This is a genomic window from Zoogloea sp. (assembly GCF_041904905.1).
GTDB lineage: Bacteria > Pseudomonadota > Gammaproteobacteria > Burkholderiales > Rhodocyclaceae > Zoogloea.
In genome coordinates this window covers 1-55,753 of the sequence record NZ_JAYRMI010000019.1, presented here as the reverse complement: position 1 = coordinate 55,753, position 55,753 = coordinate 1, and the positions used below count along the sequence as shown (strand labels likewise).

The 55,753-nt window shown below is 67.9% G+C and carries 50 protein-coding genes, 1 pseudogene and 1 other annotated feature; of the genes and pseudogenes, 22 read left to right on the top strand and 29 right to left on the bottom strand.

What is annotated here, in order from left to right; translation table 11 throughout:
- The first annotated feature begins 332 nt into the window (after nucleotides 1–332).
- From ACE3N6_RS07710 to ACE3N6_RS07640, 15 genes are all read left to right on the top strand, one after another.
- Entirely contained in the window at nucleotides 333–1,763 is a 1,431-nt protein-coding gene (locus ACE3N6_RS07710; protein ID WP_374244603.1) for an aldehyde dehydrogenase family protein, read from the top strand.
- Nucleotides 1,764–1,778: 15 nt separating this feature from the next.
- Nucleotides 1,779–2,486, top strand: a complete 708-nt coding sequence (locus tag ACE3N6_RS07705; protein WP_374244602.1) for an SGNH/GDSL hydrolase family protein — start codon at nucleotides 1,779–1,781, stop codon at nucleotides 2,484–2,486.
- A 38-nt stretch (nucleotides 2,487–2,524) separates the two neighbouring features.
- Nucleotides 2,525–3,595, top strand: a complete 1,071-nt coding sequence (locus ACE3N6_RS07700) for an acyltransferase family protein (RefSeq protein ID WP_374244601.1) — start codon at nucleotides 2,525–2,527, stop codon at nucleotides 3,593–3,595.
- 15 nt (nucleotides 3,596–3,610) lie between these two features.
- A complete protein-coding gene (locus ACE3N6_RS07695) occupies nucleotides 3,611–4,051 on the top strand; it encodes a potassium channel family protein (RefSeq protein ID WP_374244600.1) in 441 nt (146 codons plus the stop codon).
- Nucleotides 4,052–4,135: 84 nt separating this feature from the next.
- The gene (locus ACE3N6_RS07690) at nucleotides 4,136–5,386 is read left to right on the top strand and encodes an HD domain-containing phosphohydrolase (protein WP_374244599.1); all 1,251 of its coding nucleotides are present in this window, start codon (nucleotides 4,136–4,138) and stop codon (nucleotides 5,384–5,386) included.
- A gap of 168 nt (nucleotides 5,387–5,554) precedes the next feature.
- Nucleotides 5,555–8,242 carry an aminopeptidase N gene (gene pepN / locus ACE3N6_RS07685; RefSeq protein ID WP_374244598.1) on the top strand — a complete coding sequence of 896 codons (2,688 nt, stop codon included), beginning with the start codon at nucleotides 5,555–5,557 and terminating at the stop codon, nucleotides 8,240–8,242.
- A 168-nt stretch (nucleotides 8,243–8,410) separates the two neighbouring features.
- On the top strand, nucleotides 8,411–9,058 hold the full coding sequence (locus ACE3N6_RS07680; protein ID WP_374244597.1) for a DedA family protein: 648 nt from the start codon (nucleotides 8,411–8,413) through the stop codon (nucleotides 9,056–9,058).
- Between the two features lie 9 nt (nucleotides 9,059–9,067).
- Nucleotides 9,068–9,712, top strand: a complete 645-nt coding sequence (gene purN, locus ACE3N6_RS07675) for a phosphoribosylglycinamide formyltransferase (protein ID WP_374244596.1) — start codon at nucleotides 9,068–9,070, stop codon at nucleotides 9,710–9,712.
- Between the two features lie 10 nt (nucleotides 9,713–9,722).
- Nucleotides 9,723–10,838 (top strand): DUF3108 domain-containing protein, encoded by a 1,116-nt coding sequence (locus tag ACE3N6_RS07670; RefSeq protein ID WP_374244595.1) that lies wholly within the window; start codon nucleotides 9,723–9,725, stop codon nucleotides 10,836–10,838.
- Nucleotides 10,839–10,934: 96 nt separating this feature from the next.
- Nucleotides 10,935–12,194, top strand: coding sequence for an RsmB/NOP family class I SAM-dependent RNA methyltransferase (locus ACE3N6_RS07665; RefSeq protein WP_374244594.1), 1,260 nt, complete (start codon nucleotides 10,935–10,937; stop codon nucleotides 12,192–12,194).
- A gap of 98 nt (nucleotides 12,195–12,292) precedes the next feature.
- The gene (locus tag ACE3N6_RS07660; RefSeq protein WP_374244593.1) at nucleotides 12,293–12,805 is read left to right on the top strand and encodes a phospholipase D family protein; all 513 of its coding nucleotides are present in this window, start codon (nucleotides 12,293–12,295) and stop codon (nucleotides 12,803–12,805) included.
- The gene (locus ACE3N6_RS07655) at nucleotides 12,783–14,090 is read left to right on the top strand and encodes a mechanosensitive ion channel family protein (RefSeq protein ID WP_374244592.1); all 1,308 of its coding nucleotides are present in this window, start codon (nucleotides 12,783–12,785) and stop codon (nucleotides 14,088–14,090) included. The genes ACE3N6_RS07660 and ACE3N6_RS07655 overlap by 23 nt, the downstream gene beginning before the upstream one ends.
- A gap of 93 nt (nucleotides 14,091–14,183) precedes the next feature.
- Nucleotides 14,184–15,353: a fatty acid desaturase gene (locus ACE3N6_RS07650; protein ID WP_374244591.1), complete on the top strand. Its 1,170-nt coding sequence runs from the start codon at nucleotides 14,184–14,186 to the stop codon at nucleotides 15,351–15,353.
- Between the two features lie 43 nt (nucleotides 15,354–15,396).
- Nucleotides 15,397–16,017 (top strand): rRNA large subunit pseudouridine synthase E, encoded by a 621-nt coding sequence (locus ACE3N6_RS07645; RefSeq protein ID WP_374244590.1) that lies wholly within the window; start codon nucleotides 15,397–15,399, stop codon nucleotides 16,015–16,017.
- A gap of 8 nt (nucleotides 16,018–16,025) precedes the next feature.
- Nucleotides 16,026–16,478, top strand: coding sequence for a DUF192 domain-containing protein (locus ACE3N6_RS07640; RefSeq protein WP_374244589.1), 453 nt, complete (start codon nucleotides 16,026–16,028; stop codon nucleotides 16,476–16,478).
- A 57-nt stretch (nucleotides 16,479–16,535) separates the two neighbouring features.
- On the opposite strand, the gene ACE3N6_RS07635 is transcribed toward ACE3N6_RS07640, so the two are convergent.
- The gene (locus ACE3N6_RS07635) at nucleotides 16,536–17,819 is read right to left on the bottom strand and encodes an O-acetylhomoserine aminocarboxypropyltransferase/cysteine synthase family protein (RefSeq protein ID WP_374244588.1); all 1,284 of its coding nucleotides are present in this window, start codon (nucleotides 17,817–17,819) and stop codon (nucleotides 16,536–16,538) included.
- A 200-nt stretch (nucleotides 17,820–18,019) separates the two neighbouring features.
- On the opposite strand from ACE3N6_RS07635, the gene ACE3N6_RS07630 reads away from it, so the two are divergent.
- On the top strand, nucleotides 18,020–18,439 hold the full coding sequence (locus ACE3N6_RS07630; RefSeq protein WP_374244587.1) for a hypothetical protein: 420 nt from the start codon (nucleotides 18,020–18,022) through the stop codon (nucleotides 18,437–18,439).
- Here ACE3N6_RS07630 and ACE3N6_RS07625 read toward each other — a convergent pair.
- Entirely contained in the window at nucleotides 18,391–18,909 is a 519-nt protein-coding gene (locus ACE3N6_RS07625) for an O-acetyl-ADP-ribose deacetylase (RefSeq protein ID WP_374244586.1), read from the bottom strand. The two genes, ACE3N6_RS07630 and ACE3N6_RS07625, sit on opposite strands and share 49 nt — an antisense overlap.
- A 162-nt stretch (nucleotides 18,910–19,071) precedes the next feature.
- On the opposite strand from ACE3N6_RS07625, the gene parA reads away from it, so the two are divergent.
- Nucleotides 19,072–19,713 carry a ParA family partition ATPase gene (gene parA, locus ACE3N6_RS07620; protein ID WP_374244585.1) on the top strand — a complete coding sequence of 214 codons (642 nt, stop codon included), beginning with the start codon at nucleotides 19,072–19,074 and terminating at the stop codon, nucleotides 19,711–19,713.
- Entirely contained in the window at nucleotides 19,710–20,435 is a 726-nt protein-coding gene (locus ACE3N6_RS07615) for a hypothetical protein (protein ID WP_374244584.1), read from the top strand. The genes parA and ACE3N6_RS07615 overlap by 4 nt, the downstream gene beginning before the upstream one ends.
- A gap of 62 nt (nucleotides 20,436–20,497) precedes the next feature.
- Here the strand turns inward: ACE3N6_RS07615 and pabB are convergent, their stop codons facing one another.
- The 6 genes from pabB to moaA all read right to left on the bottom strand — a co-directional run bounded on the left by pabB (nucleotide 20,498) and on the right by moaA (nucleotide 27,642).
- The gene (pabB, locus tag ACE3N6_RS07610; protein WP_374244583.1) at nucleotides 20,498–22,288 is read right to left on the bottom strand and encodes an aminodeoxychorismate synthase component I; all 1,791 of its coding nucleotides are present in this window, start codon (nucleotides 22,286–22,288) and stop codon (nucleotides 20,498–20,500) included.
- Nucleotides 22,289–22,409: 121 nt separating this feature from the next.
- Nucleotides 22,410–23,549 (bottom strand): polyphosphate kinase 2, encoded by a 1,140-nt coding sequence (gene ppk2 / locus ACE3N6_RS07605; protein ID WP_374244582.1) that lies wholly within the window; start codon nucleotides 23,547–23,549, stop codon nucleotides 22,410–22,412.
- Nucleotides 23,550–24,479: a hypothetical protein gene (locus ACE3N6_RS07600; RefSeq protein WP_374244581.1), complete on the bottom strand. Its 930-nt coding sequence runs from the start codon at nucleotides 24,477–24,479 to the stop codon at nucleotides 23,550–23,552.
- Between the two features lie 137 nt (nucleotides 24,480–24,616).
- A complete protein-coding gene (gene glp / locus ACE3N6_RS07595) occupies nucleotides 24,617–25,891 on the bottom strand; it encodes a gephyrin-like molybdotransferase Glp (protein ID WP_374244580.1) in 1,275 nt (424 codons plus the stop codon).
- Nucleotides 25,888–26,493, bottom strand: coding sequence for a molybdenum cofactor guanylyltransferase MobA (gene mobA / locus ACE3N6_RS07590; protein WP_374244579.1), 606 nt, complete (start codon nucleotides 26,491–26,493; stop codon nucleotides 25,888–25,890). The genes glp and mobA overlap by 4 nt, the downstream gene beginning before the upstream one ends.
- Before the next feature lie 60 nt (nucleotides 26,494–26,553).
- Entirely contained in the window at nucleotides 26,554–27,642 is a 1,089-nt protein-coding gene (moaA, locus tag ACE3N6_RS07585) for a GTP 3',8-cyclase MoaA (protein ID WP_374244578.1), read from the bottom strand.
- Between the two features lie 576 nt (nucleotides 27,643–28,218).
- Between moaA and ACE3N6_RS07580 the strand changes: the two genes are divergently transcribed.
- The gene (locus ACE3N6_RS07580) at nucleotides 28,219–28,725 is read left to right on the top strand and encodes a DUF3015 family protein (RefSeq protein ID WP_374244577.1); all 507 of its coding nucleotides are present in this window, start codon (nucleotides 28,219–28,221) and stop codon (nucleotides 28,723–28,725) included.
- Between the two features lie 67 nt (nucleotides 28,726–28,792).
- Entirely contained in the window at nucleotides 28,793–30,676 is a 1,884-nt protein-coding gene (locus tag ACE3N6_RS07575; protein WP_374244576.1) for a DUF4105 domain-containing protein, read from the top strand.
- Nucleotides 30,677–30,742: 66 nt separating this feature from the next.
- Here the strand turns inward: ACE3N6_RS07575 and katG are convergent, their stop codons facing one another.
- From katG to ACE3N6_RS07530, 9 genes are all read right to left on the bottom strand, one after another.
- A complete protein-coding gene (gene katG / locus ACE3N6_RS07570) occupies nucleotides 30,743–32,938 on the bottom strand; it encodes a catalase/peroxidase HPI (protein WP_374244575.1) in 2,196 nt (731 codons plus the stop codon).
- 464 nt (nucleotides 32,939–33,402) lie between these two features.
- Nucleotides 33,403–33,819 carry a type II toxin-antitoxin system VapC family toxin gene (locus ACE3N6_RS07565; RefSeq protein WP_374244574.1) on the bottom strand — a complete coding sequence of 139 codons (417 nt, stop codon included), beginning with the start codon at nucleotides 33,817–33,819 and terminating at the stop codon, nucleotides 33,403–33,405.
- Nucleotides 33,819–34,082, bottom strand: a complete 264-nt coding sequence (locus tag ACE3N6_RS07560; RefSeq protein ID WP_374244573.1) for a type II toxin-antitoxin system Phd/YefM family antitoxin — start codon at nucleotides 34,080–34,082, stop codon at nucleotides 33,819–33,821. The genes ACE3N6_RS07565 and ACE3N6_RS07560 overlap by 1 nt, the downstream gene beginning before the upstream one ends.
- Before the next feature lie 579 nt (nucleotides 34,083–34,661).
- Nucleotides 34,662–36,359: an amidohydrolase family protein gene (locus ACE3N6_RS07555; RefSeq protein WP_374244572.1), complete on the bottom strand. Its 1,698-nt coding sequence runs from the start codon at nucleotides 36,357–36,359 to the stop codon at nucleotides 34,662–34,664.
- Nucleotides 36,356–38,392 carry a CHAT domain-containing protein gene (locus ACE3N6_RS07550; protein ID WP_374244571.1) on the bottom strand — a complete coding sequence of 679 codons (2,037 nt, stop codon included), beginning with the start codon at nucleotides 38,390–38,392 and terminating at the stop codon, nucleotides 36,356–36,358. The genes ACE3N6_RS07555 and ACE3N6_RS07550 overlap by 4 nt, the downstream gene beginning before the upstream one ends.
- 505 nt (nucleotides 38,393–38,897) lie before the next feature.
- Nucleotides 38,898–42,071, bottom strand: a complete 3,174-nt coding sequence (locus ACE3N6_RS07545; protein WP_374244570.1) for a hypothetical protein — start codon at nucleotides 42,069–42,071, stop codon at nucleotides 38,898–38,900.
- A gap of 159 nt (nucleotides 42,072–42,230) precedes the next feature.
- Complete coding sequence (locus ACE3N6_RS07540) at nucleotides 42,231–42,497, bottom strand: hypothetical protein (protein ID WP_374244569.1); 267 nt, start codon at nucleotides 42,495–42,497, stop codon at nucleotides 42,231–42,233.
- 108 nt (nucleotides 42,498–42,605) lie between these two features.
- Nucleotides 42,606–42,893, bottom strand: a complete 288-nt coding sequence (locus ACE3N6_RS07535; protein WP_374244568.1) for a hypothetical protein — start codon at nucleotides 42,891–42,893, stop codon at nucleotides 42,606–42,608.
- A gap of 72 nt (nucleotides 42,894–42,965) precedes the next feature.
- On the bottom strand, nucleotides 42,966–44,339 hold the full coding sequence (locus ACE3N6_RS07530) for a tyrosine-type recombinase/integrase (RefSeq protein ID WP_374244567.1): 1,374 nt from the start codon (nucleotides 44,337–44,339) through the stop codon (nucleotides 42,966–42,968).
- A gap of 443 nt (nucleotides 44,340–44,782) precedes the next feature.
- On the opposite strand from ACE3N6_RS07530, the gene ACE3N6_RS07525 reads away from it, so the two are divergent.
- The gene (locus ACE3N6_RS07525; protein WP_374244566.1) at nucleotides 44,783–46,480 is read left to right on the top strand and encodes a hypothetical protein; all 1,698 of its coding nucleotides are present in this window, start codon (nucleotides 44,783–44,785) and stop codon (nucleotides 46,478–46,480) included.
- Between the two features lie 203 nt (nucleotides 46,481–46,683).
- On the opposite strand, the gene ACE3N6_RS07520 is transcribed toward ACE3N6_RS07525, so the two are convergent.
- The 11 genes from ACE3N6_RS07520 to ACE3N6_RS07470 form a co-directional block, all read right to left on the bottom strand.
- The gene (locus tag ACE3N6_RS07520) at nucleotides 46,684–47,109 is read right to left on the bottom strand and encodes a putative toxin-antitoxin system toxin component, PIN family (protein ID WP_374244565.1); all 426 of its coding nucleotides are present in this window, start codon (nucleotides 47,107–47,109) and stop codon (nucleotides 46,684–46,686) included.
- The gene (locus ACE3N6_RS07515; protein WP_374244564.1) at nucleotides 47,096–47,371 is read right to left on the bottom strand and encodes a type II toxin-antitoxin system Phd/YefM family antitoxin; all 276 of its coding nucleotides are present in this window, start codon (nucleotides 47,369–47,371) and stop codon (nucleotides 47,096–47,098) included. Before ACE3N6_RS07515 ends, ACE3N6_RS07520 begins: the two co-directional genes overlap by 14 nt.
- A gap of 204 nt (nucleotides 47,372–47,575) precedes the next feature.
- Nucleotides 47,576–48,814, bottom strand: a complete 1,239-nt coding sequence (locus ACE3N6_RS07510; RefSeq protein WP_374244563.1) for a tyrosine-type recombinase/integrase — start codon at nucleotides 48,812–48,814, stop codon at nucleotides 47,576–47,578.
- A 239-nt stretch (nucleotides 48,815–49,053) separates the two neighbouring features.
- The gene (locus ACE3N6_RS07505) at nucleotides 49,054–49,428 is read right to left on the bottom strand and encodes a hypothetical protein (protein ID WP_374244562.1); all 375 of its coding nucleotides are present in this window, start codon (nucleotides 49,426–49,428) and stop codon (nucleotides 49,054–49,056) included.
- A 4-nt stretch (nucleotides 49,429–49,432) separates the two neighbouring features.
- On the bottom strand, nucleotides 49,433–49,720 hold the full coding sequence (locus ACE3N6_RS07500; RefSeq protein WP_298626037.1) for a hypothetical protein: 288 nt from the start codon (nucleotides 49,718–49,720) through the stop codon (nucleotides 49,433–49,435).
- 105 nt (nucleotides 49,721–49,825) lie between these two features.
- Entirely contained in the window at nucleotides 49,826–50,230 is a 405-nt protein-coding gene (locus ACE3N6_RS07495; protein WP_374244561.1) for a hypothetical protein, read from the bottom strand.
- Nucleotides 50,214–50,789 carry a hypothetical protein gene (locus ACE3N6_RS07490; protein WP_374244560.1) on the bottom strand — a complete coding sequence of 192 codons (576 nt, stop codon included), beginning with the start codon at nucleotides 50,787–50,789 and terminating at the stop codon, nucleotides 50,214–50,216. The genes ACE3N6_RS07495 and ACE3N6_RS07490 overlap by 17 nt, the downstream gene beginning before the upstream one ends.
- Nucleotides 50,790–50,861: 72 nt before the next feature.
- A complete protein-coding gene (locus tag ACE3N6_RS07485; protein WP_374244559.1) occupies nucleotides 50,862–50,993 on the bottom strand; it encodes a hypothetical protein in 132 nt (43 codons plus the stop codon).
- Nucleotides 50,994–51,068: 75 nt separating this feature from the next.
- On the bottom strand, nucleotides 51,069–51,680 hold the full coding sequence (locus tag ACE3N6_RS07480; protein WP_374244558.1) for a JAB domain-containing protein: 612 nt from the start codon (nucleotides 51,678–51,680) through the stop codon (nucleotides 51,069–51,071).
- Nucleotides 51,681–52,012: 332 nt separating this feature from the next.
- Complete coding sequence (locus tag ACE3N6_RS07475; protein WP_374244557.1) at nucleotides 52,013–52,351, bottom strand: hypothetical protein; 339 nt, start codon at nucleotides 52,349–52,351, stop codon at nucleotides 52,013–52,015.
- 232 nt (nucleotides 52,352–52,583) lie between these two features.
- Nucleotides 52,584–53,764, bottom strand: a protein-coding gene (locus tag ACE3N6_RS07470) for an IS3 family transposase (protein WP_374244556.1) whose coding sequence is annotated in 2 segments (ribosomal slippage) — nucleotides 52,584–53,497 and nucleotides 53,497–53,764 — 1,182 coding nt in all. Because the reading frame shifts where the segments join, the coding sequence is not laid out codon by codon here.
- 101 nt (nucleotides 53,765–53,865) lie between these two features.
- On the opposite strand from ACE3N6_RS07470, the pseudogene ACE3N6_RS07465 reads away from it, so the two are divergent.
- A pseudogene (locus tag ACE3N6_RS07465) lies at nucleotides 53,866–54,432 on the top strand (transposase); the annotation flags it as partial.
- A 48-nt stretch (nucleotides 54,433–54,480) separates the two neighbouring features.
- Here the strand turns inward: ACE3N6_RS07465 and ACE3N6_RS07460 are convergent.
- Nucleotides 54,481–55,703 (bottom strand): IS3 family transposase gene (locus ACE3N6_RS07460; protein WP_374244555.1). Its coding sequence is split into 2 segments (ribosomal slippage): nucleotides 54,481–55,421 and nucleotides 55,421–55,703, totalling 1,224 coding nucleotides; the frame shifts between segments, so codons are not numbered across the junction.
- Nucleotides 55,309–55,425 (bottom strand) — a sequence feature (AL1L pseudoknot). (Overlaps the previous gene by 117 nt.)
- Nucleotides 55,704–55,753: the final 50 nt, after the last annotated feature.

Sequence of the window (55,753 nt, the reverse complement as noted above, 5' to 3'; positions counted from 1 at the left end):
GGGGCGTCCGGTGGCGGTGGTGGCCGACCGCGTCGGCTACGGCAGCCCGAACGCGTTGGCGCGCGCCTTCCGCGTGCGCATGGGCTGCGCCCCGCGCGACTGGCTGGCGCAGCAGCGCGGTGACGCGTCGCTCAGTCGCGTAGGTCGGGTTCGCGCAGCGTAACCCGACAACCCGTGTCCGGCCTTGCCGCAGCCCGGCAGTTCGGGCCTGTCGGGTTACGCTGCGCGAACCTGACCGCCATCTGCATCTACATCTGCGGCGCCCCCGCCCTTCCCATGCCGGCCCGTCCCGGCTAAGTTATGCCCCTCGAAAAACAACGGCAGGGGACAGCATGCATCAGCAGCAGTTTTACATCGACGGCCAGTGGGTCGAACCTTCCTCCGCCGCCCGGCGCGAGGTCATCGACCCGGCCACCGAATCGGCGGTGGGCGTGATCGCCATGGGCGCGGCGGCCGACGTGGATCGCGCCGTGGCCGCGGCGAAGGCGGCCTTCCCGGCCTTTGCGGCCACCTCCCGCGAGGCGCGGCTGGATCTCGTCGCGCGCATCGGCGTGGCCTACAAGAAGCGTTTCGACGACATGGCGAAGGCCATCGCCGCCGAGATGGGTGCGCCCTTCAAGATGCTGGCCAGCGGCGCCCAGGCGGCGTCGGGCCTGGGGCACTTCCGGGCCACCGCGGCGGCGCTCAAGGAGATGGCGTTCGAGCGCCTGCAGGGCTCCACCCTCATCGCGCGGGAGCCCATCGGCGTGTGCGCCCTCATCACCCCCTGGAACTGGCCGGCCAACCAGATGGCCTGCAAGATCGCCCCGGCGTTGGCGGCGGGCTGCACCATGGTGCTCAAGCCCAGCGAGCTGGCGCCCCTGTCGGCCGTGGTGCTGGCCGAGATCCTCGACGACGCGGGCCTGCCGCCGGGGGTGTTCAACCTGGTGCAGGGCGACGGCGCAGGCGTGGGTGCGCCGCTCGCGGCCCATCCGGACGTGGACATGGTGTCCTTCACCGGCTCCACCCGCGCCGGCAAGCAGGTGATGAAGACCGCCGCCGACACGGTGAAGAAGGTGGCGCTGGAGCTGGGCGGCAAGTCGGCCAACATCCTGCTGGACGACGCGGATTTCCCCCGCGCGGTGAAGCAGGGCGTGCTCACCCTGATGCTCAACAGCGGCCAGAACTGCAACGCCCCCTCGCGCCTGCTGGTGCCGGCGGATCGGCTGGCGGAGGTCGAGGCCCTGGCCGTCGCGGCGCTCGCCAAACTGGCGGTGGGCGACCCGTGGGACGAGGCCACCACGATGGGCCCGGTGGCCAACGGCGCCCAGTTCGCCCGGGTGCAGCAGCTGATCGAAAGCGGCATCGCCGAAGGGGCGACGCTGCTGGCCGGCGGGCCGGGGCGGCCGGCGGGCATCGCCCGGGGCTACTTCGTGCGGCCGACGATCTTCAGCCGGGTGACGCCCGCGATGACCATCGCCCGGGAGGAGATCTTCGGCCCGGTGCTGTCGATCATCGCCTACAAGGATGAAGACGACGCCGTGCGCATTGCCAACGACACGCCCTACGGTCTGTCGGGCTATGTGTCGTCGGCCGACCCGGCCCGCGCCCGCCGCGTGGCCCGGCGTCTGCGCACCGGTAACGTGCACCTCAACGGCGCGCCGGTGGATACCGCCGCGCCCTTCGGCGGCTACAAGCAGTCGGGGCTGGGGCGGGAGTGGGGCGCCTGGGGCATCGAGGAATACCTCGAGACCAAGGCGATCGTCGGCCATGGCGCCGACTGAGCGCCGCTGCCCGGCATGAGGCCGGCGGCAGCCCTGGGCGGGCTCATCGCCGCGCTTGCCGGCGCGGCGCTGGCGGCGGGCCTGCTTGCCGCCCGCCCGGCCTTCTACTTTGCGCTGGCCGACCGGGTGGCGTGGCGGCTGGGCACCCCCGCGCCGGGCCAGACCCGGCTCGAAGACAGCCTGCACACCCTGTACCGGCGCGGCGAGCCGCTGCTGGGCGGCGACGCCACCCTGCTGCTGGGCGACAGCCATCTCCACGGCTTTCCCACGGCGCTGTTGCCGGGGGCGGTCAACTACGCCATCGGCGGCGAGACCGCGGCCCATCTGGCCCGGCGGGTGGTGGACTACCCGGCGCGGGGGCGGGTGCGGCGGGTGGTGCTGCTCACCGGGCGCAACGATCTGGCCCAGGGGCAGCCGCCCCGGGCGGTGGCGGAGGCGGTCGGGCAGATCGCCGGACACATTCCGCAACCTGTCGCGCTCGTCATGCTGGGTATTCCGCCCGTGCGCGGGGCGGGGAATGCCGTAAACTCCACCCGCGAGACCAACCGCCTGCTGGCCGAGGTGTGCGCCGCGCGGCCCAACTGCCGTTTCGTCGGCACCGACAGGCTGGCCGACGCGGGCGGCGCGCTCGACGCCCGCTTTGCCAGCGCCGACGGCATCCACCTCAACCCCGCCGGCTATGCCGAGCTGGCCGCGCTGATCGCCGCGGCCACCCCGCCCTGAATGCCAGCCCAACCCCTGTCGCCCCGCCGCTCCGCCCCATGAAGTCGCCCGCCCTCCGCTTCAACGAAATCGATTTCCTGCGCGGCATCGCCTGTCTGGCCGTGCTGCTGTTCCACTACTTCTCCCGCGCGCCGCGGGCGGGGTGGATGCAGGGCGTGGATTACCCCGCCTTCGAGGCGCTGGCCCGCTACGGCTACCTGGGCGTGCATCTGTTCTTCGTCATCAGCGGCTTCGTGATCCTCATGTCGGCCCACGGCGCCACGCCCCGGGCCTTCGTCGCCTCGCGGGTGGCGCGGCTCTACCCCACCCTGTGGGTGGGCGCCACCCTCACCGCCGCCACCGCCTGGCTGCTGGGCGAGGTGCGCTTCGCGGTGTCGCTGCGGGATTACCTCATCAACCTCACCATGCTCGCCCACTGGTTCGACGCCAGCTATGTGGACGGCGCCTACTGGTCGCTGGCCTACGAGCTGCACTTCTACATCTTCGTGTGGGTGGCCCTGCGCCTGGGGCTGATGGATCGCCTGTCGTGGCTGCTGGTGGGCTGGCTGGCGATCAGCGCGGTCAACGCCATCAAGCCCATGTGGCCGCTGCAGTTCTGGCTCAACGCCAAGTGGGCGCCGTTCTTCGTGGCCGGCGGCGTGTTCTACCTGATCCGCACCCAGGGCGGCACGGCCCTGCGCTATGCCCTGCTGGCGGCATCCTTCGCGCTGGCGCAGGTGTACGCCCTGGGCGACGCCGCCGCCCAGGGCACCGGCCCCGAGGCCGTGGCCCTCCAGCCGGCGGCGGTGGCGGCGGTGGTGACGGCGGTGTTCGGCGTGTTCTGGCTGATCGCCACCGGGCGCTTCTGCATGCGCGCCTCGACCATGACCGTCTACGCCGGCCTGCTCACCTATCCGGTGTACGTGATCCACCAGTTCTTCGGCGCCATGCTCTTCGAGCAGCTGCGCGGGGCCCTGGGCGTGCCGCTGGCGATGGGGCTGACGGTTGCCGCGGTGCTCGGGCTGGCCTGGGCGATCCACGCGGGCGTCGAGCGCCCCCTTGGCAAGCGCCTGCGTCAGGCCCTGGACGCGCCCCACCGGCCGGCCCGGGTGTCGTCGCTGGCGGGCTGACGCGCCTTTCTCGCCATGGTCATCGTCGCCCTCGTCTGCCTCTTGCTGCTGGTGCTCACCACCGCGCTGCACTACGAGGTGCTGCGCAACCTGTCCATCGTGCTGCCCGGGCTGCCCATCCGGCCGCGGGTCAAGCTGGTGGTGGTCATCATCGCCGCCTTCGTCGCCCACGCCCTGGAGATCGCCCTCTACGCCCTGGCCATCGTCGGCCTGATGCGTTTCGGCGGCCTGGGCGCGCTGGGCGATCCGGCACGCTTCGGGTTCGATGTGGCCTTGTATTTCTCCGCCGAGACCTTCACGTCCCTGGGCTACGGCGACGTGGTGCCAGGCGGTGCCCTGCGCCTGCTCGCCGGGGCCGAGGCGCTCAACGGGTTGCTGCTCATCGGCTGGTCGGCCTCCTACGCCTACATCGCGATGGAGCGCTTCTGGGACGGCGGGGGCTGGCGCCGCGACTGAGCCAGCAGGGGCAGGGCGGGGGCGCTTCAGCCCGCCGCCGATCCGACGTTAACCCGGTATCCCGTTGCCAAGCGAGGCGCCTCCATGACCCTCTTTGCCGACCTGCGTCAGGTCGTCTATGCGCTCTCCGATGCGCTCGATCTGGTGGGTGTGGATGACGTGGCTCACGGCAAGCGGGTGGGGATCATGGCTGCCGAGTGCGGCCGGGTGGCCGGCCTGCCGGAAGCCGAAACCGCCTTCCTGCTCGATCTGGGCATGCTCCACGACATCGGCGTGTCGTCCACCCGGGCCCACTGCCATCTGGTCGAAAAGTTCGACTGGGACGGCTCGCAGGTGCACTGCGAGGTGGGGCACGCGCTGCTCAAGGGCTTCGCCCCCCTCGAGGCGATGGCCGAGCCGGTGCGCTACCACCACACCCGCTGGGACAGCCGCCCCGCCGACAGCGTGGCCCCCGACACCCTGCGTGTCGCCAACCTCATCTACCTGGTGGACCGGGTGGACGCCCTGGCGGCCAGCCACTACGCCGACAACACCCTGCTGCTGTTTACCGACGAGATCCGCGCCCGCATCGCCGAGCACGCCGGCACCTATTTCTCGCCCGAGCTGGTGGCGCTGTTCCTCGACGCCTCCCACGCCGAAGCCTTCTGGCTCCGGCTCGAGCCCCGCTCGATCCAGGCCCGGATGGTCGAATCCCTCGCCGAAGCGCGCGACTATCCTGCCGGCACCGACGAACTCAAGCACCTCGCCGCCATCTTCGCCCGCATCGTGGACGCCAAGAGCCCCTTCACCGCCGAGCATTCGCTGGGCGTGGCCCGCCTGTCCCGCCATCTGGCCGAGCGGCTGGGCGTGCCGCCGGACACCTGCGACAAGCTGGAGATCGCCGGCATGCTCCACGACCTGGGCAAGCTGCGCATCCCCGACGAGATCCTCGACAAACCCGGCCGCCTCGACGCCGCCGAGCGCAAGATCATCAACACCCACAGCTACGAGACCTACCAGATCCTCCACGGCATCCGCGGCTTCGAGGAGATCACCCGCTGGGCCGCCTATCACCACGAGGAGCCCGACGGCAGCGGCTACCCCTTCCACCTCACCGCCGCCGACATGCCCTTCGAGGCCGCCATCCTGCGGGTGGCCGACATCTTCCAGGCCATGGTGCAGGTGCGCCCCTACCGGCAGGGCCTGGGCAACGCCGAAGTGAGCGACTTCATCCGCCGCCTCGCCGACGACGGCCGCATCGACCCCCGCGTGGCCGACACCCTGCTGGCCGACGTACCCGCGGCACGTCACGCCGCCAGCCCGACGCTGGCCGATCTGCCGGGGGGTGAGGGGTAGCGCTGCGCAGCCCGACGCGGGGCGCCCTCGTCGAGGCGATTCGCCTGCCCGATGCCGGGTAAGCCCGGCGGCCGGCGGCCAGCTGGGCGGGGCGATGCGCTTGAAGGGCGGGGAAGGCGGCTTCGGCTAGAATCACGTTTTCGCCAAAGCTGACAGACAAGGATTCCCATGCCCACCCCCGGCACCCCCGTTCTCCGCGAGGCTTACCAGCCTCTGGCCTATGGCATCGAGACGGTCGATCTCGACTTCAAGCTCGACCCCCAGGCCACCGTCGTCACCAGCCAGCTCAAGTGCGTGCGTAACCCGGATGCGGCCGCCGGCCCGGTGGTGCTGTTCGGCGAGGCGCTGACGCTGCTGTCCATCGCCATCGACGGGGCGCCGCCGGCCGAGGGCCAGGTGCGCGAGACGGAATCCGGCCTGGAGGTGGATGTGGACGCCGACGAGGCGGTGCTCACCATCGTCACCCGCATCGATCCGTCGGCCAACCTCACCCTGTCCGGGCTGTACCAGTCCCGCGGCGGCTTCTACACCCAGTGCGAGGCCGAGGGCTTCCGCCGCATCACCTACTTCCCGGATCGCCCCGACATCATGGCGCGCTACACCGTGCGCCTGGAGGCCGACGCCGCCACCTGCCCGGTGCTGCTCTCCAACGGCAACCTGCTCGAAACCGGCAGCCTGCCGGGCGGCCGCCACTTTGCCCGCTGGGAAGACCCCTTCCCCAAGCCCTCCTACCTGTTCGCGCTGGTGGCCGCCCAGCTGTCGGCGCTGGAGCGCACCGTCGCCACCGTGAGCGGTCGCGAGGTGCTGCTGCAGGTGTGGGTGGAGGCGCGGGATCTCGACCGCGTCGCCCACGCCATGGATTCGCTGGTGCACTCGATGCGCTGGGACGAGGAGGTGTTCGGGCTCGAGCTGGATCTTGACCGCTTCATGATCGTCGCCGTGTCCGATTTCAACATGGGCGCCATGGAGAACAAGGGCCTCAACATCTTCAACACCAAGTACGTGCTGGCCAACCCGGAGACCGGCACCGATCTGGATTTTGAAAACGTCGAGAGCGTCGTCGCCCACGAATACTTCCACAACTGGACGGGCAACCGCGTCACCTGCCGCGACTGGTTCCAGCTCACCCTCAAGGAAGGCCTCACCGTCTTCCGCGACCAGCAATTCACCGCCGACATGATGGCGCGGGCCTCCGATTCGCCGGCCGCGGCGGCATCCGCCCGGGCCGTCACCCGCATCGCCAACGTACGCGGCCTGCGCAGCGGGCAGTTCCCCGAAGACGCCGGCCCCATGGCCCACCCGATCCGCCCGGACAGCTACCAGGAGATCAACAACTTCTACACCGCCACGGTGTACCAGAAGGGCGCCGAGGTGATCCGGATGCTCCTCACCCTGCTCGGGCGCGAGGGCTTCCGCAACGGCATGGATCTCTACTTCTCGTACCACGACGGCCAGGCCGTCACCTGCGACGACTTCGTGGGCTGCATGGCCGAGGCCAACGGGGCCGATCTCGACCTCTTCATGCGCTGGTACAGCCAGGCCGGCACCCCGCGCGTGAAGGCCGAAGGCGCGTGGGACGCCGCCACCGGCACCTACACCCTCACCCTCAGCCAATCCACCCCGCCCACCCCGGGCCAGCCGGAAAAGCTGCCCCTGCACATCCCGGTGGCGGTGGGCCTGATCGGGGCCGATGGCGCCGACCTGCCCCTCCAGCTCGAAGGCGAAGCCAACCCCGGCGACACCACCCGCGTGCTCAACCTCAAGGAAGCCAGCCGCAGCTGGCGCTTCACCGGCCTCGCCGCCGAGCCGGTGCCGTCGGTGCTTCGCGGCTACTCCGCGCCGGTGATCCTCGAGATCGACGAAGACGACGAACGCCTCGCCTTCCGCATGGCCTGCGACGCCGACCCCTTCAACCGCTGGGACGCCGCCCAGCGCTTCATGGAGCGCGTCGTGCTGGGCCTCGCCGCCGATGCCGCTGCCGGCCGCAAGCTGGAAGTGCCCCAGGCCTTCGGCCACGCCTTCCGGGCGCTGCTGGTCAATGAAAGCCTCGACCCGGCCTTCGTCGCCGAAACCCTGGCCCTGCCGTCCGAGGCCTATCTGCTCGAGCGCATGCAGCCGGCCGACCCGGCCCCGCTCCGCGCTGCGCTGATCCACCTGATGCGCGAGATCGGTCAGGCCATGCAGGCCGATCTCCTGGGCCGCTATCTCGACCTGGAGGTGGACGGCGAGTATCGCTACCACCCGGCCGACGCCGGCAAGCGCAGCCTGCGCAACCTGTGCCTGCGCTACCTCACCGCCTGGGGCGGCCCCACCGCCATCGACCTGGCCGCCAAGCAGTTCGAGCACGCCGGCAACATGACCGAGCGCTACGGCGCCCTGGCCGCGCTGGTGCAGAGCGACGCCCCCCGGCGCACCGAGGCCCTGGCCGCCTTCCACGACCGCTACCGGGACGACGCGCTGGTGCTCGACAAGTGGTTCCTGCTCCAGGCCACCGCCTGGCGCTGGTCCGACGCCGCGCCGGCCACCGTCGACGCGGTGCGCGCCCTGATGGACAACCCGGCCTTCAGCCTCTCCAACCCCAACAAGGTGTATTCCCTGCTGGGCGGCTTCTTCAAGAGCAACGCCGCCGAGTTCCACCGGCCCGACGGCGCCGGCTACGCCTTCTGGGCCGAGCAGGTGGTGGCGCTCGATCGCAACAACCCCCAGGTCGCCTCGCGCATGGCCCGGGCGCTGGAGGGCTGGCGCAAGTTTACGCCGGAGATCCAGGCCCGCATCCGCGGCGCGCTGGCCCAGGTGGCCGCCGCCGAGGGGCTCTCCCCCGACGTGGCCGAGATCGTCGGCAAGGCCCTGGGCTGACGGCCTCCCGCCCGCCGGCCCGGCTGGGGCGGCGGGTGCCCGAAATAGGTCTTCGTCATCGATCCGCGGCCCATGGTGGCATCTGCCGCAGCCGGCTGCCTGAGCGGGCGGCCAGCGGCCGGCGGCTCCGGTATCATGACTAACCTTCAATTTTTTTGCGGCGCGGCAATGGAACTCCTCACCACCTTCATCGACATCATCCTGCACCTCGACGTGCATCTGGCGGCGCTCACCGCCCAGTACGGCACCTGGATCTACGTGATCCTGTTCCTCATCATCTTCTGCGAGACCGGGCTGGTGGTCTTCCCCTTCCTGCCGGGCGATTCCCTGCTGTTCGTGGCCGGCGCCCTGGCCGCCACCGGCGGCATGGACATCTGGGTGCTGTGCGCGGTGCTGCTCACCGCCGCGGTGCTGGGCGACAACATCAACTACTGGATCGGCCACAGCATCGGGCCCAAGGTGTTCCGCTGGGAGAACTCCCGCTTCTTCAACCGGGCGGCCTTCGACAAGACCCATGCCTATTTCGAATCCCACGGCGGCAAGACCATCATCATCGCCCGCTTCCTGCCCCTGCTGCGTACCTTCGCCCCCTTTGTGGCCGGCGTGGCGCGCATGACCTACACCCGCTTCGTGGCGCTGGATTTCCTCGGCGGTTTCATCTGGATCTTCTCCCTGTGCTGGCTGGGCTACGGCTTCGGCAACATGCCGGTGGTCAAGAAGAACCTCTCCCTGGTGATCGTCGGCATCATCGCCATCTCGCTGCTGCCGGTGGCGATCGGCTGGCTCAAGGGCCGTCGCGCCCAGGCCGCCGCCTGAGGACGACCCATGAAAAAGATCGTCATCCTCATCTCCGGCCGTGGCAGCAACATGGAAGCCATCGTCCGGGCCCGCATCCCCGGCGCCACCGTCGCCGCGGTGATCTCCAACCGCCCCGACGCCGCCGGCCTGGCCTTTGCCGCCAGCCACGGCATCCCCGCCCAGGTGGTCGATCACAAGGCCTACCCCAGCCGCGAGGCCTTCGACGCCGCGCTGGCCGAGACCATCGACGCCCACCAGCCCGATCTGGTGGTGCTGGCCGGCTTCATGCGCGTGCTCACCGACGGCTTCGTGGGGCGCTACAACGGGCGCCTGCTCAACATCCACCCCAGCCTGCTGCCGTCCTTCCCGGGCCTGCACACTCACCAGCGGGCGCTCGAAGCCGGCGTGCGGGTGGCGGGCACCACCGTCCATTTCGTCACCCCGGCCCTCGACTGCGGCCCCATCGTGATCCAGGCCGTGGTGCCGGTGCTGGAAGGCGACGACGAAGCCGCCCTGGCTGCCCGGGTGCTGGTGCAAGAGCACCGCATCTACCCGCAGGCGGTGCGCTGGTTCGTCGACGGGCGCCTCAGCCTCACCGCCGACGGCAAGGTGCGGGTGGCCGACGAACCCGCCGGCCCCGCCGGCTGGACGGTGCCGCCCGTCGAGGGCTGACCCGGCCATCGTGGGCGACACGCGAAACCGCAGCCTGTGGATCGCCGTCGGCGTGTCGGCGGTGGTACATCTGGCCGTGCTGCTGATCCCCGGCTGGCGCCTGCCGAGCGAGGAGGCCAACGTGCTGCCGCCCCTCGACGCGCGGCTGGCGCCCTTGCCCCGGCCCAGCATCCGCCCGGTGGATGACGAGAAGCGCGCGGTGCTGGGCGATGCGCCGGCCCCACGTCCTACGCCCAAGCCCCGCAAGCCGGCCCGCCCGGCCGAACCCACCGCGCCCGGCGGCCCGGTGGCCAGCCTCGCCCCCGATCCGGCCTTGGGCAGCGGCACCGAAAGCGCCGAGGATGCCGTCGCCGGCAGCGACGCCAGACCGGCCGACACCACCCCGCCCGACGCCACGCCGGATGCCGACACCGGCAAGGGCGGCCAGGGCAAGACCGGCAAGCCCGCCGGCCCGGGCATCGCCGAGCTGTGGGCGGCGTCCGGCAAGGTGCAGTACAACGTGATCCGCGGCGAGCACAACTTCATCATCGGCCGCACCACCCACGCCTGGACCCACGACGACGAGCATTACTCGATGGAGACGGTGATCGAAACCTCCGGCCTCGTCGGGCTGGTCAAGCCCTTCCGGATGGTCCAGCGCAGCGAGGGGCGGATCGGGCCGAAGGGCCTGCTGCCCGAGAAATTCACCGTCGAGCGCGACGGCCAGATGAAGGAGCGGGCCGACTTCGACTGGTCGTCGGCCAAGGTGGTGCTGGTGGCCGGAGAGCGTCACCGGGAGTTCTCCATCGCCGAGGGCGATCAGGACGTGCTGTCGCTGATGCACCACCTCTCGTTCCAGCCCGACGGCCCGCTGCGCGCCGAGCTGCTGGTGGTGACCGGCAAGAGCGCGGTGCGCTCGGTGATCGAGAACCTGGGCATCGAGGAGCTGGACATCCCCGCCGGCAAGGTTTCGGCCTACCATCTGGGCAGCAGCGGCCATCGGGGCGAACTCAAGATCGACATCTGGCTGGCCCGCGACTACGCCAACCTGCCGGTGCGCCTCAAGATCACCGACAAGAACGGCGAGGTGCTCGATCAGGTCGCCACCGGCGTCGATCTTGGCCCCCGGGCTGCCGCCACCAAGTAGCGAGTTCGGTTTAGACTCCGCCCCCGGGCCGCTCCGGCGTCGCCCCGGCCGGCATCCGCCCGGCCCACAGAACACCGCAATCAGTATCGGACTTCCATGACCATTACCGCCGCCCAGATCCAGTCCGCCAGCCAGGCCCTCCGTGCCGTCCTGCGTTTCGACTACCCCGCCGACTCGGTGCTGTCCCGCTACTTCCGCGACCTGCGCGAACTTGGCGCCCGCGACCGGGCCTTCGTGGCCGAAGCGGTGTACGGCGTGCTGCGCCGCAAGCGCTCCCTCGAACGCCTGTGCGGCGAGGACATCTCCACCCGCAAGCTGGTGCTCGCGTGGCTCGCCCGCGTCGAAGGCGTCACCCTGCGCCAGCTGGGCGACGGCCTGCATGGCCGCGACACCGACTTCTTCACCCAGGTGAAGGGGCGCGAGACCGGCGAGATGAGCTTCGCCGAGCGGGCCGACCTGCCCGACTGGCTGGCCGAGCGCCTGCTGGCCACCCGCAGCGAGGCCGACGCGCTGGCCCTGGCCCAGAGCCTCAACCGCCCGGCGCCTCTCGACCTGCGCGCCAACACCCTCAAGCTCGACCGCGACGCGCTGGTCGAAAGGCTCCGCGCCGACGGCATCGCCTGCGCGCCGGGGCGTTACTCGCCGGTGGCCGTGCGCCTCGAAGGCAAGCCCGCGCTGCAGAAGCACCCGCTGTTCCTCGACGGCAGCTTCGAGGTGCAGGACGAAGGCAGCCAGCTCCTGGGCTTCCTGCTCCAGCCCAAGCGCGGCGAGATGGTGGTCGACTTCTGCGCCGGCGCCGGCGGCAAGACCTTGCTGCTGGGCGCGATGATGCGCAACTCCGGCCGGCTCTACGCCTTCGACGTCTCCGACAAGCGGCTCTCCAAGCTCAAGCCGCGGATGGCCCGCTCCGGCCTGTCCAACATCCACCCGGTGACCATCGCCAGCGAGAACGACCCGCGGGTCAAGCGCCTGGCCGGCAAGATCGACCGGGTGCTGGTGGATGCCCCGTGCAGCGGCCTGGGCACCCTGCGCCGCAACCCCGATCTCAAGTGGCGCCAGAGCCCCGAGGCGCTGGCCGAACTCACCGTCAAGCAGGCCGCGATCCTGGCCAGCGCGGCCCGCCTCGTGAAGCCGGGCGGCCGGCTGGTGTACGCCACCTGCAGCATCCTGCCCGAAGAGAACGAGGCCATCGTCGCCGCCTTCCTCGACGCCAACCCGGGCTTCGTGGCCCGGAGCGCCGAAGAGGTGCTGGGCAAGCAGGGCATCGAGATCGCCTGCGGCGAGCAGCTGCGCCTCACCCCCGCCGCCCACGACACCGACGGCTTCTTCGCCGCGGTGCTGGAGCGTCAGGCCTGAGGCGCCTCCGCGGGCTGGGCGGGCGGGCCCGCGCGCGGGCCGCCCAGGCCGGGGCGGCCGAGCGCGAACCGACGCTCAACCTGCCCGCCCAGGGGCGCGTGGAACTGGCCTTCTCCCCGTGGAACGACCCGGAGCAGGCGCTGCTGGAGGCCATCGACGGGGCGCGGGAACTGATTCTGGTGCAGGCCTATCTGTTCACCAGCAAGCCCCTTGCCCGGGGCTTGATCGCCGCCCATCGACGCGGCGTGCGGGTGGAGGTGCTGCTCGATGCCGAATCCAACCGGCCGAACTCCCTCAGCGTGATGCCCGAGCTACTCAACGCGGGTATTCCCGTGGCGGTCGAAACCCGCTACAACATCGCCCACAACAAGCTGATGATCGTCGACCCGGATTCCCGTCACGGGACGGTGGCCACCGGGTCGTACAACTTCACCCGCTCCGCGCGGGTGGCCAACGCCGAGAACCTGCTGATCCTGCGCGACAACCCCGCGCTGGCCCAGGCCTTTGCCCGCAACTGGCAGCGCCACCGGGCCGAGGCGCTGCGCCTGGACAGCCTGGACGACATGCCGGCACGAAGAGGGAAACAGGATGGAAGAGAATCAGATCGCTGAACTGCTGATCGACGTCTGGCAGGACATGCAGCAACCGGCCATCTTCTGGCAGGTCGGCGTGCTCGCCGTGTGCCTGGTGCTGGCCAGCCTCATCACCCGCCAGATCAAGGCGGTGCTGCGTCGCCGCCGCGAGGCCGACCCCAGCCTCGCCGGCGCCGGCGAGGAGGGCCTGCGGCGGGTGATCTTCCCGCTCACCGCGCTGGGGCTGGTGCTCGTCGCGCGGATCGTGCTCAACGCCTGGCACCACGTGAATCTGCTCAAGCTGGCGGTGCCGCTGCTGGCCGCGATGGCGGCCATCCGGCTCACCGTGCATGCCCTCAAGCGGGGCTTTCCCCAGGCCGGCTGGCTGGCCAGCTTCGAGCGCTTCTTTGCCGCCGCCGCGTGGGTGGTGGTGGCGCTGCAGATCACCGGCGTGCTGCCCACCGTGATCGACGGGCTGGAGCAGATCGGCTTCACCGTCGGCAAGGCCAAGCTCAACCTGTGGATGCTGCTGCAGGGCGCGCTGACGGTGATGGTCACCATGCTGGTGGCGCTGTGGGCCGCCGGCGTGCTCGAGAGCCGGCTGATGCGCACCGAGGGGCTCGACTCCAACCTGCAGCTGGTGTTCGCGCGGCTCTCCAAGGCGCTGCTGCTGGTGCTGGCGGTCACCGTCAGCCTGCCGCTGGTGGGCATCGACCTCACCGCGCTGTCGGTGTTCGGCGGGGCGCTGGGCGTGGGCCTGGGCCTGGGCCTGCAGAAGATCGCCGCCAACTACGTGGCCGGCTTCATCCTGCTGCTCGACCGCTCGATCCGCATGGGCAACCTCATCTCGGTGGGCGCCGAGCGCGGCGTGGTGAGCCAGATCACCACCCGCTACACCGTGCTCAAGGGCATGACCGGCATCGAATCCATCGTGCCCAACGAGACCCTGGTGGGCTCGGTGGTGCAGAACGAAACCTTCACCGACCCCAAGGTGCGCATCTCGCTGCCGATTCAGGTGAGCTACGCCACCGATCTCGAGAAGGCCATGGAGATCCTCGTCGAGGCGGCCCACCACCAGCCGCGGGTGATGAAGGACCCGGCCCCCGGTGCCTTCGTCGAAGCCTTCGCCGACAGCGGCATCAACCTGCAGCTGGGGTTCTGGATCCGCGATCCGGCCGAAGGCACCCTGGGCATCCGCTCGGCGATCAACCTGGAGATCTGGCGGCGCTTCAAGGCCGAAGGCATCGAGATTCCCTTCCCTCAGCGCGAAGTGCGCATTCTGGGCGATGCGGCGGTGTCGACTAAAGACAACCTGCCCGCCTGACGATAAGGGGCAAACCGCCGCCCAGCTTGGTTTGCCCCGCGGGCTCGACTAGAATCCGGCGGCTGAAACCACATTTCAAGGAACGCACAGCCGATGTTCTCCGGATTGCTCGATCTGCCCTGGTGGGGCTACGTCGTCGTCACCCTGGCGATGACCCATGTCACCATCGCCTCGGTCACCATTTTCCTGCACCGTCACCAGGCGCACCGGGCGCTCGACCTGCATCCGCTGCCGGCCCTGTTCTTCCGCCTGTGGCTGTGGCTTACCACCGGCATGGTCACCAAGGAATGGGCGGCCATCCACCGCAAGCACCACGCCAAGTGCGAAACCCCCGACGACCCCCACAGCCCGCAGGTGCACGGCATCAACAAGGTGCTGTGGACCGGCGTCTTCCTCTACGTGAAGGAAGCCCGTAACAAGGACACCATCCAGCGCTACGGCCACGGCACGCCGGACGACGCCTTCGAGCGCAAGCTGTTCTCGCGCTTTCCCAAGTCCGGCATCCTGGTGATGCTGGCGGCCGATCTGATGCTCTTCGGTATCTGGCCGGGCGTGCTGATCTGGGGCGTGCAGATGGTGTGGATCCCGTTCTGGGCGGCCGGCGTCATCAACGGCCTGGGCCACTTCTGGGGCTACCGCAACTACAACTGCGCCGACGCCTCCACCAACCTGTTCCCCTGGGGCATCCTGATCGGCGGCGAGGAACTCCACAACAACCACCACAGCTTCGCCACCTCGGCCAAGCTGTCGGCCCGCTGGTACGAGTTCGACATCGGCTGGATGTATATCCGCATCCTCGAGATGCTCGGCCTTGCCCGCGCCAAGAAGACCATCCCGACGCCGCGCTTCGGCATTGCCAAGGCCCGCGCCGACTTCGACACCCTCCAGGCCGTCATCACCCATCGCTACGACGTGATGACCCGCTACGTGCAGGGCCTCAAGGCCATCGCCCAGGAGGAGTTCTCCGCCCTCAAGGCCCAGTCCGGCGGCAAATTCACGGTGGGCGAGCTGCGTCGCTGGCTGGCCGCCGAAGAAGGCCAGCTGTGCGCCGAGGAGCGCCAGCGCCTTGAAACCCTGCTGCGCGAGAACAAGCGGCTCGAAACCGTGGTGGCGATGCGCAACGAACTCACCGCCCTGTGGGCCCGCTCGTCCGCCAGCCGCGAACAGCTCCTCCAGCAACTCCAGGACTGGATCGCCCGGGCCGAGCAGAGCGGCATCCGCCAGCTCGAGGATTTCTCCCTGCGTCTGCGCCGCTACGCCTGACGCCCCGCCTCCGGCCCGGGGCCTCGCCGCCGGGCCGTCTTCCATGCTCATCCTGTTCAACAAGCCCTACGGGGTGCTGTGCCAGTTCACCGGCGAACCCGGCAAGGCCACCCTGGCCGACCACATCCCGGTGCCCGGCGTGTACGCCGCAGGCCGGCTGGATGCCGACAGCGAGGGCCTGCTGGTGCTGACCGACGACGGCGCGCTCCAGCAGCGCATCGCCGACCCCCGCCACAAGCTGCCCAAGACCTACCTCGTGCAGGTGGAGGGCATCCCCGACGAGGCCGCCCTGGCCCGGCTGCGCGCGGGCGTCGATCTGGGCGATTTCGTCACCAAGCCCTGCGAGGCGCGCCTCGCCGACGAACCCGCCTGGCTGTGGCCCCGCAATCCGCCGATCCGCGAGCGCAAGGCGATTCCGGTGAGCTGGGTCGAGATCGTGCTGCGGGAGGGCAAGAACCGCCAGGTGCGGCGGATGACCGCCAAGGTCGGCTTTCCCACCCTGCGCCTGATCCGCGCGCGCATCGGTGACTGGTGCCTCGATGGCCTCGCGCCCGGTGCGTGGCGGGAAGCCTTGCCCCCGCCGGCCTTGCCTCAGCCCGCCGGGCGACGACAGCCCGCGGGCGGACGTGCTAAGGTTGGCGGCTTCCGTAAACCCGCCCGATGACTGCTCAGATGATTGCGCCTTCGCTCCGCCGCGCGGCCCTGCTGGCCGCCCTGGTCGCCCTTTCGGCGGCCGCCGACACGCCGATGCCGATGACCGAACTCAGCGTCGGCATGTTCCGCATCGAGGCCGAGGTGGCCGCCAGCGACGAACACCGCATGCGCGGTCTGATGGAGCGCCGGAGCATGGCCGCCAACCGCGGGATGCTCTTCGTCTTCACCGAGCCGCGGCGCCACTGCATGTGGATGAAGAACACCCTGCTGCCGCTGTCGGTGGCCTTTCTCGACGACGAGGGGCGCATCCTCAACATCGAAGACATGCAACCCCAGACCGAGGACAACCACTGCGCGGCACGGCCGGCCCGCTACGCCCTGGAGATGAACCTCGGGTGGTTCCGCCAGAAGGCCCTGGGGCCCGGGACGAAGATCAACGGGGTGGCGCCCCTGGCCGTGAGCGGCCGCTGACGATCGGTGGCGCTGCCGGCAGCCGGGCGTGGGCCCGGTCGCCGGCAGGGTGGGCGCTCAGACCGCCGCGAGAGCCTGGTCGAGATCGGCCAGGATGTCGTCGATGTGCTCGATGCCGATGGACAGGCGGACCATGTCTTCCGACACGCCGGCCTTCTTCATCTCTTCGGGCGAGAGCTGGCGGTGGGTGGTGGAGGCCGGGTGGCAGGCCAGGCTCTTGCTGTCGCCGATGTTCACCAGGCGGGTGACCAGCTTGAGCGCGTCCTGGAAGCGGCCGCCGGCGGCCTTGCCGTCGCCGTCGGCGCTCTTCACGCCGAAGTTGAGGATGCCCGAGGCGCGACCGCCCATGTACTTCTGGACGAGGGCGTTGTCGGCGTGGTCGGGCAGGCCGGCGTAATTCACCCACGCCACCTTGGCGTGCCCCTTCAGGAACTCCGCCACCTTCAGGGCGTTGTCGCAGATGCGGTCCATGCGCAGGGCCAGGGTCTCGACGCCTTGCAGGATCAGGAAGGCGTTGAAGGGGCTGATCGCGGCGCCCATGTTGCGCAGCGGCACCACCCGGGCGCGGGCAATGTAGGCCGCCGGGCCCAGGGCTTCGGTGTAAACAACGCCGTGGTAGGAGACGTCCGGCTCGTTCAGGCGGCGGAAGCGCTCCTTGTGCTCCGCCCACGGGAACTTGCCGCTATCGACGATGATGCCGCCGATGGAGGTGCCATGGCCGCCCAGGTATTTGGTGAGCGAATGCACCACGATGTCGGCGCCGTGCTCGATCGGCCGGCACAGGTAGGGCGAGGGCACGGTGTTGTCCACGATCAGCGGGATGCCGTGGGCGTGGGCGATGGCGGCCAGGGCCTCGAAGTCGGTGATGTTGCCCAGCGGGTTGCCCACGGATTCGCAGTAGATGGCCTTGGTGCGGGCGTCGATCAGCGGGGCGAAGGAGGCCGGGTCGCGGTAGTCGGCAAAGCGCACCTGGATGCCGATCTGCGGCAGGGTGTGGGCGAACAGGTTGTAGGTGCCGCCGTAGAGCGTGGAGGCGGAGACGATGTTGTCCCCGGCTTCGGCGATGGTCTGGATGGCGTAGGTGATGGCGGCCATGCCGGAGGCCAGCGCGAGGCCCGCGATGCCGCCTTCCATCGCCGCCACCCGGGCTTCGAGCACGGCCTGGGTGGGGTTCATGATGCGGGTGTAGATGTTGCCGGCCACCTTCAGGTCGAACAGATCGGCCCCGTGCTGGGTGTCGTCGAAGGCGTAGGAGGTGGTCTGGTAAATGGGCACGGCCACCGCCTTGGTGGTCGGGTCCGGGCTGTAGCCACCGTGCACGGCAAGGGTTTCGAGTTTCATCGGGATGTGTCTCCGGTTTGAGTTCTGCAAACGAAGGTGAAAGGTGTGGCCGATTGCCGCATCCGGGTTTTCCCGCGGCCTGTTCCGGGAACAGCCGGGTTTCAAAATTCTCACCAGTCGCGATAATACGCAAAGTTGCGCGTCGTCTACCCTGATCTGGGGCAATCGACAGCGGAACATCATAATAAGTGAGGGGACAAATGGAACTCAAAGGACGCAATGCGACCTGGCTTGAACTCGCGGTCGCGCCGCTGTGGCGCCTCGGTCAGACCCGGGTGCGGGTTCATCCGCTGCAGGGAGGCGGAGAAGGCTGTGTCGGCATCACCGTGGACGAACGCTGGCTGTGCGCCAACGACGGTCGGCTGACCGTCTTCGGTTGCCGTGAGTCGGCGTCGCGCTTCCTCGACTTGCTGCGCATCGATCACATGGAAGAGGGTGAGCCCTCCGAGCTGCCGGCCGACTGCGGCTGCGCCGGGGTGCAGTGCATGCGCCTGGGCACTGCCGGGCTGCGCACCTGCGACGGTCGGGGCAAGCCGGCCCGCCGCAGCGACGGCCCCCGGCGCATCGTCATTCAGTCGCCGCCGCGCAGGATCTCGTTCAGAAGCGAATTCATGCGCTGATCGAAGGCCATCAGCAGGATCTCCGTCGGGAGCGCCTGCGTGGCCAGCACTTCGCGGCAGGTGCTGACCGCGATCTGCATCGCCTGTTCCGCCGGATAACCGTAGATACCGCAGCTGATGGCGGGGAAGGCGATCGTCCGTACGCCGTGGCTGGCAGCCAGTGCCAGGCTGTTGCGATAGCAGGCGGCGAGCAGCGCCGCTTCCCCGTGCCCGCCGCCCCGCCACAGGGGCCCGACGGTGTGGATCACATGGCGCGCCGGCAGCCGGAAACCTGGCGTGATGCGCGCCTCGCCGGTCGGGCAGCCGCCCAGGGTGGCGCAGCAGGCGGTGAGTTCCGGCCCCGCCGCCCGGTGAATCGCGCCGTCCACCCCGCCGCCGCCCAGCAGGCTGCTGTTGGCGGCGTTCACGATGGCATCCACCGCCTGTCGGGTGATGTCGCCGACGCGTACCGAAATCCGCCCGTCTTTCATTCTCGTGCCCCCGCGTTGCTGGCAGACTGTTGCCTGCCGCCATTGTGCGCGGTTTCGGGACGACGCTGCGCGATGGGTGCTTGCCATCGCCGGGCGATCGGGTTCAAAATAATACGGTATTACGCAATAGGGGGCGAAGTGGCCAAGCCTAAGGTGGTGACCGTGCTCTCCCAGAAGGGCGGGGCGGGCAAATCGACGCTGACGATGCAACTGGCCGGCGGCCTTGCCCGGCGTGGCAAGCGGGTGGCGATCATCGATCTGGACCCGCAGGAAACCGCCCTGCGCTGGGCGCGCGCCGCGGCGTCGGCAAACCCTTTCCCGGCCGCGGTGACGCAGCTGGCGGGGGCGCCCGATGGGTTGCCGGCGGCCGTGAAGGCGGCGGGGCGGGAGGCTGACGTGATCCTGCTCGATTGCCCGCCGTCCATCGAGCATGCGGCCACGCTGGCCTCGCTGCAGGTGGCGGACGTGGCCCTGGTGCCGGTGGTGCCGAGCCCGGCCGACCTGTGGTCCACCAAGGGTGCGGAGCGGCTGATCCTGCAGGTGCAGGCGAGCCGCAAGGGGCTGAAGGCGGCGCTGGTGCCCAACCGGGTGCTGCGCACCAATCTGGCCTGGGACGTGCTTGAGGTGATGCGGGATTTCACCCTGCCGGTGCTTGGGGCGGCCCTCTCCCAGCGTAATGCTTTCGCGCAGAGTGCGGTGGTGGGCGGCACGGTGTATCAGCTGGGCCGCGCCGGCAGCGAGGCTGCGCGGGAAGTGGACAAACTGGTTGTGGAAGTCTTGAAACTGACAGGAGATAGAACATGAGCACCAAGACCCGGTCGGCCCTGCGCTCGACCTTGCAGCAGGAGAGCGAAGCGCTCGAGACCCGCCTGCCCGATCCGGCCCCGGCCGAGGCGCCGGCCGCTGCTGCCGAGGTGCCGCCGGCGCCCGTGGCCGAAGCCCAGGTGGCCGTCGAGGCGCCTGCCGTGGAGCCTGCGCCGGCACCGGCCGCCGAAGCCCCGGCCAAGGCCGACAAGCCGAAGGCGCCGGCCAGGCCCGCCGCCAAGCCGGCTGCGAAGCCGGCGGTGAAGGCTGCCGCGCCGAAGGTGGCCAAGGCACCCGCCAAAGCGCCGGCCAAGCTCGCCGCGAAGCCGGCCGAGCCCGAGGCCCCGGTTGAGGTGGCGCCGGTTGCGCCCGCCCCGGCGCCCGAGGTTGCGAAGAAGGCCGCCAAGCCCAAGCCGGTGAAGGCCGAGAAGGCGCCCAAGGCGGAGAAGGCCGAGAAGCCGGCCAAGGCGCCCAAGGCCAAGGCGGAGAAGGCGGTGAAGCCCGTGCGCGAGAAGGTGGTGCGGGATTCCTTCTCGATGCCCAAGAGCGAGCACGCCCAGCTCAAGGCCCTGCGCGAGACGCTGGCCAAGGCCGGGCGCATCTGCACCAAGTCCGAGCTGCTGCGGGCGGGCGTGCAGTTGCTGCTGAAGGAGTCCACGGCCAGCACCAAGGCGCTGGTGGAGGGCCTGGTGGTGGTGCCGAAGGGCAAGGGCGCGAAGTAAGCCCTGCTTGGGGTTGTTCCCAGGACGGCAACAATGGGCGATCCGTTGTTGCCGTTTTTGCGTTAAATGGGCGGGGCGTCTGCCAGTCGCACGGGCACCAGCCCCCGCAGGCCATTGCCGACGTAGAGCGCGTCGGCGTGGCGCAGGTCGTCCGGGCGGAGCGTGGCCTCCCGGGCCCGGCCTTCGCGCAGCAGGCTTCGGCGCAGGGTGCCGTTGAGGAGCCCGGCGCTGGCCGGGGGGGTGAGGAGCAGGCCGTCGCGCTCGACGAAGAGGTTGCTACGGGCGCCTTCGGTCAGCTCGCCCCGTTCGTTGAGGAAGAGCGCGTCGAAGTGACCGGCAGCCATCGCCCGGGCAAGCTCCCGGTCGTACAGGGCGCGGGCGGTGGTCTTGTGGCGCAGGAGCAGGTCGCCGCTGGCGACGGGGTGGGGCGAGAGCACCACGCTGGCGTCGGGCGAGGGGGCGCCGGCGCTGAGCGGGGCGTGCTCCAGGGTGAGGTCGCCGTGCTGGCCAAGGGTGACGCGGACGCGCCGGGGCGTGTCGGCGTCGAGGCCTGCGAGCAGCTGCCGGAAGGTGTCGGGGTTGAAGGCGAAGCCTAGTTCGGCGGCAGAGGCGGTGAGGCGTTCGAGGTGTTCGGCCAGCAGGGGGAAGCCTTCGTCCGGCGTGAAACGCAGGGTTTCGATGAGGCGCAGGCCCTTGGGCAGCCCGGTGAGGAAGCGCGCCTTGAGGTGGCACTCGGCCCATTCGGCGGCGGGCTGGGAGTCGAACACCACGCCGCTGCCCACGTCGAGGCGGGCCGCGCCGTCTGCGTCCAGGCGCAGGGTGCGGATCGGCACGCTGAAGCGGAAGTCGCCGCCAGGGCGCAGCCAGCCCAGGGCGCCGCAGTAAAGGCCGCGGGGCGCGGTTTCGAGTTCGCGGACGATCTCCATGGCGCGGATCTTCGGGGCGCCGGTGATCGACCCGCAGGGGAAGAGCGCCCGGAAGATGGCCGGGAGGTCGGCGTCCACCGGCTCGGCGACGACCCGGGAGGTCATCTGCCAGACGGTGGGGAAGGGTTCGATGCGGCACAGGTCCTCGACCCGCACGCCGCCGGCCGGGGCAAGGCGGCCCATGTCGTTGCGGATGAGGTCCACGATCATCACGTTTTCGGCGCGATCCTTGGCGGAGGCGGCGAGGTCGGCGGGGTCGGTGTCGCGCGGGGCGGTGCCCTTCATGGGGCGGCTGGCGAGGGTGCGGCCGTGGCGTTCGAGGAAGAGTTCGGGCGAGCGGGACAGGATCGCCCCGCCGGCGTGGGCGATGAAGGCGCCGTAGCGCACCGGCTGGGCGGCGCGCAGGGCACGGTAGAGGGCGGCGGGGTGGCCGAAGCTGCGGCCACGCAGGGGGAAGGTGAGGTTGACCTGGTAGCAGTCGCCGGCGGCGATGTAGTCGCGGATGCGCTCGACCCGGGCGAGGTAGTCGGCCTCGTCGATGCCGGGGGCGAGCTGCCCCACGCCGCCGGGGGCGTCGCCGGCCATCTCCGCGAGCCAGGCATCGACGGCGGTATCGGAGAGCCACTCGCCGCGGGCGAAGATCCAGCCGGCGACGAGGGGCGCCGGGCTGGCGGGCAGCAGCGGGCGCAGGCGCGGCTCGATGGCGTAGCCGAGTTCGTAGCTGGCGGCCAGGGCGACCCAGGCGCCGTCGCGGGCGGCCTGTTCGAGGCGGGCGAGGGCGGCGGGCCAGGCGGCGGGGTCGGTGCAGCGGATCTCGTCGACAAGGCCGGTGAGCAGCCACGCGCCGGCGCTGCCGGTGGCGTCGAGGTTGTCGTCGAAGAGGGCGAAGGGGCGCGCGAGGGGCGCGGTGTCGGAGCGGTGCGGCATCGCCGCGGAGTTTACCTGCTCGTCGGCGCCGGGCGTAGGGGAGGCGCGGGAAATCGTCGCCCCGCCGGGCCGCCCCGGCCGGATGGGGGCCGGAGCGGGCGGACGGTGGGGCGGAGGGGGCTTACAGCAGCGGGCTGCCGGAGTGTTCGCCGCGCTCGTACACCACGTGGGCACGACCGACCAGCAGCGGGTCGAGGGGGCCGATGTGGTCGATCTCTTTGTTGGTGTAGGGCAGCTTGTGGAGGATGTAGCGCATGGCGTTGAGGCGCGCGCGCTTTTTGCAGTCGGATTTGATGACCGTCCAGGGGGCGTCGGCGGTGTCGGTGTGGAAGAACATCGCCTCCTTGGCCTTGGTGTAGTCCTCCCACTTGTCGAGGGAGGCAAGGTCGATGGGGCTGAGTTTCCACTGCTTGAGCGGGTGGGCCTCGCGCTCCTTGAAGCGGCGTCGCTGCTCTTCGCGGCTCACCGAGAACCAGAACTTGATGAGGTGCACGCCGCTGCGCACCAGGTGACGTTCGAACTCGGGCGTCTGGCGCATGAACTCGAGGTACTCGTCGGGCGAGCAGAAGCCCATCACGCGCTCGACGCCGGCCCGGTTGTACCAGGAGCGGTCGAACAGGGCGATCTCGCCGGCGGTGGGCAGGTGCTGGATGTAGCGCTGGAAGTACCACTGGCCGCGTTCGGTCTCGGTGGGCTTCTCGAGGGCCACGACCTTGGCGCCGCGGGGGTTGAGGTGTTCCATGAAGCGCTTGATGGTGCCGCCCTTGCCGGCCGCGTCGCGGCCTTCGAAGAGGATCACCACGCGCTGGCCGGTCTCCTTGACCCAGGCCTGGAGCTTGAGGAGTTCGACCTGCAGGCGGTACTTCTGCTTCTCGTAGGCCTTGCGGGACATGAGGTTCTTGTAGGGGTAGGCGCCTTCGCGCCAGCCTTCGGCGAGCTCTTCGTCCGGGTGGGAGGGCAGCTTTTTGTAGACCGCTTCGTCTTCGGCCAGCAGGGCCTTGCGCAGGACTTCGGCGTCGTCGGGGGAGGCGCCGGCCATGATGGCCTGGAGGGTCTCGGCGATGCTGTGGGTGTCGTGCTTGGCGAGGGTGGCCACGATGTCGGCGACGGCGGTGGCCTTGGCGTCGCGGGCGGCGTCGACGGCCTCGCTGACCTCGAAGTTCTCGATGGCCGCGGGGGTTTCCTTGGGGGCCACGTCGCCGGCGGCGGTGTGGCGCGGGGCGGGGCGGGACGTGGTCTTGGCGTTTGTTTTTTCAGTCATTTACGCTTCCTTTTTCTCCGTTTGTGTCCGTTCGGCACAGCGCGCGGCGTAGCTGCGGCAGCGCTCGATGTATTCGGTGGTGCTCTTGGGCATCGGCGTGCGGGCCCGGGTGACGTAGCTCACCAGATCGCGGCCCTGCTGGATGAGCAGGCGGCCGTCGGCGACGAGGTGGCGGTCTTCGCTGTCGATGGGCATCTCCGCCGTGTTGAAGTAGGCGCACAGGCGTTCGCCGGCGGTGACGAAGCTGGTCCAGATGTCGAAGATGTCCGGGTCGGTGCGCAGGGTTTCGGTCTTGATGTGGGCGGCCTTGGCGAAGGTGCGCACGTGGGGGGCAAGCCCCCGGAAACAGGGGAGCGGCTCGAAGTATTCGACCATCGCGTCGGCGATGCGGTCGATGTCGCGCAGGGTGAGGGCGATCTTGACGTAGCGGCTCTCGTAGAAATCTTCGAGGGGGATCGAGAAGGCCTTGAAGGGCTCGCCCCACAGTTCGTCGATGCCCTCTTCGCCGGAGCGGTGCAGCACCAGCCGCCCGAGCCCCAGGGCTTCCTGCAGGCAGCGGCCGCATTCGCGCATCAGGGCGTTGTCGGACTGGATCTCGATGCCCACGCTCTGCAGCTCGACGAGCTTGGTGAAGATGTCGGCGGCGCGGTTGAACAGGGCGCCGGCCAGCATGGCGCCCTTGACGCGCCGGCGCTCGGCGTCGGCCTCGTCCTCGTAGCTCTTGCGGGCTTCGTTGAGCCGGCTGCCGGGGATGTTGAGGCCGTGCTCGACATGGTTGAAGAGCCGCCGGGTGAGCGCGCCGATGAGCTTGCGTTTGGCCTGGAGGGTGTCTTCGGGAACGGCGTAGGTCTTGACCCAGTAGCCGGAATAGAAGACGCGCTCCGTGCCGTCGATGACCAGTCGGGAGCCTTCCGGAATGTCGTCGTCCATGGTTCGTCTGCAACAGCACTTCGATTACGGGAATTTGAAATTCTGCACCAGAATCGGCGTTTGCTGACGCTCTCCGGCGATAATTTCACCGACCTGTCAAGGTGGCAGACGCTGCCCTGTCAAGGTGGCAGGGGAGGTCAGACGACGCCGTCGAGCACCTGGACCTGCACGGTGTCGCCGGCGGCCACGCTGCCTTGCCCGGGGCCGAGGACGATGAGGCAGTTGGCGTCGGCCATCGAGCTGAGGATGCCGGAGCCCTGGGCCGGGGTGCTCCTCACCTGCCAGCCGCCGTCGCCCTGGAAGAGCACGCCGCGGACAAATTCGGTGCGGCCCGGCTGTTTGCGGATCGGGGTGACGCAGGGCACCGGCAGCAGGGGGGGCTCGGGCAGCGGGTCGATGCCGGCCAGGCGCATCAGCGCGGGCCGGGCGAACTGGTAGAAGGTGACCATCACCGCCACCGGGTTGCCGGGCAGGCCGAACAGCCAGGCGCTGCCGTCGTCGCCGCCGATGCGCCCGAAGGCCATCGGGCGGCCGGGTTTCATGGCGATCTTCCAGAACAGCACTTCGCCCAGGCGGGCCATCACCTCGCGGGTGAAATCCGCCTCGCCCACCGATACGCCGCCGCTGGTGATGACCGCGTCGGCAATGCCGGCGGCTTCGCGCAGGGTGGTCTCGAGGGCGTCGGGGTCGTCGCGGATGACGCCGATGTCGATGATGTCGAAGCCCAGCTGGCTGAGCATGCCGAAGATCGTGTAGCGGTTGCTGTCGTAGATCTGGCCGGGGGCGGCGGGGGTGCCGATGGTGGCGATCTCGTTGCCGGTGGAGAAGAAGGCCACGCGCAGACGGCGGCGCACGGCTACCTCGCCGATGCCCAGCGACGCGACGAGGCCCAGTTCGGCGGGGCGGATCAGGCGCCCGGCGGGCAGGGCCGGGAGGCCGGCGCGCAGGTCTTCGCCGGCGCGGCGGATGTTCTGGCCGGGGCGCTGGCCGGCGGGGATCGTTACCTTGCCGTCGGCGGCGCGGGTGATTTCCTGCATCGCCACGGTGTCGACGCCGGCGGGCAGGGGCGCGCCGGTCATGATGCGTACGGCCTGGCCGGGGCCCACGCGGCCGTCGAAGCCCTGGCCGGCGAAGGCGCTGCCGACGATGTCGAGCACGGTGTCGCCGTCGGCGTTGAGGTCTTCGCCGCGCAGGCCGTAGCCGTCCATGGCGGAGTTGTCGTGGGCGGGCACGTCGATGGGCGAGACGACGGGCTGGGCCAGCACCCGGCCGAGGGCGTCGCGCAGGGGGACGCGCTCGATGCCGTCGATGGGGCTCAGTGCGTCGAGGATGAGCTGGCGGCCCAGGTCGACGGGCAGGGCGGTGGGGTCGTAGGCGTCGTGGCAGCCGAACTGTTGGGCGAGGGATGTCACCGGGGGGCGTCTCCAGCTTGATGGGCGCGGAGTTCATCCGCCGTGTTGATGTTGACGAAGGCGTCGGGGGCGTCGTCGAAGGGGCAGGCGACCCACTTCAGGCGGCGCAGCCACAGCTCCATGCGGCGACCGCCGGCGCGGGTGAAGGCTTGCAGATCGGGCAGCACGAAGCTGTGCATGAGCGCGAACACCGGGTGGAGCCGGTCGCCGGTGCGGGCGACGGCCACGCTGGCGCGCTCGGCGCTCAGGGCGTCGGCCAGCCGGGGCACCAGATCGGGCGGCAGGAAGGGGCTGTCGCAGGGGGCGGTGGCGAGGTAGGGGGTGGCGCAGGCGGCGAGACCGGCTTCGAGCCCGGCCAGGGGGCCGGCAAAGCCGGGCAGGCGGTCGGGCACCACCGGGCGGCAGAAACGGGCGTACTGCTCGACGCTGCGGTTGGCACTGATGAGGATCGGCCCGACCTGGGGGCTGAGGCGTTCCAGCACCCTGGCGACCATCGGCTGGCCGTCGAGCAGGACGAGGCCCTTGTCGATGCCGCCCATGCGGCTGCCGCGGCCGCCGGCGAGGACGAGGCCGGTGATGTTCTCGGTGCTGGCGGGGATCATGTCGGGCGGGCCGCGGCGCGGCCGGTGGCGTAGCAGGCGCTTCGGAGGGCGTCGCTCATCCTAGCCTCCGATGTAGGACATTTCGATCTTCCGCAGGCTGGCGGTGGCAGCGGTGCGGATCTCGGAGTAGCGGTCGTCGCGTCGGTTCCAGATGCTGCCGATGACCGCCGAGAGTTCGGCGTCGCTGCGCCGGGCGCGCATCAGGCTGCGCAGGTCGTGGCCGCTCTGGGCGAACAGGCAGGTGTATAGCCGGCCTTCGGTGGACAGGCGGGCGCGGGTGCAGGTGGAACAGAAGGCCTGGGTGACCGACGAGATGACGCCGATCTCGCCGCCGCCATCCAGATAGCGCCAGCGCTCCGCCACCTCGCCGGTGTAGTTGGGGTCGATGGCTTCGAGGGGGAAGTGTTCGCCGATGCGCCGGACGACTTCGGCGGAGGGGATCACGTCGTCCATCCGCCAGCCGTTGGAGCTGCCCACGTCCATGAACTCGATGAAGCGCAGGATGTGGCCGCTGCCGCGGAAGTGGCGGGCGAGGGGGACGATCTCCTGGTCGTTCATGCCGCGCTTGACCACCATGTTGATCTTGACCGGGCCGAGGCCCGCGGCGGCGGCGGCGTCGATGCCGGCCAGCACGTCGGCCACCGGCACGTCCATGTCGTTCATGGCCTTGAAGACGACGTCGTCCAGCGAATCGAGGCTCACCGTGACCCGCGACAGCCCGGCCGCCTTGAGGGCCGCGGCTTTCCTGGGCAGCAGCACGCCGTTGGTGGTGAGGGTGACTTCCATGCCGGGGATGGCCGCCAGCTGGGCCACCAGGCGTTCGAGGTTGCGCCGCAGCAGGGGCTCGCCGCCGGTGAGGCGGATCTTGGTGACGCCGTGGGCGGCGAACAGGCGGGCGAGGCGGGTGATCTCCTCGAAGCTGAGGAGGGATTCTCGCGGGAGGAAGGCGTAGTCCTTGTCGAACACCGCCTTGGGCATGCAGTACACGCAGCGGAAGTTGCAGCGGTCGGTGACCGAGATGCGCAGGTCCTTCACCGCCCGGCCGCGGCTGTCGAGCAGCTGCCCGGTGGGGGCCGGCAGGTCGGCGGGGATGCGGGGCAGTTGGCCGAGCTGACGCTCGTCGGCCAGGGGGATGACTCGCTGGTTCATGGTGTCGGTGGCGTGGGCTGCGCAAGCCGCTTTTTAGCGGGGGCTGCGGACCGGCGCCTTGTCATGGGGCAAGCGTGGGGCGGTCCGCCGGAAAATTATCTGCGGCGGGGCGGGGCAGAGCAAGCGGCACTTGCTGCAGCGGGCCGCTCAGGGCCGCTCGAAGCGGTCGCCGATGGCGTGGATCGGGTGGGTGGCGGGCCTGTCGGGCCACTTGCGGATGGCCGGGGTGGTGTGGCGCTGTTCGCCGAGCACTCACTGCCGGGTCCTCGTCCGTGTGGCCGATGATGCCGCGGCGCAAGCCCCGGCGCCCCGCAGGCGAACCCGCCCCGCCCCCGGCCTGCTCAAGCCGGCGGGCTTCCACCGGGCGCTGTTCGATTTTCGGTAAGCGGGCGGTTTTGTGCCCCGAAAATTGATCTAGCTCAATCCGGGGAGCGGTTTGCCGGCGGGCGTTTCTGCATGGCATATGCGGCATGAGCGCCGGTATGCTACGATCTTCGTGGGTGGGTTTTCCACCTGCCTTGTCCGTTTAATCAGGTTCGGGTAAATATCCATTCGAACCCCATGAGGAACCGTGGTATGAAAATCAAAAAGACCGCCATCGCCTTTGCCCTGCTTGCGCTTCAGGCCGTTGCTGCGAATGCTCAAATGAACAACAGCGGTCCCGTCGGAAGCGGGCCCAATCCTTACTCCGAATGCGGTATCGGCGCGGCACTGTTCAAGGACGTGCATTGGGCCGCGATCACGTCCAACGTGATCTGGGATCTGGGAACGACCGCCCTGACCTCCGCCACCGCCAGCCCGCAGACCTGTAATGCCCGTCAGGTGAAGGCCGCCCTCTTCATCCGCGACACCTACGAGCAGCTCGCCGAAGAAACCGCCCGCGGTCAGGGCGAACACCTGGCCACCGCCCTCAACCTCTTCGAATGCGACGCCGCTGCGCACGCCGCCGTGATCGGCGACACCCGCAAGTCGATGGGTGAAGCGGTTGCCGCGTCGGGCTACGCCACCCAGCCCCGTCTGGACAAGGCCGCCGGTCTCTACCGCGCGATCGCATCGTCCGCGGCCCAGCGCTGCACGATCTGAGCCTCGTCTGTACCGTGCGCCGGCCGGTTCTTCCGGTCGGCGCGTTTTTTTGCGCGGTCCGCTTCCGGTGTTCCTCTCTTCCTGCTTCCGGCTTCTGGCCATCGGCGTCTGCCTGCTGGCGGCGCTCCCCTTGCATGCCCGGGCTGCGGCCCCCCTCGATCCGTCGGGTCTGGCCCGCCAGGACGGCTGGCTGCGCCTGGGGCATTACGTGGCCGATCCTGCCTCGCCCAGCGGCTTTCGCAGCGCCATCTTTAGCGACACCTTCTTTTTGTCGCCCGCGGGGCGGACCGATCCGGAGTCCGAACTGCGCGCGACCCTGGCCGCGATGGCGGCCCCCGGCCCGGCGGGCGACGCGCATCCCCAGTGCCGCTTTCCGGCGCGGCGGTTGTGGATCGCCCGCCAGTGGGGTGCGGAGCAGCCCTTCGCGCTGCGCCCCTGCCCAACCTTCGACGACTGGACCCGCAAGGGCACCATCGGCTCGGTGAGCATCGTGCTGGCCAACGGTTTTCTCGGAAACCCCGCCTCCTACTACGGTCACACCTTCCTCAAGCTCAATTTCGACGGCGACCCCACCCGCTCCGGCCTGCAGGATCTGACCCTCAATTACGGCGCCATCGACACCACCGGCGACGACCCCGTCAGCTACATCGTAAAGGGGGTGCTGGGCGGCTACGACGGTGGCTTCAGCGAGATCGGCTACTACTTCCACGAGAACAACTACGGTGAGAACGAGCTGCGCGACCTGTGGGAGTACCGGCTGAGCCTGCCGCAGGCGCAGGTGGATCTCATCGTTGCCCATGCCTGGGAGGTGCTGAACAAGCGCTACCGCTACTACTTCTTTCGGGAGAACTGTGCCTTCCGGATGACCGAGATCGTGCAGGTGGTGGAGGGGCTCGACCTGATCCCCGCCGACAGGCCGTGGACGGTGCCCCTGTCGGTGCTCCAGCAGCTCCCCGCGGCCCGCTATCGGGGGCAGGCCATCATGGGGTCGGCGCGCTACCAGCCCTCGCGCCAGACCCGCTTTTACCGCAGCTACCGCAACCTCGACGGGGGCGAGCGGGCGCTGCTCAAGGCGCTGGTTGCCGGCGATGAGGCGCTGACCGGGCCCGCCTTCGAGGCGTTGCCGGTGGAGGCGCGGCACGCGGTGCTGGACGCCGGGATCGATTACCTCCAGTTCATCGCCGATCCGGACGCGCGGGCGCGGGGTGTCGTCGACCCGCGCTACGTCCGGGCACTGGCCGCGCGCTATGCCCTGCCGCCCGGCCGCCGGCCGCTGCCCCCGGCGGTGCCGCCGCCGCCCCACGAGGGGCGCTCGCCAAGCTGGGTGCAGGTTGGGGCGATGGGGGGCGCGGCCAGCGGCGGCTGGGCGCTGCTCCGGCTCCGCCCGGCTTACTACGACCCCCTCGATTCCGACAGCAGCCACATTCCCAACGCGACGCTGGCGATGGGCGACGTCCAGTTGTTGTTCCGCGCCCAGGAGGTCCGCCTGCGCCGCCTCGATCTGATCTCCATCGAGAGCGCGGCGCCGGGGGTGAGCGGCTTGCCGGGGGATCGCGGGTTTGCCTGGAAACTGAAGTTCGGCGCCGAGCAGGCACGCCTTGCCTGCGGCGACTGCCTGGTGCCGCGGCTGCAGGGCGACATGGGGGTTGGGCGGACCCTTGCCGAGGGGGTGTTTCTGGCGGGGTACGTGGGCGGCGCGCTGCAGCAGGATCGCCACCGCCAGGGGGCCGCGTTCGGGCGGGTGTCGCTCGACCTGATCGTGCGCCCTCGCGGCGACCTGGGGCTGCGTGTCGGGGTCGAGCAGCGCATTCCCGTCGAGGCGCTGGGAGCGTCCTACCGGGTGGCCCGGGTGGAGGCTCGCTACGGGCTCGGTAAGCAGGCCGACCTCCGTCTCCGGCACGAAGCCGACGGGTCGGGCGAGACCAGCGTCGGGCTGGGGTTCTACTGGTGAGCCGCGGCGGATGAACCAAGGGGGCACCCCGGCCGGGGCGCCCCCTTCATGCCTGCGTGGCCGCGATCAGGCCAGATCGAAGCGGTCGAGGTTCATCACCTTGGCCCACGCGGCGACGAAGTCGCGCACGAAGGTCTCCTTCGCGTCGTCGCTGGCGTACACCTCGGCCAGGGCCCGCAGCTGCGAGTTGGAGCCGAACACCAGGTCGACGACGGTGCCGGTCCATTTGAGGTCGCCGGTGACCCGGTCGCGGCCTTCGAGCACGCCCGGGGCGGTGGCGGATTTCTGCCACCTGGTGCCCATGTCGAGCAGGTTCACGAAGAAGTCGGTGGAGAGGGTCTCGGGTCGGGCGGTGAAGATGCCGTGGGTCGAGCGGTCGAAGTTGGCGCCCAGGGCGCGCATCCCGCCGATGAGCACGGTCATCTCCGGCGCCGTCAGGGTGAGGAGCTGGGCCTTGTCGATGAGCAGTTCGGCGGCCACGCCCTCCAGGCCCGGGCGCACGTAGTTGCGGAAGCCGTCGGCGGCGGGCTCCAGCACGGCGAAGGAGGCCACGTCGGTCTGGTCCTGTGAGGCGTCCATCCGGCCCGGGGCGAAGGGCACGCTCACGTCGAAGCCGGCCTTCTTCGCGGCGGCCTCGATGGCGGCGCTGCCACCCAGCACGATCAGGTCGGCCAGCGAGAGCTTCTTGCCGCCGGATTGCGCAGCGTTGAATTCGCCCTGGATGCCTTCGAGGGTGGCGAGCACCTGGGCCAGTTCGGCGGGCTGGTTGACCGCCCAGTCCTTCTGCGGGGCGAGGCGGATGCGCGCACCGTTGGCGCCGCCGCGCTTGTCGCTGCCGCGGAAGGTGGCGGCCGACGCCCAGGCGGTGGTGACGAGCTGGGAGATGGTGAGGCCCGAGGCAAGGAGGCGGGCCTTGAGGGCGGCGATGTCCTGCTCGTCGATCAGGGGGTGATCCACGGCGGGGATCGGGTCCTGCCAGATCAGGGTTTCGGCAGGCACCAGCGGGCCGAGGTAGCGGGCGACCGGCCCCATGTCCCGGTGGGTGAGCTTGAACCAGGCGCGGGCGAAGGCGTCGGCGAACTGCTCCGGGTGCTCCAGGAAGCGCCGGGAGATCTTCTCGTAGGCGGGGTCGAAGCGCAGGGCGAGGTCGGTGGTGAGCATCGCCGGGGCGTGGCGCCGGGTCGGGTCATGGGCGTCGGGCACGGTGCCGGCGCCCATGCCGTGCCTGGGCGTCCATTGGTGGGCGCCGGCCGGGCTCTTGGTGAGTTCCCATTCGTAGCCGAAGAGGTTCCAGAAGAAGTTGTTGCTCCAGCGGGTGGGGGTGGTGGTCCAGGTCACTTCCAGCCCGCTGGTGATGGTGTCGCCACCCTTGCCGCTGCCGTAGGTGCTGGCCCAGCCGAAGCCCTGCTGCTCGATGCCGGCAGCCTCCGGTTCGGCGCCCACGTGCTTGGCGTCGCCCGCCCCGTGGGTCTTGCCGAAGGTGTGACCGCCGGCGATGAGGGCGACGGTCTCCTCGTCGTCCATGGCCATGCGGGCGAAGGTCTCGCGGATGTCCCGTGCGGCGGCGACGGGGTCGGGGTTACCGTTGGGGCCTTCGGGGTTCACGTAGATCAGGCCCATCTGCACGGCGGCGAGGGGGTTCTCCAGGTTGCGGTCGCCGCTGTAGCGCTGGTCGTCGAGCCACTTGCGCTCGGCGCCCCAGTAGATGTCCTCCTCCGGTTCCCAAATGTCCTCGCGCCCGCCGGCAAAGCCGAAGGTCTTGAAGCCCATCGATTCCAGCGCCACATTGCCGGCCAGGATCATCAGGTCGGCCCACGAGATGTTGCGGCCGTACTTCTGCTTGACCGGCCAGAGCAGGCGACGGGCCTTGTCCAGGTTGGCGTTGTCGGGCCAGCTGTTGAGCGGGGCGAAGCGCTGGTTGCCGGTGCCCGCGCCACCGCGGCCGTCGCTCACCCGGTAGGTGCCGGCGCTGTGCCAGGCCATGCGGACGAAGAAGGGGCCGTAGTGGCCGAAGTCGGCAGGCCACCAGTCCTGCGAGTCGGTCATCAAGGCGTGAAGATCGTTCACCACGGCGCCCAGGTCGAGTTGCTTGAAGGCTTCGGCGTAGTTGAAACCTTCGCCCATGGGGTTGGATTTGGCCGTGTGCTGGTGAAGGATGCCGAGCTTCAACTGGTTGGGCCACCAGTCGGCATTGGAGGGGGCGCCGGCGGTGGTGTGCTTGCGGACGTCGCCCGAGAACGGGCACTTGGATTCGGCGGACATGGCAATCTCCTCTTGCTGTTGTTGGTCGGTCACCGGTGGACCGTCGGAACAATTGTATGGTTTTGCCGCCGCGCACACCAATTGCATTTGGCGATGAGAGCGATAGGAGAGGGGCGCTGGCAATCCGGGGCTGGAAAGCAGAAAAGCCAACCCTCGCGGATTGGCTTTTCTGCTTGCTTGTCTTGGCTCCTCGACCTGGGCTCGAACCAGGGACCTACGGATTAACAGTTCGTGAAAGCGCCGTGGTAGTCACTGCTGCTCGGTCAGTCTAGGCTGGGCGGGTCACACCATGAGCGCCCGGTGTGGCTCGCCGTTGGCAACCAGAGATGAACCAGATGTGGTGCCGATCAGTGAAAAAGGACCGGAAACGGCTGCTCCTGATCCTACGTGCGGATGGGGATGCGTCAGCGTTTCGCATCTTCCTGCGTGGCTCATCCGGGGAACTCATTGATCCGGGGCTAGTATCACCCCCACGGGTTCAGCAATCTGACGCCGCTTGCCTCGAAATCACCGACGTTTCGCGTGACCACAGTCAGATCACGCACCAAGGCGGTCGCCGCGATGAGCGCATCCCGCTCCGCCCGCGGATCGGGTACGTGCAGCCGCGCGCAGCGTCGGGCCACGGCAGTATCCACCGGCAGGATGCGCTCCGCGAAGGCGGGAAGGACGTGCTTGTCGAGCCAACTGCGGAGGACGGCGCCTTGGGCGGCATCGCGGCGTTCGACGAGCAGGACGCCCATCTCAAGCTCCAGCACGGAAATGGCGGAGAGAAATAGTTCAGAAGCCGGTAATCCTGCAGCCCAGGCAATAACCCCTGCATCCGCTTTGCCCGACTTTGCCTTCCGAAGCTCGGAGACGACGTTGGTATCGAGCAGATACATCAGGCGAGATCTGCCGGACGGAAGAGGGAATCGCCGACACGTACGGGCTCAAAGTCGATATCCCCGGCGTCGGTCTGGGCCAGCAGATCGACAATGTTGGGCTCCTTGGCCAGCAGCTTGCGGTAGGCCTCGACGGATAGCAGTACGTGGGAGGGGCGCCCGCGATCCGTGATGAAGACGGCGCCTTCGAGTGCAGCCCTTTTAGCGCGCCCGACATCGTGGTTGAACTCCCGGCTCGAAAGGATTGTGTTCGGCACGCTCATCTCCTTTGTGTAGGTATGTTGCTACATTGTACTTTGTCCTGCACGGGTCGCGATAGTTGCAGCGGATCTTGTGGCGCTCACATCCCAGCCGCTCATGGCTGTCATCGCGACGCATTGGGCGGGGACGTCGGAGCGGCCGCGCCTTGATGGGCGATCCCGCGCCCGGCATCGCTGGCCACGGACCAGAGATCAACCAGACAACAAAAAAGCCAACCCTTGCGGATTGGCTTTTCTGCTTGCTTGTCTTGGCTCCTCGACCTGGGCTCGAACCAGGGACCTACGGATTAACAGTTCGTGAGAAGCCCACTCTCGTAGTAGGTACTTCCCGGAATCACCGCAGGATTTACAAGGACATTACACCGATAAGGACGAGCACTTACCCTGTATGCCGGTGACCAGAGGGGAACCATAGCGAGGTCATTACGGCCGGGAAGACCGGACATGACCCTTCGCCCGCGATGGCAACGAGATTGTGAGCGTCAGGGCGGAGGACTTGACCACGGGTTTAGCAGCTTCACCCCTGTCGCCTCGAAGTCCCCGATGTTTCGCGTGACATCTGTGCGCTAGGCGGGCCCGCGTTTAGCCGATTTTCTTCATCCAATCGGGCGTCTCCAATTGGTGTCGATCGTAGAACGCCTCGAGCCGCGCGCGCGTGCGCTTATTGCGGCTTAGGCCGAGGTAGCTCACGGCATTGTCGCCGAAGAAGGCATCCGAAAGACTCGCACCGCGCGGCGTTACACCGGTCAGGGACGACTGCTCGACGCGCCGCATGACGCCCATGAACTCTTGCAGGTAGCGCTCGACGTTCTTCTGTGGCAGCAGCATGGTCCAGTCGGTGCCGTACATCAGGCGCTCGGTCAGCACACGGCGCTCCGAGTCGGTGTAAAGATCGGCTAGGACTTCGGCCATCTTCACCGGGTTGGTCAGCACACCGGCAAAGTAGCTGGCGTCGGCGTAGACATTCTCACCTTTGGAGCCATGCGCGCTTGTCATCAGCCTCAGATAGGCCTTGGCGCGCTCGCCGTCGTGGTCTTCGGAGTCGGTGTCGCCAAAGTGGCCGAAGCTCACCTTCAGCCCAGGGAACGCGTCGATCGCCTGCTGCCAGTACTCGGGGCCGGCCAGATCCTTGAACTCCTCGTACGGCCCATTGGAGTGGTTGGCATGCGCCATCACGGGCACATCGTTGTCCCGGCACCAGATGAACAGGCGCCGCATCGCGCCGTCGAGTCGCTTGCCGAAGTCTCCATCGTTCGCGACGGGCGGCAGGGTGGGCTTGCCTTTCCAAACGCGGAGGCCGGAGTTGCCCAGTGGTGCGAAGCCCATCGGCGGATAGAGCTTCACGCCGATGAAGCCGTTGGACTGGATGGCCCGCTGCACCAGACGGAGCGATTCGCCGGGCTCGTCACCTTTTGCAGTCATCAGCTCTCGGAACGGGCAGAAGGGAACGAAGCCGTGCACTCGGCCTCCGGTTAGGACCGCAATGCGTGCCATGAGGTCCACCTGGTCGTCGAGCGACGTCTTCGTCGGCCGTCCCTTGGCGAGCCAGAAGTCGTAGTCGACCATGCACGGCACCAGCAGGTCGATCTTACGAGTGGAGTTTGGCGAGTAGGTGGCGAGGTAGTCCAGCGCGTTGACGTGCCGGTGGTTGAAGTGATGCAGCACGAACTGTAGGTAGCCCGCCAGGTGCGGCTGCGAACCGAGCACGGAGGCGGGCTCGCGGCTCTGCTGGTCGAACTCCTCGAAGGTGGGCGGCAACGCATCGATGGCAGCGCCCAGTCCCGGGCCTGGCAGGCCGGCGTGTGGACCGAGCACCGCGGCGGTGCCGGGCTGCGCTCGCGTGGACTGTGCGGCGGCTTGCAGCTCACGCCTACCGCGCGCGTAGCCGTCCTGGAAGGCGGGTGCGGCGGCTTCTCGCAGCTGCGTGTTGTCCGCGCAGCGGGAGCCGGGCCGGGTGTACGCGTCGATCTGGCGTGCCTCTTCGCGCGCACTGGGCGCAGAGTTCCAGGCCAGCGCCTGCAGCACGGCCCCCATCTCGCGCACCAGAGTACGTAGCTCTGAGTCCGGGCCGATCACCGTCTGGGACAGGAACTCCCTGATCTGCAGGTCACTGCCGTTGAAGACGTGCGCATGCACATCGACGGTGAGTGGGGCCTTGAGGTCGCTGAGCACCGGGTCGTTAGGACATAGTGTGGCGGTCGCGGCGGTGCAGCCAGGCAGCGGCAGCAGCGCAGTGGACAGGGCGAGGATCATTCGCCGGCGCTGAGGGTCGTGGGTCATGGTCGGTCTCCCGAGGTCAGCTGGGCGGTGCGCTTCTGACTTGCGGCCTGTGGGCCCGCAGGCGTGAAGCTTGTTTGCGGCGCGCCGGCCGATGACTGATGCGGCAGGCGCAACGATGGATCCCCATAGTAGGCATACAGAAGCCCGAAGGGGTTCTTCCGGTCCTTGAGAATCTCGCGCCGCACGGCGGTGACTGCGTCGCCGACGGGCTCACCCTTGCCCAGCCGATCGAGCAGGCGGGTGGCGAACTCGTGGCCGAACGGCACCCAGACCGCCACCTCGGTGACGATGACGCCGCGCGCGCCGAGCTTGAACATCGCGTCTTCCAGCTTCACGTGCGGCAGCGCGACCGTGGAAGGGCCTGTCTCGCACGCGTTGAGGAACACCAGCGGGCCGCCGGCCAGCACGGGGCGTTCGTACGCCCTCAGCGCGCTGCTGAGATTCTCCAGCGTTCCGGTGTCGACCGCATCGGCCGGGCTGAACTCGATCTCCGGCCCGGAGGCCTGCTCGCCGACTTTGACCGTGTTGCCCTCCAGTTCCAACTTGCGGCCGGAGGCGGCGTGCAGGAAGCTGATGACGGCCGCGATCTCCAAGCGGCGATCGGTGAAGGCCGTGACGAGCCCTTTGCGCGAATCGATGACCAGCGGTTGTGCCGCGAATGCCTTGAGCTGGTCGATCTGGCGGTCCGCGTATCCGTACTTGATGGTGTCATCAGTGGCCGTGGCGTACTTGAGGAAGGCGACCGTGCGGCTGTCCGGCGCGGGAGACGCAAGTTCGCGCCGGCCGGTGTTCACGCGCGTCGCGGCAAGGCTGAAGCGCATGCCCCAGAAGTTCTCCGGATCAATGCTTCCGGGCGGATGCAGGTACTGCCAAGGCAGCACGACGCGCGCGGAGCGCACCAGCAGCCGCAGGGGGCGGTCGGCCGGCGCATCGCGCGCGGCGCGCTCCAACTCGGCAATCACCGGCGCGAGCTCCTTGCCATCAACGCCATCTTCGAAGAGTGCGGCGTACAGGTTCTGGCCGTACATGCCGAACACCCGCGCAACCTCGGCGCGCTGCTTGTCGGTGAGGCCCTTTGTTCCTTCCTGCACCTCCTTCGGCAGGGCCACGCCATGGCCCAGGCGGCGCAGCGCGCGCAGGAAGTCGCCCTGCAGGACGAGCGCCGTGATCTCACCGTAGGCTTGGGTGGTGACACGCTCGATGTCCAACTGGTCAATGAGCGCAGTCCTGAAGGTGCGCCAGCGACCGTCGGCGTCCAGCGCGTGCCGTGCGAGCGCCGACTGAAGGGCGGGCTTGAGCGGCGTCACGCGTAGCGTGACCACGCCGCCGCCGGTGTTGTCCGCAGCTACATCGATGATCACGTCGGCCGAGGGCGCGACGGGCACGTTGGTGAGCACGCCGCTCGAGGGCAACGCGACCTTGCCCTGCACGGGCTCGAGCCCCGCAGCATTGCTGACGACGACATCAAGCACGATGCGATCGTACTCGGCGCCGCTGCGGTCGTCGAACACCGAGATCTCGAGCCGCCCCTCGCCGGTCTTCGAGGCAGAGGGCACGAATGGGAACTCGATAGCGTTCGACTCGCGGTCGCGCGGCCGATAGACCAGGTTGCCTTGGAACGAGCGCGGCGCATCGCAGAACGAGCAGGCCAGCAGGACGGTCAAGGGAACGTCGACGGCGCTCTCGATGATAGCTGGGTTGGGCTGCACTGGCGGAAGGTCGGAAGTCGTCCAGCGCGCGCCCATGCCGAAGCGCAGCACGGTCGGCACACCGGCTCGCACCACTGGAATCTCGGGCTGCGCGGCGGGCCGAGTGAACTGCGGATCGATGGCGGCGTTGTAGTAGACCGCCGCTGAGGCCGGGGCAGGCGCCATGGCTGTAGGTTTTTCTCCCGGGGCAGCCGAATCCACGGGTTTAGGTTCTTCCATCTTCCCGCAAGCGGAAAGGATCCCCAGGACAGCAAGGATGGCGATTGCGACCGCAGTCCACGTGCGCGCAAGAAAACATCCCTTGGCTTTCTTGTGATCTGCCATCTGATACTCCCTACTAGAGCGCGCCGCCAGCGCCTACGCGGCCTTGCGAACCATCCTGATCGCATGCCACCGAGACCTCAAGGGGGCTACCTGTTCGGCAGGTTTCAGGTTGGAACGGTCTCTGGAATGACAATTTAGCGGAACAGGTGAATGGCCGGTTGTGGCCGAAACGAGTCTGCCGCTAGTTCATGTATTCAACATAGACGAATGCAGGCCGCTTGCAAGTGCAATGTAACTCTCACCGGCAGCTCTTAGTACCAGCCACTCCCATGAGTATGAACTAACGGCAGCTTCGGCCTAGGAGTGGCCCTTACCGGAGATGAGATTTACAGGAGCGGGCAGGGCGTAGTCGATAAGAAGGGGCATAGACCTGCTTCGTACTTAAAACCCAGCGAGCCAAGCTCGCTGGGGCCCATGGCTTGAGGACGCGGACTGCGCATTACGCATAATGCATAGCGGGGCCGCGATCGCGGCTCCCGCCCTTCCTCACTCACACCATCACCGACTACCCCCTCACCAAAAACCGCCCCGTCTCCAGCCCCGGAAACCGCGCCTTCACGACCTCTAGGAACGCCACCACCTCCGGGGTCTCCGGCGACACATGCTCATGCAACTGAGAGCGCCCCGCGTTCTTCACGTCATGCACCTTCACCGGGTAGCCCGCCTCGGTCAGCCAGGCGGCGAGCTTCGCCTGCGACAGGTCGGAGCCGTCCAGCCCCCACGTCCGCTGCACATAAGCCGTCAGGAAGGTCCGGATCGCCGTCCCGAGCATCCCGGTCCGGGTCGTTGCATACACCTGCCCCGTGGGCCCACGCAGGCGCTTCTGTTGCCCCTCGTCCTGCCCGTCGGCCCTTACCGTCACGTCGGACGCCCCCTGCAGCGCCTGGAACCGCGCCCGCCGCTGATGGTTGCCCGCATAGAGCCCGTAGAACGCCTGCCACTCCATCCAGTCGGCCATCGTTTTCAGGCAATGGGCCGGGCGGACCCAGTTCCCTTCCTTGTCCTTCTCCCCCTCGCGCCAGCGGTCGAACAGCATCCGGGCCAGCTCGCCCTCGGCCGCGTTGTTCCACGGCACGGTGGCAAAGGCCAGATGCTCGACCCCGAGCGATTCGATCCGGACCATGCGGGCATCGACCGGACGGCGCTTGAAGTCGTACTCCATGTTGAGCCGCACCGGCGTATCGATGGTCTGCAGGTCCCAGTCGTTGAGCACCATCTCGCCCAGCGACATCAGGGACGCGCGCTGGATGACCTGCCCGGGCTGGCGGTTGGCGAAGAGATCCACCATGAAGCGGTTCTGGTTTTCCGGGCGCATCAGAGCGCGCTCGTTCTCCTCGTCGCCCTCGGCGCTGTCGAGCGGTACCTTGATGCCGCCCTTGGCGACCACCGGCTCCTGGCCGTCGATCGCAAGCCCCGTGAGCTGCAGGCGGGTCTTGCCGGCGACCGCCTGCCCGATCATGTGCTTGAGCTCCGTCATCGCCGTGCCCGGCGCGATCCGGTCCACCAGCGCCTGGAAACGCCGGCACATCGTGCCGGACAGGTCGAGCGTCTCCACTGAAACAAGCGCTCCATCAGTGGTCGCAGATACCGCCAACGCACCCGCCGGCAGCTTCCACAGGATCTCGCCGAGCACGGCCCGCGCAAAACCCGACACCAGCGCCGCCACCGCAGGCTCCGAAATCCCGGACGGGCCGATCGCGCGGTACTTCAGGTCCGCCATGTCCAGCGCCCGCTTGCCCTTGAAGCCCTGGCCGGTCTTGCCATACACGCCATTGCCCACCAGCTTCATGAACTGGTGGGGCAGGGACTTCTTGTCGAACTTCAGGCGCATCGCGCGGGTGTAGATTGAGCCCGACTCAAAAGGCCGGTAGCCCACATCGCCGTGGGACGCCGGCGGAAACTGCATCTCCGGCGCCGGCACGAAGACGTCACCGTCCTGCCTGGTCTTTTCCCGCCGTAGGCGCCTGGCGCTCTCCGCGAAGACCGCCGCGCGGTCCTTCCACGGAATCACCACCCCGAAGCGGATCGTGATCTCCGCGCCCATCTCCAGCGCCAGTTCGATCTCCGGCGCCGTCGCCAGGGCCACGCCGGAGAGAGGATACCACAGCCCGTACTTCTCCATCATTACCGCTAGGCACGGGTACAGCGTCCCTTCCGGAAAGCGGAACTCCACCTCGGCGTAGCCCGCCACATGCCCGCGGAAGCGCTCTAGGTCCCGAGTGATCTCGATCCGCTCGTAATCGAGACTCATGATGCCGGCGAGGCTCACCACGTAGCACGCTGCCAGATCGTGGTCGAACAGCCGGTAGCCGGATTGTGGCATCGGCGTCGGGCCGAACCAGTAGCACTCGTTGCGCCCGCCCATATACACGTCGGCGAAGAAGGCCTCGAACCAGCGCCGCACCCGCGTCGGCACCCGCTGGGTCTGGGAGGTCGGACGCCCGGTTACCTCGTTCCAGCGCCAGCGCCGGACCTTCTCGAAGTTCAGCGCCACGTCCGGATGCACGCCGTCACGCCGCATGCACAGCTGCACCAGGCGCACCGACAGGCCGCTCGCCGTCGCCGATAAACCCTTGATGCCCAGGTAGCGGTCGCAGAACCAAAGTACCCACAAGACATAAAGCACCGCGATCTCGGCATCCCGCAGCCCGTAGGCCTTGAACAGGCCAGGCAGCTCCCGCTGGAGGCGCCGCATCTCGGACTTGCGGTAGCCTCGGGGCAGCAGCACCTTGGGCACGTCCAGCCAGTCCCCGAGCTTCGCCAGCGGCGTACCCGGCGGCGCCAGCCGCGCCGAATCGACGATCCGCACCGACAGCACCCGCGGGTCGAAGTCATCGCCCACCACGTAGCGGTAACGGTGCTTGAGCCGCTCGGCCTGCTCTTCCCTGAGGGGCAACTTCACCTCGGCCGGCCGGGCCGTTGTGGCGAGGGTGCCATTGACCGCCTGGAGCTGATGGCGGAACTGCTTGAAGTCCCGGAAGACGGTAATGTCCGCCCTGGTGAAGTGGCCGCACAGCACGACCTCCTGGGGCCATTCCTCGAAGACGCACTCGATCTCGGCCTCGTCGAGCAGCTCGTACAGCGCTTCGGCCAGCGACGGACGATCCTGCACGGCGTCCTTGCCCACGAGGTTGATGACCTTGCCGTAACGCAGCCCCGTCGGCCCGACGACATAGAACTGGACCGACAGCAGCACGTTGCGGCCCTTGGCCCGATATTCCCACTCGCAATCAAAGCCCACGAAGACCGGCGGGCCGAAGCCCCGGCGCGGAGGAAGGCGTTTGCCATCTGCACCGATACCCCCCGTGAGCGGCTGCGCCATGACCGCGAGCGGCGGCGGCTGCCAGCACGTTGTCAGAAAGCCGTCCAGCTTGACTTGATCCTCGGGCGAGACATCCGATTCGACCGGCGGCGGCAGCTGCCCACCTTCGATGGTCGGGGCTGCAGAAGAGGTAGTCCCGCGCCGGACGCGGGCCCTCTCCATCAAGGGACGAAACACGCCGTCCAGGTGAGCGAGGAGCGCATCGAGGTTGGGCCGCGCCGCGGCGGCCGGCTCTTCGACGATCAGCTCCATCGCCGTTTCCGCGCCCTTCTTGCGCCTGAAGCGCGCCCGGTCCTTCCGGGCCTCGACGACGCGTTCAAGCATCGTCGGTTTGGCGGCATTGGTGTCAATTTCCATACTTCATCGACCCCCACGTCGAGATTGACACCGGCCGAAGCCATCGCCGACCTGATGGCCGACGGCCTGACCCCGACCGATGGACAAAAAAAGAGCCGCCCGCCTCAAAAGGCAGACGGCCCGGTCAGGCATCGCCGCGACGGGCGATGCCACCTGGGGTCAGTGCGGCGCGGTGGCGCTTTCGGTCGGCTCCTCGAGATCGAGCATCGACCAGTCCGGCGCAATGCGCCCGTTGCTCGCCCACACCTTGTCGAGCATCTCGACGACCAGGATCGCGATGGTCTCGTTGGCCGTGTGGAGGAAATCCACCATCCGGTCACGCAGGTTGAACACGCCCACGCCGCTCGGGTAGGCCTGGAAGCGGCCGATCTGGTGGTACTGGATGACGGTCTTCCCGTTGGGGAAGCGGAAGTTGCGTTGGGCCATGAGAGATCTCCTTATAAAATGGCCGTTGTTGTTCGTGGCGGCGGCACCGGCAATCGCCGGCAAGCAAAGACGGTGCTGCCCCACACCTTCTAGCGGGCTGTCTGCCCGTTAAAACTCGTCGTCGATATAGCGCTGGACCCGGACGGGGCGCGGCATCTTGAGGGTTGTCAGCTTCTGCCGGGCCGGTGCCTGATAGGTCGGGCGGCACGGTGCGGGCGTGTCGTAATCGTCGGCATCGTCCTCGCTGTAGTCATGCTCGGCCTCGTAGGTGTCGCGGTCTTCGACCTCGCAATCGTCGTAGTCCTCGTCGTCCTCCTCGGGCGTGTAAACGGGGCCGTCGTAATAGATGCCGCCAGGCTCCCAGTCGCGCTCGTCGCCGTGAATCTCGATGGTCATGGTGCTTCTCCTGAGTGGTGCCCGGAGCCGGGATTGGCGCCGGGCGGGGTGATGAAACGGGTGGTGCTCAACTCACGCCGCAACGAGACGCAGCTCGCGCGGGATCTCAATACAAGGCACTGAGGGGCAGGGCAGGGCGCCGCGGATCGGACGCTCCGGTTCGGGGGCGCGGATCAGATCGCTGACCACATTGACCGCCTGGTGCAGGTGGTCGTGGTAGGTCGCGAGGTAATGGCGCTCCGTCGTCCGGATGCTGCGGTGCCGCAGCAGTCGACTTATGCTAATGACGTCAACTCCGCTGCTCGCGGCGAGGCTGGCTGTGCTCTTTCTGAGCGTGTGAAAGCACGCTGACGGATCGATCCCCACGTCAGCGAAGACCCGTTTCAGCACCTTGCGGGGCGCACTCATGGGCCCATCGCCGCGTGCCGCCGGAAACAGCAGGTCGTTGTGGCTCAGCTCCCGCAGCCGCTCGATGATCTGGAGGGCGCGTGCTGTCAACGGGACGATCTCGTTCCCGCCGCCCTTGGATTCCCGCAGGTTCAGCAGGCGCCGCTGCACATCCACGTCCGAGAAGCGGGCATTGAGGGCTTCGCCGATCCGCAGCGCCGTCTCCAGCAGCAGTTCGATCAGGAGGCGAAAGCGCTCCGACTCCGCCTGCAGGCGGATGAGCAGGCGCCGGACCTCTTCCACCGTCAGCGCCATCGGCGGCGGCGGGTTCTCGCGCAGTTGCTGCCACCCGTCCAGGGGGTTGTGGTCGATCAGACCGTGCTGTTTCGCCAGCCGGAAGATCGTCCGCAGCGCCATCGCCGCACGGTTGATCGTGGCCGCCTTCAGGCGCTTGCGCCGCAGGGACTTGCCGGGCTTGCGCAGTTCAGCCAGGACCTGCTCCACGTCGAAGGCCGAGATCTCGCTAATCTGCATTGCCCCGAGCGGTTCGGCGAAGTACAGGACGTAGCGCGAAACCAGGTCCTTCCATGAGCGCAGGTTCTCCTGGGCCCACGGGGTGACAACGGTTTCGACGAGCACGTTGAGCGTCATCTTCGAGGCGGCCGGATTGCGGCCGCGGCGGACCGTTTCCCGGTCCCGCTGGGCGCGGGCGACGGCCTCCATAAAGGTCACCTCGACCGATGACCCGTAAGAGATCGACGCCCTGCTGCCCGTCTCCGGGTTGGTGTAGCGGAAGACCCAGTTCCAGACGCGCGGATCGGTCAGTGACGCGACCTGCTTGAGGCCGGGGACGCCGGTCGTGGCCCGCTCCTTGGGCCGTAGGGTGCGGCCGGGCTTGAGCATGGGCTGATCGCATCCGCAGGCCCTGGCGATGTCCGTGACATCCTGGCAGTGATGGCGCCTGACCTTGAGCGGAATGATCTTCGCGCCGTCGTGAGCCGCTGACCTGTCGTCGGTGGGCTCAAGCGGGATAGGGTGCGGAAGCAGGACAAGCGTCATGTCAGACCACCTTGCGAGCGGTTCCGAACCCGCAGAGGTTCGCGACGATGCCGCGCGCCGACTGGTGGGCGTCATCGCGGGCGATTTCCGTATATTTGACGTTAGACATTCTGATGATTTCTCCTCGTGTGTTGCGCATTGCTGTCTTGCACGGAGTAGAGATTAGTCGAAAATAAATTGGCGTTCAAAGCGACAAATGTTCTGACTTATAGCGTTGAAAATAAATGTATTTATTGGTCTTAAAGGGCAGTCGGGGAACGGCTTTGTGAGCGATCGGGGGAGGCACGCCAGGCACGTGCGCAAGGGTACGGATTTCGTCTGGTCGATACTGGTATGTCTGTCCAGAGATTTCATGTATACATGACGATGATTTGGCTTCTGATTTGGCTTCACGATCCGGAAGGGGGTGTCGTAAAATTCGACATTGACGTACATCCCACCCCTTGATCTCCACGTTCCAGGCCCACATGCCCGCCATTCCGCCCACCCAGCCACCCAGAAAGCGGATACCACCGCGTCAGCGCCACGACTTGCTGGTGAAATGGCTCTCCCCGCAGGAAGAGGGCGACAAGGAGGCGGGCCGTTTCGTCGGACGCCCGGTCCGGGAGATTACCAAGGCGTTCAACCGGCATTTCCACGTCCGGGTCTGCGAGCGCACGGTGCTGCGCTATATGCATGAGGCCGTTGCTGCCGCCACGAGAAGGGCAGAAACGGATACGTGGATTGCCGCGCAAATGAAGCGAACAGGCGTCTCCGTGGTTGCCCCGGCCATCACCCTGCTTCCACGAGGGCGCCCCAAGTCGGAGACGCCGTCAACACCCCGACGGCGAAAGAAGAAGCAGAAGGCGGTTTGTTCACCACCGAAGTCGATCAGCCCACCGCCGACACCAGCAGTCGTCGCGGTGCAGGTGGTTCCGTCGGTGCAGATGAAGACGCGCCCGTTACAGGTAGCCGCCTCCGAGATCGCCCCGGCCATCACCCCGCTTGCCCGTGGGCGACCGAAGTCGGAGACACCGCCAACAGCGCCCGCCGTCGCGGTGCAGGTGGCGCTACCAGCTCAGGTGAAGCCGGTGCCAGCCCCCAAGCCACCACGTGGCAAGCCCGGGCCGAAACCCCGCTTCAAGCGCTGGAGTCGAGTCTGGTGGGAACTGCAGGCGCTGACCGGATGGTCGGCACGGACTCTATACCACCATCTCGAGGGGTTCCCTGCGATTCACCCGCTCCTTGGCCGTCGGGCGTCGTTTCTCCAGGGGCTGGCCGATCTCGATGCACCGCGCCCGACCTGGGACCCCGTGGCTGCTACCCGGGCACTGCCCGTTTCGCCGGAGGACGCATTCATTGAGGATCTGCGCAGCCGCGGCGTCCTGCATGTCCTGCATCTGCATCAGGTTCTGCTGAACACGGAGACGGGCGAATGGGCGGTGTTGCTGCTCGCCTTCGACCCGCAGTCGCAGTTCATCAACGCGCGGGTGCTGGACTTCGACGGCCCATCGGGCCGGGCCTCGGTGGCGAGGCCGCGGGGGCGCCCTCGCCAGAAGTGTCACGCGGAGTGGCTGGCGACCGTCAAGGAGGAGGGCGGTGCAACCGAGGTACGGGTGTCCCCGGATGCCTATCGAGACTTCACGATCGATACGGTCGCGAAGACCGGCATCCCTTACAGCCCGGTATGGCTGAGCCTTGGCGTGGCGGTCCCAGACCATGTCGTCGATGCGCTGAAGCAGCTCGCGCCCGACGACGCGTTTGTCGTGTCACCTGTCCCGGATTGGCCGCGCGGGCCGCTGGTCGTACCGATGTCCCTCAAGAAACTGTGCGGCCAGCTGACGGACCTCGTCAATGCGCACAACCGCGAGTTTGCGCAGCCGCACCTTCGCAAGGTCCGGGCGCACATCGAGGCGCTCAAGGAAACGGGGAGGGTGACTCCGTCGACACGGGCCTGGCTGGAGGACAACGGCCTGTACGACGTGAAGATGGACCATGTCACTACGCTGGGCCTGCTGCATCCCCCCCGCCAGGATGTTCGCCGCTTTGCGCTACTGAGCGCATTCGAGACGGGCTATCCGGGGCTGTCGTCGCGGGGGCACTACGTCGCGGTCCAACCGCTGCGGATTCGATTCCGGTTTGTTGGTGAGGGGGATTCGTGACCTGAGGTGATCCGGACAGGCCTTTGCCTGTCCGGATCACAAGAAAGCGGCGCCGGGGCAGGTTTCTTGATCCTGCCCCGGCTTACGCGCTGTCGCTGGTGTCAATTGGCGTACTTCATACACCCCCATGTAGAGATTGACACCGAAACCATCGACACCTGTTTGCCCGCCCGCGGCGCTTTCCTGACCGCCAACACCGCCCATCAGCGCGCCAGAAACTCCCGTGGCAGGACGACCGGAATGCGGCGATAGGGGTTGAGCGTCAGCAGGTCTTCATCGCTGCTCACCACGACGTCGGCCGAGCAGGCGAGGGCCAAGGCCAGGAACTTGTTGTCGCGCGGATCGCGGCACGGCGGTTCGAGCGTCTTCTCGTCGGCCTCGGAAACGTGGAACAGCCGGGCGTGTTGGCGGTACAGCTCGAAGAACTGCATGCGCAGTGCCCGGTCGAGGTAACGATCGAACTTGTCGCGCGCCATGACCTCACCGAACTCGGTGAGCGTCGCGTCGGATACGCACAGCTCGGCCTCGGCGATGGCCTTCAGGAAGGCCTGGCGGGGAATGGAGGTCGGCCGGAGCGCCGCACTGACGAGCGTGCTGGTGTCGAAGACAACCCGTTTAACGAAGTTCATTCACCATCCGCTGCACGTCACTGTCGGACAGGTCGGCGGCCTCGGGTTTCAGGCGGGCGTCGGCGGCACTGAAAAAAGTCTCGAAATCGCTGACCACGCGCTCGCGCTGCTGGCGGACGGCCAGCAGCTCTTTCATGTCTTCCGGCGAGAGCACGAAGGCCACGGGGCGCCCTCGACGAGTGATGGTGACCGGCTCGCGCTGGGCGCTATCGATCAGCTCGCCAAAACGGTTCTGGGCCTCGACGGAGGTCACGGTACGCATGGGTAGTCTCCTGGGTGAGATAGCTAGTATGGCGATTATAGACAATACGGAAGGGGCCGTTTGATCCATCGTCCGTGTGCGGGCTTACGCACCCACGCAGGTGGTGCCAATTCCGCAACTAAATACACCCCCTTCGCAAGATTGACACCAAAAAAATAGACCACCCGCCCGTCGCCCTCTGGGGACGATCAAGCGGGCGATCGTTCAACGGGCCAGCGACGCCTCTTCAGGCTTCGGCGCTATGCCATCCCCCTTCGCTGCCTGCGTTGCCCGCGTGATCACGTCCGAGACCGCCTGGGAGGCTTGGGCCAGGGTCGAGTTGGCCATGTGGCTATAAATCATCGTGGTCTGGGGACTGGCGTGATGGAGCAGCTTCTGCACCGTGAACAGGGTTTGGCCGGCATGACTAACCGCCAGCGCCGCATGCGTATGGCGTATATCGTGCAGGCGCACGTGTCCATTGATACCCGCCGCCGCCAGTACCCTTGCAAACGCTTTCCTCGGGTCGCGCAGGGGCTTCGTCGAATCCGTCGGCGACGGAAACACCCATGGACTCGCCTGCCGGCTCTTGAGCTTGCTCAGCAGCACGATGCACTCCTCCGACAGGGGCGAGTACTGCGGCTTGCCGGACTTGGTCATCGGCATGAACCAGATCCGCCGCGTGAGGTCCATGTGCTCCCAGCGCGCCTTGAGGGCATTGCTGCGCCGGCAGCCGGTCAGCAGCATGAAGCGCAGCGCGGCCATCACCGAGGGCGCCGGGTCCTTGTCCATCGCCACCACCAGCCGCCCGACCTCTTCGAGGCTCAGATACCGGCTCTTGCCCGAATTCTCCCGAAATCGCGGAATCCCGCGGCACGGATTGTCCGGCAGCACGCCGAGGGTCACCCCGCGCCGCATCATCGCCGAGAGCAGGGACAGGAAGCGGTTCGCCGTCGCCGGTGAATGGGTCTTTCGCACCGCCGCGATGAAACGCTCGACGTCCCGGCGCTGGATGTCGCACAGGCGGCGCTCGGCCGAGAAGAAGGGAATTACGTGGAGGTCCAGCTTGCTCTGGTCGTCGCGCCAGCTGCGCTTATGGACCTTCGCATACCCCTCCAGATAATCCTTCGCGAAGCTCGCCAGGGTCGGCGAACTGCGCTCCAGATCGCGCCCCTCCTGCGGATCGACGCCCCGGTCCAGTTGCCCGCGGGCCTCAAGGGCGAGGCGCCGGGCATCAGCAAGGGATGTCGCCGGAAACCCGCCCAGGCGCATCGCACGCTTCGCCCCTCGGAAGGTATAGCGCAGCCAGAAGGTCTTGCGCCCGGAGCCTTTCGACACCGACAGGCGCAGGCCCGGAATCTCGGTGTCGCTCACCTCATAGCCCTTGCCGGGCGCATCAAGTGGGCAGGGCAGCAACTGCTCGATGGCGCGGACGGTAAATCGGAATCGTGTGACGCGGTTCATCGTCAAATCTCCTCGATCGAAAGAAGGAATGGAAGAAGTGCCCCCAACCCGCCCACACTCTGCCCGTCGCGGTCGCACTCAGTCTCTCAAGTCCGAAGCACGCCGCCGCCAGGATCACGTGGCGGTGCGATAGCGACTTGGCGAGGCTGAAGCGAGGGGACAGGCGTGAGGGCCAGGACGGGGTGGGTCGGCGGCTGCCGGTCCCTTGCCGGTGTTTCCGGCGCGGCGGCGGGGCAGGCTTACGGCGCGGTGCCGAGCCACGCCAGATCGCCAAACTGGCGATGCAGCACGTCGGCCGGATCGACCGTGCGCACCTCGGTGGCTCCGAGTACGGCCAGCTGGTGGCGGGCAAAAACCTCATCCGCGGCCAGCACCCATTGGGCCCTGCTGCCGATCTCGACCTGCAGCAGGCAGAGCTGGGGCTGCCCGGGAAAGCCATACCGGGCCAGGGTCTGGATCAAGGCCCGTCGTTCGGCATCGATCCGCGAAAGGCGGGCCTCGAACTCCAGGATGCCCGCCCGTTCGGCAAACCACTCGTAGCGGTCTTCGTCCAGCAGTGCCACGAGCCGCGCCACGCCCGCATCGAGCGGGATGGGATGGTTCGATGGGATCATCGCCTCAGTACTCATCCGCCAGGAGGATTGTCGTCACCGACCGCGGCTCTGCCTCGGTGATCACAAAGAGTTTGACGCCGGCGACGGTATAGACCGACAGCAGCCGCGCCCCGGTCTGGAGGGCCGCCTCGTTGGCCTGGGCATCCTCGGCGCCCACCTCGCCCCAGTCGCCCGTCAGGTGGCGGGCCAGCAGCTTGACGGGGTGAAGGTTTTGCTCGCGCAGCAGGGCATCCGCCCCGCGGGTCGCGACGATCTCGCCGGGACTGAAGCGCAGGCGCGTTTCTTGGTTCATAGGGTTCTCCAGAAAGCAAAGCGCCCGATGCGGTCCTCGCATCGGGCGTCAGGGGTCAAAGGCAGCAAGATGGACGGGGTCCTTAGGGGCGGAAGCCCCCCGGGACTAGACCTCCACCGGCTCGGTGACGGCATACTCGGCGCACAGCTCCAAGAGGCGCGGCTCCACATCCGGGTGACGGGGCACAAACAGCGTCACGCCCTCATCACCCCCGCCGGGAATGAAGACCAGCTCGTAGAAGCGGGCATGGCGCCCGGCGTACTCGAAGATCGGGCTGAAGGCCGGATCACCGTAGGGGACGTGGGTCACCGGATTGACGAGAAGGGGGATGCCGACAGCGGCTTCGATCTCGGCGAGGCCATCACCGGGGAGCATCACCACGAAAGGCCCGTGCAGCTCGGCATCGAACGCGTCGCCGATCTCCCGCTCGTCGAGCCGCCGTTCGATCAGCGCCCGCAGCTCCTCATCCTCCAGCACCGCCACATCGGCCGCATCACGCAGGATTCGCATCGGACACCTCCTCGTCGGTCTCAGCCGTTTCCACCACCGGGATGAAGCGGTTGCCGCCGCGCTTGTCCTTCTTCCTGCCCTTCGGCTCCGCGGAGGTTGCTGTCACCGGCATGGCCACCTCGACCGGGACCGGCGGGAACACGAAGAGCTCGCCCGGTAGCGCCATCATCTGCAGCCGCCAGGCGTCCCAGTCGCCCGCCTTGACGAGGCCGAACTTCACCTCCGGCGACTTCGCGAGCAGGCCCTGGGCGAGCAGCGCCGCGCAGGCGTAGGGCGCGTTGTTGTTGCTGCGGCCCTGGTACGCCCCTTTGAGCTGCTTCGAGCCGAAGGGCTTGCCGGCCGGCGCCGCATCCACCGCTGCCTCAAGAATGTCGAGGGCCACCACCTCGCGGTTGAAGTTGCCGCCGCCCTCGGCCGCGGTGATCAAGAGGAAGACCTGAGCGTGGTCGGGATCGGCCAGCAGCGCGTACTGGATTGCGGAACTGCCGGAAAGGGTCAGCGCGCGGGAGTCGAGCAGCCGGTGATAGGTCGTCGAGGCGACCTCGGGTTTCTTGGCCATGGGGCCTCCAAAAGAAAGACACCCCCCGGGCCGCAGGGCCGAGAGGGCGACATGAACAGGAAAAACGGCGGTTCAGCGGATCTCGACGCTGGCGTCGATCTGGCGCTGGGTCAGCGCATAAGCGGCAGCAGCAGCCAGCAAGGCCACGGCAGCCCCGGGGCCGGTCGGCAGGGCCGCCAGCACAGCAGGCAGGAACGGAAACACACAAGCACTCCTCAGGGACGACAACACGAACATTCCTTCGGCAGGCGGACCTGACGAAGGCGCGAGAAACAGGATTCAGATCAGCCCGCGCTCGGCGAACGACAAGGGCGAGGCGGTGCCCGCCACGATGAAATGATCGAGCACGCGCACGTCCACCAGCGCCAGGGCCTTCTTCAGCGTCTCGGTGAGCGCCATGTCGGCCTGGCTCGGCTCCAGGCTGCCGGACGGGTGGTTATGGACGAGGATCACCGCAGCGGCATTCGCCTCCAGGCACAGCTTGACCACCTCGCGGGGATAGACCGAGGTCTGGGCCAGGGTCCCGCGGAAAAGCTCGACCACATCGAGTACGCGGTGCTGGCTGTCGAGCAGCACGACGCCGAAGACCTCATGGGGAAGACTGCCAAAGCGCAGGCGGAGCAGGTCACGGACCTTCTGCGGGCTGTCCAGGCAGTCGCCCAGTTCGACGGCTTCGGCGAGCGCCCGGGTCAGCAGCTCGCGGGCGGCACCAAGGATGCGCGCCGCGCGATAGTCAGACGGTGTCTCGCAGACGCCGCTCTGGCGGGCATGGAGGTGGAAGAGCTCGGCCAGCGACCGGCCAGCCAGGGCGTCGGCGGCGACATCGCCGACCAGCAGCCCGAGCAGGCTCGCGGTGGGTAAGGTGCGGATGGAAATCAGGGGATCGGACATGAAGACCTCCGGAGAAGACCGATGCCCACGCAGCGGGGCATCGGCGGCGTGGACAGAGAAAGGCCCCGGTCACCCGGAGGTGAGCAGGGCCTATGGAGATCCGGCTGGATCACAGGAATGATATGGAAGCGAAGGCGGGGGCTCTGACGCCCGCCGGTTGCGGCAAACAGCCGGAACCGGCGCTAACAGGCTCTTAGCGGACCTGACGAGGTCAGCGGTGTGCGCGAGCCGGGATCAAGCTGGGCGAGGGCAGGCGGGAGAGGTTTGAAGCGGAAGCGGGGCGAAAGAAGAAGCCGGTGCAGGAGAAACCTGCACCGGCTTCTTCTTATCGGTCAGGCCGCGGCGAGCGGCGCCTCGTCGTCGAGGTGGAGCGTGACGACGGCGAATCGGCCGCGACCCCGCCTGGCGGAGATCAGGCCGGCGGCAGACAAGCGGTTGAGCGCGTCGAGGGCCGCGTCATCGGAGATGGCGTAGCGGGTGCGCAGCCAGGCGCCGAAGGTGAGGGTACGGGAACCGGTGGAGGTGGCCTGGATGCACAGCGCCAGGGCGACGGCCAGGGTACGACCGCCGGGCAGGCCGGCGGCCTTGGTGAGGAAGCCGACGGGCAGGGGCTCGGCGGGCTTGCGCTTGAAGACGGGGCGGGGAGGGGGCGGGATGAGCGTGGTGGGCATCGTGACCTCGGGGAAGGGAGCAACGATGGGATGTTTGGCGGGATCAGGCCGGTGGCCGGAACGGGTCAAACTGACTTTGGTCCGATGCCCGTCAGCCACTACATAGTGGAATCCGGTAGGTCTGTGATCTGGTCGAAGGCAGCGAGATGACGTTTTTTCAAGTGGTCAGCCCTCCCTTCTAAGCGGCAGCTCATCGGTGTGGATTCAACCGGTGGATGCAACACTGTAGTGGTCAAGTATTCTCGGACACCCCGATAGGGTGTTTTGCTGCCCTTTCCCGCTCATAAGCGGTGGGTGACAGATAGCCCAGTTTCGAATGCAGGCGCACGCTGTTGTAGAAACCGACGATGTACTCGGTGACGTCGCGCGTGGCCTCGGCGTGGTTGGCGTAATCGCGCTGCCAGACCCGCTCCATCTTCAGGTTCAGGAAGAAACGCTCCATCACGGCGTTGTCCCAGCAATTGCCCTTTCGGCTCATGCTCGCGCGCAGGCCGTGGCGTTCGAGCAAACGACGGTAGGCCTCGCTGGCGTACTGGCTGCCGCGGTCCGAATGGACGATCAGGCCCGGTGCCGGGCAGCGCTGGGCAATGGCCATCTGCAGTGCCGAACACACCAGCTCGGCCGGCATCGTCGGCGCCATGGCCCAGCCGACGATCTTGCGCGAGAAGAGCTCCATCACGGCAGCGAGGTACAGCCAGCCGCTACGCGTGCGCAGATAGGTGATGTCGGACACCCAGGCCTGGTTGGGCGCCGCCGGCTCGAACTGCCGGTCCAGCACGTTGGGGGCCGTGGGTAGGCTGTGCCGGCTGTCCGTCGTGTGGATGAACTTGCGTCGCCACGTTGCCCGCAGCCCGTGGGTGCGCATGAGGCGACGCAGCCGGTGGCGCCCCAGCTTGATCCCTTCGCCGCGCAGCGCAGCCTGCAGGCGGCGGGTGCCGTAGGTTCGCCCCGAGCGCGCAAAGGCGGCCTGCAGCCGGACGCTGACCGGGCACACCTGCGTTCCCTGGTCGGTACGCCGCCGGGCCGCGTAGTAACCGGAGCGGCTCACCGCCAGCACCTGGCACACCCTGGCCACGCCGCCGGCCTTCTTCTGCAACTGGGCGATGCTCCGGTAGATCACTTCAGTTCCCGGGCGAAGAAGGCCGATGCTTTTTTTAGGATGTCGTTATCCTCGCGCAGCCGCCGTACCTCCGCTTCAAGCGCACGAATGCGCTGCTGCTCCGCGGTCAGCGGCTTGCCGATCCCGCTCTGGCCCTGCAGCTCCGCCTCGAACTGCGCAAGCCAGCGACGCACAGCCGTCTCGCCCAGGCCCATGTCACGACAAACCTGCCCGACGCTCAGGCCCTGATCCTTGATCATCTTCACGACCTGGAGCTTGAACTCCGTGTCGAACGATCTGCGCTTTCTGCTCATCAATTTCTCCTCGAACGGTGAATGATCCACCTATCGAGGTGTCCGCAGAAATTAGACCACTACACACACTAGAGCCTACGCGGGCAGAAGGGGTGTTGCAGATGAAACAGCGACCTCGGATCTATTACTCGGAAAGCCAGAAGGCGTTGATGTGGGAGCGCTGGAGGAAGGGAGACTCCCTTCAACAGATTGCACAACTCTTCGATCGGCACCACTCCTCGGTTCAGCGAATTCTGGCGGAGACCGGCGGCATTCCTCCTGCACCACGCAGTCGCTCGAAACGGGCACTGACGCTGAGTGAGCGGGAAGAAATTTCACGTGGCTTGGCTTCGGGGCACTCCATCCGTGTCCTTGCCGGCCAACTTGGGAGAGCGCCTTCGACCATCAGCCGAGAGATCAATCGCAATGGAGGGCTACGCGGCTACAGGGCTTGTCAGGCCGACCAGGCGGCCTGGGATCGGGCGCGGCGCCCCAAGCGCTGTAAGCTGCTGGAGAACCGTGCCCTTGCCCACGTGGTGGCAGCCAAACTCCAGTTGCAGTGGTCACCCGAACAGATTGCCGGGTGGCTCAAGCGCACCTATCCCGACAAGGCGAGTCATCAGGTGTCACACGAGACGATCTATCGCACCTTGTTCATCCAGACGCGAGGCGCCTTGAAGAAGGAGCTGCTGGCGTACTGAATCGCCCCGGGTTTCGCGGAGGCCGTTTGGCTTTAGTCAGGCCATGACAGCCTGACCGGTTTGACTGCGGTAATAGTTTGCCTCAGCTTCAGCGGGCGGCATGTAGCCAATAGGCGCGAGCAGCCGATGATGGTTGAACCAGGCCACCCACTCAAGGGTTGCCAGTTCCACCGCTTCAGCGCTTTTCCAGGGCCCGCGGCGATGGATCAACTCCGCTTTGTAGAGTCCGTTGATCGTTTCAGCCAAGGCGTTATCGTAGCTGTCGCCCTTGCTGCCGACCGATGTCTCGATGCCCGCCTCGGCGAGTCGTTCGGTGTAGCGGATGGACACGTATTGGGCTCCTCTGTCCGAATGGTGGATCAAGGCATCCCGCTGGGGCTGGCGTGCCCACAAGGCCTGCTCCAGCGCGTCCAGCACGAACTCGGTGTGCATTGAGCGGCTGACGCGCCAGCCGACGATGTAACGGGCAAACACATCGATGACAAAGGCGACGTACACGAACCCCTGCCAGGTCGATACATACGTAAAGTCGCTGACCCAGAGCTGATTCGGGCGCTCGGCCACAAACTGCCGCTTGACCCGGTCCAGCGGACAGGGCGCAGACGGATCGGCATGCGTCGTGCGAACCGCGCGGCCGCGCCGGGCGCCGACGAGTCCCTCAGCGCGCATCAGCCGCTCGACCGTGCAGCGGGCCACCTCGATGCCTTCCCGCTGCAACTGTCGCCACACCTTGCGCACGCCGTACACCCGCAGGTTGGCCTGCCAGACCCGCTGGATATCCTTGATCAAGCGTTCGTCGCGCAGCGCCCGGGGGCTGCGCAAACCAGGATTGCGCTGGCGTGCCACCCGGCGTCGATACGCCGACGGGGCAACCTGCAAGACCTTGCAGATCGGCTCGACCCCGAGACGGTCCCGGTGCATGTCGATGAAGTCGTGGGTCACTTGTTGCGGCGGTCGAGCTCCGCCTGCGCGAAATACGCGCTAGCCAGGCGCAGGATCTCGTTGGCCCGTTTGAGCTCCCGAACCTCCCGCTCCAGTTCCTTGATCCGTGCGGTCTCGGCACTGCTGACCCCGTCCCGCAGTCCGGTGTCCCGCTCGTGCTGCCGAACCCAGGTATGCAGTGTCTGGGCCGTGCAGCCGATCTTCGCCGCAATCGACTGGATCGCTGCCCATTGCGACGGGTGCTCGCTGCGCTGCTCGAACACCATCCGCACTGAACGCTCGCGCACTTCCGGGGCGTATTTCGTTGTCTTCTTCATGGCTCCATCTTCTCAAGAGTGGGAGCCTCCGCGAAACCCGGGGCGATTCA

What these genes read in the sequence shown, in the direction of transcription:
- ACE3N6_RS07710 (WP_374244603.1), top strand. Translation starts at nt 333, where the DNA reads ATGCATCAGCAGCAGTTTTACATCGACGGCCAGTGGGTCGAACCTTCC.
- ACE3N6_RS07555 (WP_374244572.1), bottom strand. Translation starts at nt 36,359, where the DNA reads ATGACCCACGACCCTCAGCGCCGGCGAATGATCCTCGCCCTGTCCACT.
- ACE3N6_RS07515 (WP_374244564.1), bottom strand. Translation starts at nt 47,371, where the DNA reads ATGCGTACCGTGACCTCCGTCGAGGCCCAGAACCGTTTTGGCGAGCTG.
- ACE3N6_RS07530 (WP_374244567.1), bottom strand. Translation starts at nt 44,339, where the DNA reads ATGACGCTTGTCCTGCTTCCGCACCCTATCCCGCTTGAGCCCACCGAC.
- ACE3N6_RS07480 (WP_374244558.1), bottom strand. Translation starts at nt 51,680, where the DNA reads ATGTCCGATCCCCTGATTTCCATCCGCACCTTACCCACCGCGAGCCTG.
- ACE3N6_RS07705 (WP_374244602.1), top strand. Translation starts at nt 1,779, where the DNA reads ATGAGGCCGGCGGCAGCCCTGGGCGGGCTCATCGCCGCGCTTGCCGGC.
- moaA (WP_374244578.1), bottom strand. Translation starts at nt 27,642, where the DNA reads ATGAACCAGCGAGTCATCCCCCTGGCCGACGAGCGTCAGCTCGGCCAA.
- ACE3N6_RS07540 (WP_374244569.1), bottom strand. Translation starts at nt 42,497, where the DNA reads ATGGCCCAACGCAACTTCCGCTTCCCCAACGGGAAGACCGTCATCCAG.
- ACE3N6_RS07490 (WP_374244560.1), bottom strand. Translation starts at nt 50,789, where the DNA reads ATGGCCAAGAAACCCGAGGTCGCCTCGACGACCTATCACCGGCTGCTC.
- pepN (WP_374244598.1), top strand. Translation starts at nt 5,555, where the DNA reads ATGCCCACCCCCGGCACCCCCGTTCTCCGCGAGGCTTACCAGCCTCTG.
- ACE3N6_RS07475 (WP_374244557.1), bottom strand. Translation starts at nt 52,351, where the DNA reads ATGCCCACCACGCTCATCCCGCCCCCTCCCCGCCCCGTCTTCAAGCGC.
- ACE3N6_RS07565 (WP_374244574.1), bottom strand. Translation starts at nt 33,819, where the DNA reads ATGTATCTGCTCGATACCAACGTCGTCTCCGAGCTTCGGAAGGCAAAG.
- ACE3N6_RS07510 (WP_374244563.1), bottom strand. Translation starts at nt 48,814, where the DNA reads ATGAACCGCGTCACACGATTCCGATTTACCGTCCGCGCCATCGAGCAG.
- ACE3N6_RS07600 (WP_374244581.1), bottom strand. Translation starts at nt 24,479, where the DNA reads ATGGACGACGACATTCCGGAAGGCTCCCGACTGGTCATCGACGGCACG.
- ACE3N6_RS07690 (WP_374244599.1), top strand. Translation starts at nt 4,136, where the DNA reads ATGACCCTCTTTGCCGACCTGCGTCAGGTCGTCTATGCGCTCTCCGAT.
- ACE3N6_RS07615 (WP_374244584.1), top strand. Translation starts at nt 19,710, where the DNA reads ATGAGCACCAAGACCCGGTCGGCCCTGCGCTCGACCTTGCAGCAGGAG.
- ACE3N6_RS07630 (WP_374244587.1), top strand. Translation starts at nt 18,020, where the DNA reads ATGGAACTCAAAGGACGCAATGCGACCTGGCTTGAACTCGCGGTCGCG.
- ACE3N6_RS07580 (WP_374244577.1), top strand. Translation starts at nt 28,219, where the DNA reads ATGAAAATCAAAAAGACCGCCATCGCCTTTGCCCTGCTTGCGCTTCAG.
- ACE3N6_RS07550 (WP_374244571.1), bottom strand. Translation starts at nt 38,392, where the DNA reads ATGGCAGATCACAAGAAAGCCAAGGGATGTTTTCTTGCGCGCACGTGG.
- ACE3N6_RS07520 (WP_374244565.1), bottom strand. Translation starts at nt 47,109, where the DNA reads ATGAACTTCGTTAAACGGGTTGTCTTCGACACCAGCACGCTCGTCAGT.
- ACE3N6_RS07495 (WP_374244561.1), bottom strand. Translation starts at nt 50,230, where the DNA reads ATGCGAATCCTGCGTGATGCGGCCGATGTGGCGGTGCTGGAGGATGAG.
- ACE3N6_RS07665 (WP_374244594.1), top strand. Translation starts at nt 10,935, where the DNA reads ATGACCATTACCGCCGCCCAGATCCAGTCCGCCAGCCAGGCCCTCCGT.
- ACE3N6_RS07655 (WP_374244592.1), top strand. Translation starts at nt 12,783, where the DNA reads ATGGAAGAGAATCAGATCGCTGAACTGCTGATCGACGTCTGGCAGGAC.
- ACE3N6_RS07680 (WP_374244597.1), top strand. Translation starts at nt 8,411, where the DNA reads ATGGAACTCCTCACCACCTTCATCGACATCATCCTGCACCTCGACGTG.
- ACE3N6_RS07695 (WP_374244600.1), top strand. Translation starts at nt 3,611, where the DNA reads ATGGTCATCGTCGCCCTCGTCTGCCTCTTGCTGCTGGTGCTCACCACC.
- ppk2 (WP_374244582.1), bottom strand. Translation starts at nt 23,549, where the DNA reads ATGACTGAAAAAACAAACGCCAAGACCACGTCCCGCCCCGCCCCGCGC.
- pabB (WP_374244583.1), bottom strand. Translation starts at nt 22,288, where the DNA reads ATGCCGCACCGCTCCGACACCGCGCCCCTCGCGCGCCCCTTCGCCCTC.
- ACE3N6_RS07635 (WP_374244588.1), bottom strand. Translation starts at nt 17,819, where the DNA reads ATGAAACTCGAAACCCTTGCCGTGCACGGTGGCTACAGCCCGGACCCG.
- ACE3N6_RS07500 (WP_298626037.1), bottom strand. Translation starts at nt 49,720, where the DNA reads ATGAACCAAGAAACGCGCCTGCGCTTCAGTCCCGGCGAGATCGTCGCG.
- katG (WP_374244575.1), bottom strand. Translation starts at nt 32,938, where the DNA reads ATGTCCGCCGAATCCAAGTGCCCGTTCTCGGGCGACGTCCGCAAGCAC.
- ACE3N6_RS07560 (WP_374244573.1), bottom strand. Translation starts at nt 34,082, where the DNA reads ATGAGCGTGCCGAACACAATCCTTTCGAGCCGGGAGTTCAACCACGAT.
- ACE3N6_RS07625 (WP_374244586.1), bottom strand. Translation starts at nt 18,909, where the DNA reads ATGAAAGACGGGCGGATTTCGGTACGCGTCGGCGACATCACCCGACAG.
- ACE3N6_RS07645 (WP_374244590.1), top strand. Translation starts at nt 15,397, where the DNA reads ATGCTCATCCTGTTCAACAAGCCCTACGGGGTGCTGTGCCAGTTCACC.
- ACE3N6_RS07505 (WP_374244562.1), bottom strand. Translation starts at nt 49,428, where the DNA reads ATGATCCCATCGAACCATCCCATCCCGCTCGATGCGGGCGTGGCGCGG.
- purN (WP_374244596.1), top strand. Translation starts at nt 9,068, where the DNA reads ATGAAAAAGATCGTCATCCTCATCTCCGGCCGTGGCAGCAACATGGAA.
- ACE3N6_RS07545 (WP_374244570.1), bottom strand. Translation starts at nt 42,071, where the DNA reads ATGGAAATTGACACCAATGCCGCCAAACCGACGATGCTTGAACGCGTC.
- ACE3N6_RS07700 (WP_374244601.1), top strand. Translation starts at nt 2,525, where the DNA reads ATGAAGTCGCCCGCCCTCCGCTTCAACGAAATCGATTTCCTGCGCGGC.
- ACE3N6_RS07650 (WP_374244591.1), top strand. Translation starts at nt 14,184, where the DNA reads ATGTTCTCCGGATTGCTCGATCTGCCCTGGTGGGGCTACGTCGTCGTC.
- ACE3N6_RS07535 (WP_374244568.1), bottom strand. Translation starts at nt 42,893, where the DNA reads ATGACCATCGAGATTCACGGCGACGAGCGCGACTGGGAGCCTGGCGGC.
- ACE3N6_RS07640 (WP_374244589.1), top strand. Translation starts at nt 16,026, where the DNA reads ATGATTGCGCCTTCGCTCCGCCGCGCGGCCCTGCTGGCCGCCCTGGTC.
- mobA (WP_374244579.1), bottom strand. Translation starts at nt 26,493, where the DNA reads ATGATCCCCGCCAGCACCGAGAACATCACCGGCCTCGTCCTCGCCGGC.